51 protein-coding genes and 3 pseudogenes (1 of these 54 running past the window's edge) are annotated in these 56,474 nt (G+C 61.1%); 34 read left to right on the plus strand and 20 right to left on the minus strand.

What is annotated here, in order from left to right; all coding sequences use genetic code 11:
- The first annotated feature begins 479 nt into the window (after positions 1-479).
- Positions 480-1,046: a hypothetical protein gene (locus BT204_RS22095; protein WP_072448273.1), complete on the plus strand. Its 567-nt coding sequence runs from the start codon at positions 480-482 to the stop codon at positions 1,044-1,046.
- Positions 1,036-1,299, plus strand: a pseudogene (locus BT204_RS22100) (acyl carrier protein). Before BT204_RS22095 ends, BT204_RS22100 begins: the two are co-directional and overlap by 11 nt.
- A gap of 85 nt (positions 1,300-1,384) precedes the next feature.
- Here the strand turns inward: BT204_RS22100 and BT204_RS22105 are convergent.
- Entirely contained in the window at positions 1,385-1,846 is a 462-nt protein-coding gene (locus BT204_RS22105) for an Lrp/AsnC family transcriptional regulator (protein ID WP_072448276.1), read from the minus strand.
- A gap of 160 nt (positions 1,847-2,006) precedes the next feature.
- On the opposite strand from BT204_RS22105, the gene yedA reads away from it, so the two are divergent.
- Entirely contained in the window at positions 2,007-2,903 is an 897-nt protein-coding gene (gene yedA, locus BT204_RS22110; RefSeq protein WP_072448278.1) for a drug/metabolite exporter YedA, read from the plus strand.
- A gap of 48 nt (positions 2,904-2,951) precedes the next feature.
- Entirely contained in the window at positions 2,952-4,286 is a 1,335-nt protein-coding gene (locus BT204_RS22115; RefSeq protein ID WP_072448280.1) for an RNA helicase RhlE1, read from the plus strand.
- A gap of 110 nt (positions 4,287-4,396) precedes the next feature.
- On the opposite strand, the pseudogene BT204_RS22120 reads toward BT204_RS22115, so the two are convergent.
- The 3 genes and pseudogenes from BT204_RS22120 to BT204_RS22130 form a co-directional block, all read right to left on the minus strand.
- Positions 4,397-4,541, minus strand: a pseudogene (locus BT204_RS22120) (aminoacetone oxidase family FAD-binding enzyme); the annotation flags it as partial.
- A gap of 116 nt (positions 4,542-4,657) precedes the next feature.
- Positions 4,658-5,884 (minus strand): TIGR03862 family flavoprotein, encoded by a 1,227-nt coding sequence (locus BT204_RS22125; RefSeq protein WP_072448282.1) that lies wholly within the window; start codon positions 5,882-5,884, stop codon positions 4,658-4,660.
- A gap of 171 nt (positions 5,885-6,055) precedes the next feature.
- On the minus strand, positions 6,056-6,976 hold the full coding sequence (locus BT204_RS22130; protein ID WP_072448284.1) for a histone deacetylase family protein: 921 nt from the start codon (positions 6,974-6,976) through the stop codon (positions 6,056-6,058).
- A 77-nt stretch (positions 6,977-7,053) separates the two neighbouring features.
- Between BT204_RS22130 and BT204_RS22135 the strand changes: the two genes are divergently transcribed.
- From BT204_RS22135 to BT204_RS22145, 3 genes are all read left to right on the plus strand, one after another.
- On the plus strand, positions 7,054-7,623 hold the full coding sequence (locus tag BT204_RS22135) for a GNAT family N-acetyltransferase (RefSeq protein WP_054896171.1): 570 nt from the start codon (positions 7,054-7,056) through the stop codon (positions 7,621-7,623).
- Between the two features lie 159 nt (positions 7,624-7,782).
- Positions 7,783-8,652: an acyl-CoA thioesterase II gene (tesB, locus tag BT204_RS22140; protein ID WP_054896170.1), complete on the plus strand. Its 870-nt coding sequence runs from the start codon at positions 7,783-7,785 to the stop codon at positions 8,650-8,652.
- Positions 8,649-9,236, plus strand: coding sequence for an HAD family hydrolase (locus BT204_RS22145; RefSeq protein WP_034126933.1), 588 nt, complete (start codon positions 8,649-8,651; stop codon positions 9,234-9,236). The genes tesB and BT204_RS22145 overlap by 4 nt, the downstream gene beginning before the upstream one ends.
- Before the next feature lie 132 nt (positions 9,237-9,368).
- Here BT204_RS22145 and BT204_RS22150 read toward each other — a convergent pair whose 3' ends face one another.
- From BT204_RS22150 to BT204_RS22160, 3 genes are read right to left on the minus strand one after another with little or no spacing between them, the layout of a single operon-like run.
- The gene (locus BT204_RS22150; protein ID WP_072448287.1) at positions 9,369-10,343 is read right to left on the minus strand and encodes a hypothetical protein; all 975 of its coding nucleotides are present in this window, start codon (positions 10,341-10,343) and stop codon (positions 9,369-9,371) included.
- Positions 10,344-11,231, minus strand: a complete 888-nt coding sequence (locus BT204_RS22155; RefSeq protein WP_014720040.1) for a KPN_02809 family neutral zinc metallopeptidase — start codon at positions 11,229-11,231, stop codon at positions 10,344-10,346.
- Between the two features lie 45 nt (positions 11,232-11,276).
- Positions 11,277-11,690 (minus strand): lipoprotein, encoded by a 414-nt coding sequence (locus tag BT204_RS22160; protein ID WP_034126935.1) that lies wholly within the window; start codon positions 11,688-11,690, stop codon positions 11,277-11,279.
- A gap of 199 nt (positions 11,691-11,889) precedes the next feature.
- Between BT204_RS22160 and BT204_RS22165 the strand changes: the two genes are divergently transcribed.
- Positions 11,890-12,768, plus strand: a complete 879-nt coding sequence (locus BT204_RS22165; protein ID WP_003194370.1) for a DMT family transporter — start codon at positions 11,890-11,892, stop codon at positions 12,766-12,768.
- Here BT204_RS22165 and BT204_RS22170 read toward each other — a convergent pair whose 3' ends face one another.
- Positions 12,769-14,103 carry an MFS transporter gene (locus BT204_RS22170; RefSeq protein ID WP_014720038.1) on the minus strand — a complete coding sequence of 445 codons (1,335 nt, stop codon included), beginning with the start codon at positions 14,101-14,103 and terminating at the stop codon, positions 12,769-12,771.
- A 226-nt stretch (positions 14,104-14,329) separates the two neighbouring features.
- Between BT204_RS22170 and quiC the strand changes: the two genes are divergently transcribed.
- Both quiC and BT204_RS22180 read left to right on the plus strand, forming a co-directional pair.
- A complete protein-coding gene (gene quiC / locus BT204_RS22175) occupies positions 14,330-16,231 on the plus strand; it encodes a 3-dehydroshikimate dehydratase QuiC (RefSeq protein ID WP_034126936.1) in 1,902 nt (633 codons plus the stop codon).
- A gap of 77 nt (positions 16,232-16,308) precedes the next feature.
- A complete protein-coding gene (locus BT204_RS22180) occupies positions 16,309-16,974 on the plus strand; it encodes a TetR/AcrR family transcriptional regulator (RefSeq protein ID WP_072448289.1) in 666 nt (221 codons plus the stop codon).
- 78 nt (positions 16,975-17,052) lie between these two features.
- Here the strand turns inward: BT204_RS22180 and BT204_RS22185 are convergent, their stop codons facing one another.
- Together BT204_RS22185 and aroQ are read right to left on the minus strand one after the other, a co-directional pair.
- Complete coding sequence (locus BT204_RS22185) at positions 17,053-17,904, minus strand: shikimate dehydrogenase (protein ID WP_175550981.1); 852 nt, start codon at positions 17,902-17,904, stop codon at positions 17,053-17,055.
- On the minus strand, positions 17,901-18,347 hold the full coding sequence (aroQ, locus tag BT204_RS22190; protein ID WP_019818037.1) for a type II 3-dehydroquinate dehydratase: 447 nt from the start codon (positions 18,345-18,347) through the stop codon (positions 17,901-17,903). Before aroQ ends, BT204_RS22185 begins: the two co-directional genes overlap by 4 nt.
- Before the next feature lie 39 nt (positions 18,348-18,386).
- On the opposite strand from aroQ, the gene BT204_RS27665 reads away from it, so the two are divergent.
- From BT204_RS27665 to BT204_RS22200, 3 genes are read left to right on the plus strand one after another with little or no spacing between them, the layout of a single operon-like run.
- Positions 18,387-18,680, plus strand: coding sequence for a hypothetical protein (locus tag BT204_RS27665; RefSeq protein WP_139271534.1), 294 nt, complete (start codon positions 18,387-18,389; stop codon positions 18,678-18,680).
- An 18-nt stretch (positions 18,681-18,698) separates the two neighbouring features.
- The gene (locus BT204_RS22195; protein ID WP_054896163.1) at positions 18,699-19,127 is read left to right on the plus strand and encodes a DUF4160 domain-containing protein; all 429 of its coding nucleotides are present in this window, start codon (positions 18,699-18,701) and stop codon (positions 19,125-19,127) included.
- Positions 19,124-19,588 (plus strand): DUF2442 domain-containing protein, encoded by a 465-nt coding sequence (locus BT204_RS22200; RefSeq protein WP_034126939.1) that lies wholly within the window; start codon positions 19,124-19,126, stop codon positions 19,586-19,588. The genes BT204_RS22195 and BT204_RS22200 overlap by 4 nt, the downstream gene beginning before the upstream one ends.
- Before the next feature lie 114 nt (positions 19,589-19,702).
- Here BT204_RS22200 and trmA read toward each other — a convergent pair whose 3' ends face one another.
- Both trmA and BT204_RS22210 read right to left on the minus strand, forming a co-directional pair.
- Entirely contained in the window at positions 19,703-20,782 is a 1,080-nt protein-coding gene (gene trmA, locus BT204_RS22205) for a tRNA (uridine(54)-C5)-methyltransferase TrmA (protein WP_072448292.1), read from the minus strand.
- Positions 20,779-22,074 (minus strand): NCS2 family permease, encoded by a 1,296-nt coding sequence (locus tag BT204_RS22210; protein WP_003194342.1) that lies wholly within the window; start codon positions 22,072-22,074, stop codon positions 20,779-20,781. The genes trmA and BT204_RS22210 overlap by 4 nt, the downstream gene beginning before the upstream one ends.
- Before the next feature lie 188 nt (positions 22,075-22,262).
- Between BT204_RS22210 and BT204_RS22215 the strand changes: the two genes are divergently transcribed.
- From BT204_RS22215 to BT204_RS22230, 4 genes are all read left to right on the plus strand, one after another.
- Entirely contained in the window at positions 22,263-22,709 is a 447-nt protein-coding gene (locus tag BT204_RS22215) for a DUF4879 domain-containing protein (protein ID WP_034127050.1), read from the plus strand.
- Between the two features lie 96 nt (positions 22,710-22,805).
- Entirely contained in the window at positions 22,806-23,330 is a 525-nt protein-coding gene (locus BT204_RS22220) for a (2Fe-2S)-binding protein (RefSeq protein ID WP_034126942.1), read from the plus strand.
- Positions 23,327-24,316 (plus strand): FAD binding domain-containing protein, encoded by a 990-nt coding sequence (locus BT204_RS22225; RefSeq protein WP_020301733.1) that lies wholly within the window; start codon positions 23,327-23,329, stop codon positions 24,314-24,316. The genes BT204_RS22220 and BT204_RS22225 overlap by 4 nt, the downstream gene beginning before the upstream one ends.
- Positions 24,313-26,496, plus strand: a complete 2,184-nt coding sequence (locus BT204_RS22230; RefSeq protein WP_072448293.1) for a xanthine dehydrogenase family protein molybdopterin-binding subunit — start codon at positions 24,313-24,315, stop codon at positions 26,494-26,496. The genes BT204_RS22225 and BT204_RS22230 overlap by 4 nt, the downstream gene beginning before the upstream one ends.
- Positions 26,497-26,632: 136 nt before the next feature.
- Here BT204_RS22230 and BT204_RS22235 read toward each other — a convergent pair whose 3' ends face one another.
- Positions 26,633-27,871 carry an MFS transporter gene (locus BT204_RS22235; RefSeq protein WP_072448294.1) on the minus strand — a complete coding sequence of 413 codons (1,239 nt, stop codon included), beginning with the start codon at positions 27,869-27,871 and terminating at the stop codon, positions 26,633-26,635.
- Between the two features lie 317 nt (positions 27,872-28,188).
- Here BT204_RS22235 and BT204_RS22240 point away from each other — a divergent pair, with 317 nt between their 5' ends.
- The 4 genes and pseudogenes from BT204_RS22240 to BT204_RS28215 form a co-directional block, all read left to right on the plus strand.
- Entirely contained in the window at positions 28,189-29,628 is a 1,440-nt protein-coding gene (locus tag BT204_RS22240; RefSeq protein ID WP_014720025.1) for a cytochrome ubiquinol oxidase subunit I, read from the plus strand.
- Position 29,629: 1 nt separating this feature from the next.
- Complete coding sequence (gene cydB / locus BT204_RS22245) at positions 29,630-30,637, plus strand: cytochrome d ubiquinol oxidase subunit II (protein WP_034126946.1); 1,008 nt, start codon at positions 29,630-29,632, stop codon at positions 30,635-30,637.
- Between the two features lie 12 nt (positions 30,638-30,649).
- Positions 30,650-30,814: a DUF2474 domain-containing protein gene (locus BT204_RS22250; RefSeq protein ID WP_003194328.1), complete on the plus strand. Its 165-nt coding sequence runs from the start codon at positions 30,650-30,652 to the stop codon at positions 30,812-30,814.
- 16 nt (positions 30,815-30,830) lie between these two features.
- A pseudogene (locus BT204_RS28215) lies at positions 30,831-30,920 on the plus strand (outer membrane lipoprotein carrier protein LolA); the annotation flags it as partial.
- Positions 30,921-30,932: 12 nt separating this feature from the next.
- Here the strand turns inward: BT204_RS28215 and BT204_RS22255 are convergent.
- Positions 30,933-32,057 (minus strand): methyltransferase, encoded by a 1,125-nt coding sequence (locus BT204_RS22255; protein WP_057975522.1) that lies wholly within the window; start codon positions 32,055-32,057, stop codon positions 30,933-30,935.
- 140 nt (positions 32,058-32,197) lie between these two features.
- Complete coding sequence (locus tag BT204_RS22260; RefSeq protein WP_054896158.1) at positions 32,198-32,908, minus strand: helix-turn-helix transcriptional regulator; 711 nt, start codon at positions 32,906-32,908, stop codon at positions 32,198-32,200.
- A 447-nt stretch (positions 32,909-33,355) separates the two neighbouring features.
- On the opposite strand from BT204_RS22260, the gene BT204_RS22265 reads away from it, so the two are divergent.
- Positions 33,356-34,132, plus strand: coding sequence for a ferredoxin--NADP reductase (locus BT204_RS22265; protein ID WP_019818025.1), 777 nt, complete (start codon positions 33,356-33,358; stop codon positions 34,130-34,132).
- A 41-nt stretch (positions 34,133-34,173) separates the two neighbouring features.
- Here the strand turns inward: BT204_RS22265 and mscL are convergent, their stop codons facing one another.
- Positions 34,174-34,590: a large-conductance mechanosensitive channel protein MscL gene (mscL, locus tag BT204_RS22270; protein WP_014720019.1), complete on the minus strand. Its 417-nt coding sequence runs from the start codon at positions 34,588-34,590 to the stop codon at positions 34,174-34,176.
- A gap of 287 nt (positions 34,591-34,877) precedes the next feature.
- On the opposite strand from mscL, the gene katB reads away from it, so the two are divergent.
- Genes katB through radA form a run of 3 tightly spaced genes read left to right on the plus strand, consistent with a single transcriptional unit; the run spans position 34,878 to position 38,419 of the window.
- Complete coding sequence (gene katB / locus BT204_RS22275; RefSeq protein ID WP_072448296.1) at positions 34,878-36,419, plus strand: catalase KatB; 1,542 nt, start codon at positions 34,878-34,880, stop codon at positions 36,417-36,419.
- Between the two features lie 57 nt (positions 36,420-36,476).
- On the plus strand, positions 36,477-37,016 hold the full coding sequence (locus BT204_RS22280; RefSeq protein ID WP_072448298.1) for an ankyrin repeat domain-containing protein: 540 nt from the start codon (positions 36,477-36,479) through the stop codon (positions 37,014-37,016).
- 35 nt (positions 37,017-37,051) lie between these two features.
- A complete protein-coding gene (gene radA / locus BT204_RS22285; RefSeq protein ID WP_072448300.1) occupies positions 37,052-38,419 on the plus strand; it encodes a DNA repair protein RadA in 1,368 nt (455 codons plus the stop codon).
- 128 nt (positions 38,420-38,547) lie between these two features.
- On the opposite strand, the gene BT204_RS22290 is transcribed toward radA, so the two are convergent.
- The gene (locus BT204_RS22290; protein WP_072448303.1) at positions 38,548-38,916 is read right to left on the minus strand and encodes a PilZ domain-containing protein; all 369 of its coding nucleotides are present in this window, start codon (positions 38,914-38,916) and stop codon (positions 38,548-38,550) included.
- Positions 38,917-39,090: 174 nt separating this feature from the next.
- On the opposite strand from BT204_RS22290, the gene BT204_RS22295 reads away from it, so the two are divergent.
- From BT204_RS22295 to yjiA, 3 genes are all read left to right on the plus strand, one after another.
- Positions 39,091-41,157 carry a carbon starvation CstA family protein gene (locus tag BT204_RS22295; protein WP_072448305.1) on the plus strand — a complete coding sequence of 689 codons (2,067 nt, stop codon included), beginning with the start codon at positions 39,091-39,093 and terminating at the stop codon, positions 41,155-41,157.
- 14 nt (positions 41,158-41,171) lie between these two features.
- On the plus strand, positions 41,172-41,369 hold the full coding sequence (locus tag BT204_RS22300; protein ID WP_072448306.1) for a YbdD/YjiX family protein: 198 nt from the start codon (positions 41,172-41,174) through the stop codon (positions 41,367-41,369).
- Between the two features lie 156 nt (positions 41,370-41,525).
- Positions 41,526-42,482, plus strand: coding sequence for a GTPase (gene yjiA / locus BT204_RS22305; protein ID WP_014720013.1), 957 nt, complete (start codon positions 41,526-41,528; stop codon positions 42,480-42,482).
- Between the two features lie 189 nt (positions 42,483-42,671).
- On the opposite strand, the gene glyA is transcribed toward yjiA, so the two are convergent.
- Both glyA and BT204_RS22315 read right to left on the minus strand, forming a co-directional pair.
- Positions 42,672-43,925: a serine hydroxymethyltransferase gene (glyA, locus tag BT204_RS22310; RefSeq protein WP_003194304.1), complete on the minus strand. Its 1,254-nt coding sequence runs from the start codon at positions 43,923-43,925 to the stop codon at positions 42,672-42,674.
- Positions 43,926-44,153: 228 nt separating this feature from the next.
- Positions 44,154-48,005, minus strand: coding sequence for a sensor domain-containing protein (locus BT204_RS22315; RefSeq protein WP_072448308.1), 3,852 nt, complete (start codon positions 48,003-48,005; stop codon positions 44,154-44,156).
- Between the two features lie 285 nt (positions 48,006-48,290).
- Here BT204_RS22315 and ettA point away from each other — a divergent pair, with 285 nt between their 5' ends.
- On the plus strand, positions 48,291-49,955 hold the full coding sequence (gene ettA / locus BT204_RS22320) for an energy-dependent translational throttle protein EttA (RefSeq protein ID WP_014720011.1): 1,665 nt from the start codon (positions 48,291-48,293) through the stop codon (positions 49,953-49,955).
- 66 nt (positions 49,956-50,021) lie between these two features.
- Here ettA and BT204_RS22325 read toward each other — a convergent pair whose 3' ends face one another.
- Complete coding sequence (locus BT204_RS22325; RefSeq protein WP_034126955.1) at positions 50,022-50,951, minus strand: LysR family transcriptional regulator; 930 nt, start codon at positions 50,949-50,951, stop codon at positions 50,022-50,024.
- A gap of 95 nt (positions 50,952-51,046) precedes the next feature.
- On the opposite strand from BT204_RS22325, the gene BT204_RS22330 reads away from it, so the two are divergent.
- The 5 genes in view from BT204_RS22330 to BT204_RS22350 are tightly spaced (at most 39 nt apart) and all read left to right on the plus strand, a layout consistent with a single transcriptional unit that may run on beyond the window.
- Positions 51,047-52,240 carry an MFS transporter gene (locus BT204_RS22330; protein ID WP_054896151.1) on the plus strand — a complete coding sequence of 398 codons (1,194 nt, stop codon included), beginning with the start codon at positions 51,047-51,049 and terminating at the stop codon, positions 52,238-52,240.
- A gap of 34 nt (positions 52,241-52,274) precedes the next feature.
- Positions 52,275-53,099 carry a hypothetical protein gene (locus tag BT204_RS22335; protein ID WP_019818016.1) on the plus strand — a complete coding sequence of 275 codons (825 nt, stop codon included), beginning with the start codon at positions 52,275-52,277 and terminating at the stop codon, positions 53,097-53,099.
- Positions 53,100-53,132: 33 nt separating this feature from the next.
- A complete protein-coding gene (locus tag BT204_RS22340) occupies positions 53,133-54,350 on the plus strand; it encodes an MFS transporter (protein ID WP_054896150.1) in 1,218 nt (405 codons plus the stop codon).
- A gap of 39 nt (positions 54,351-54,389) precedes the next feature.
- Entirely contained in the window at positions 54,390-55,619 is a 1,230-nt protein-coding gene (locus tag BT204_RS22345; RefSeq protein ID WP_072448310.1) for a pyridoxal phosphate-dependent aminotransferase, read from the plus strand.
- A 24-nt stretch (positions 55,620-55,643) separates the two neighbouring features.
- Positions 55,644-56,474: the 5' portion of a hypothetical protein gene (locus tag BT204_RS22350; RefSeq protein WP_072448311.1), read on the plus strand. Its footprint extends 15 nt past the window's final position; only the first 831 of its 846 coding nucleotides appear in the window; it begins with the start codon at positions 55,644-55,646; the stop codon falls past the right edge of the window.

The following is a 56,474-nucleotide window of genomic DNA, read 5'->3' on the forward strand; positions in this document are numbered from 1 at the left end:
TGGGAACGATCAGCAAACAGCGCGGGTTCTGATCCGGCTACTGCCTCAAGAACACTGGAGTTCCCATGTGGGCGCTGGCTTGCCTGCGATAGCGGCGTATCAGCCAGCCATTTGTTGCCTGACCCTCCGCTATCGCGGGCAAGCCCGGCTCACACTTGGGTTATGCGTCGTTTATCGAGGCTGTGGGCACTCCAACGCCTGGCCCACCATCCCCTTCGCCATCTCCACCCAACGCATCTCATCACTCCGTCCGATGCGTGGGCCTGGGCGTCGGACTTGCACGTCCGGTCACCAAGCATTCGATGACAGGGCGAGACTGGCTACCGAATCCGACGCAAACAAGGCACCTGAGCGCTGAATGGTCGGTAGGTCAAATCCGGCTATGAGTTAGGACCTTTCTGGTTTTCTTCTTTACTCATCCATCACGTTTTACTGCGACCTACCATTCTGTGTGTCATTCACGCACAGGGACAAAGAACATGCAGGAAAGCGACCTTCATACAGCGATCATGCGAAGCAAGTTGGAACTTGAATCAAATGGCATTGATCTGGGTTCCAGTTCAAGCATGGCGTTTCATGTGGGCAACACGATGACAAGCTGCCCGGCAGTCATGGTGTTGCCGAGTTTGCCAGGTTGGAGTCATGGCCCTCATTACCAGTTACTCAAGCCGATTCACGCTGACCCCGTTGCGCCCGATACGACGTTTGATGAACTCTGGAAATGTACACAGCAACACTACGGCCTCACGGCAGCCACAGTGATCACTGACGCGGCGGGCATACCCATAAGCAAAATTGCGGTGGGTGCTTGGGTTCACGTCGGCTCCAGCAAAACCACGAACCTGGCTAGCCTGATCGGAATGCGCTTTTTCCCTCGTACGTTGATCAGGCAACCCACCATGGACAGAATGGCAAAGGCAACGTTTGGCACGGTGCGGGTATTTGGCATCATCGGGCGAGGCATGCCCTTCGTCGCTGCCGGGCTTGCAGTCTTTGACCTGGTCAGTATTGTTAAGTGTGCCTATGAGGCGAGAAATGGAAGGTAGCCTGGCCAGAGCCGACATCAGCGAAAAAGTGATCCAGCTGTTCGTGGATATCATCGGTTTTATCGACCGAAGCGAAGTGACGGAGCACACCGATTTCATCCATGACTTCGACATCATTGATGACGACGTGACCTGCTTTGTCATGTAGATCAAGTGGCAGTTCAAGCTGCAAGCGACGCAGGAGGATTGGGATCACATCACGACCATCGAGCAGATAGTCGATTTGATCGTCCAGCGTTCGACTCTTCGGTGAGGCCACTGACGCCATCGCAGGCAAGCCAGCTCCCACAGTTGACCGCGTCGCTCGGGCAGTACGCGATCCCTGTGGGAACGATCGCTCAGCCAGCATTTTTCCCATTGGCTTCCAATTGCCCCAACGGCACCCGCCGCTCTATGGCGCTGGACAAAATAATAGAGGTCTTGCTGAAGCCGAACTTCGCTACCCGATTAATCAGGCTCTCCAACTCGGGCATCGAGCCCACCGCCGCTTGCATGATCACGCAGGGGTCGCCGGTGACGCGGTGGCATTCGGTGAGTTCGGGTATCTCCGCCAGGGCGTCGTACACCTTTTGGCTGCCATGGTTGGTCAGCCGCAACTCAATCACGCATTGAACCGGCAAGCCCACTTTGGATAAATCCACCTTGGCCTGGTAGCCGGTGATCACGCCGCTGGCCTCAAGCTTGGCCACGCGTTCGGCCACGGCGGGGGCGGAAAGGTTCACGGTGCGCGCCAGTTGCGCGTAGGAAGCACGGCCATCTTCAAGCAGGGCGCTAAGGAGCATGCGGTCGTATTTGTCCATGATAAGGCTCCGGTTGCGCGTGGCTTTCGAAAGCACGGTTTATAGCCTTGATAACCATGGTTTGAGAAGTGTATTGGCGTTTTAAACAGGTTTTGTAACTTAAGTTTATCCACCTTCGTTTCTAGAATAAGTCTCCCATTTCCTGCCATAGAGCCGCCCAATGCCTGGCCCACGTCGCTTTCCCTTACCGTTGATCGCCGCCTTTTTTGCGTTGTATGTGATCTGGGGTTCCACCTACCTGGTGATCCGTATCGGCGTGGAGTACTGGCCGCCGCTGTTGCTGGCGGGGATTCGGTTTTGCACGGCGGGGGTATTGATGTATGGCTTCCTCAGATGGCGCGGGGTGCCGGCGCCGACCTGGCCGCAGTGGAAGGCTGCCGGGATGATCGGCATTTTGTTGCTCACCGTGGGCAATGGTGGCGTCAGCGTGGCGGAACATATGGGCGTGTCGTCCGGCGTGGCGGCGCTGGCGGTGGCGACGGTGCCGCTGTTTACCTTGCTGTGTGGTTTTTTCTGGGGCGCGCGTAATACGCGGTTGGAATGGGCAGGCGTGCTGCTGGGGATCATCGGCATCGCCATGCTCAACATGGGCAGTACCTTGCAGTCGAGCCCACTGGGCGCGGTGTTGCTGTTGATGGCGGCGGCGTCCTGGGCCTTCGGCTCGGTGTGGAGCCGCCATTTGCCGCTGCCCCAAGGCGCCATGGCCAGCGCCGCGGAAATGCTCGTGGCTGGCGTGGCGCTGCTGATCGTCAGCGCATTGTCTGGCGAGCACCTGAAGGCCATGCCGCCGTTGGAGGGCTGGCTGGCCCTGGCGTACCTCACGGTGTTCGGCTCGATCATCGCCTTCAACGCTTATATGTACCTGCTCAAGCACGTACGCCCGGCGGCGGCGACCAGCTACGCCTATGTGAACCCGGCCGTCGCCGTGTTGCTGGGGATTGTGTTCGTGGGTGAGAGCATCGGCCTGGAAGAAGCCCTGGCAATGCTGGTGATCATCAGCGCGGTGTTGCTGATCAGCCTGCCCCAATGGCGCAAGCCCAAACCCGAAATAAGGTAAACTGCCGCGCATTACGCCCTTGCGCTGAATTTTTCCTACGGTAACTACATGACTTTCGCCACCCTTGGCCTGATCGAACCCTTGCTGCGCGCCCTTGAGACGCTTGGCTACCAGACCCCGACGCCGGTGCAGGCGCAAGCCATTCCGGCAGTGCTGGCCGGTCGCGACCTGATGGCCGCGGCCCAGACCGGCACCGGCAAGACCGCAGGTTTCGCCTTGCCGCTGCTGCAACTGCTGACCATGGAAGGGCCGAAAGTCGCCGCCAACTCGGCGCGTGCGCTGATCCTGTGCCCCACCCGTGAACTGGCCGAGCAGGTTCATGCCAGCGTTGCCGAGTACGCCCAACACCTGCCGCTGACCACTTACGCGGTGTACGGCGGCGTGAGCATCAACCCGCAGATGATGAAGCTGCGCAAAGGCGTCGACATTCTGGTCGCCACCCCTGGCCGCCTGATCGACCTGTTCCGCCAGAACGCGCTGAAGCTCAACCAGCTGCAAACCCTGGTGCTGGATGAAGCCGACCGCATGCTCGACCTGGGCTTCTCCGAAGAGCTTGCCAACATTTATCGCATGCTGCCGAAAAAGCGCCAGACCCTGTTGTTCTCCGCGACCTTCTCCGATGACATTCGCCTGCTGGCCGGGCAGATGCTCAACGACCCGCTGAGCATCGAAGTCAGCCCGCGCAACGTTGCCGCCAACACCGTCAAGCAGTGGGTGGTGCCGGTGGACAAGAAGCGCAAGCCGGAGCTGTTTGTGCACCTGATGCGCAAGGGCCGTTGGAAGCAAGTGCTGGTGTTCGCCAAGACCCGCAACGGCGTGGATGCGCTGGTGGACAAGTTGCAGGGCCTGGGGATCAACGCCGACGGCATCCATGGCGACAAACCACAAGCCACCCGCCAACGCGCACTGGACCGATTCAAGGCCAGCGAAGTGCAGATCCTGGTGGCCACCGATGTGGCGGCCCGTGGCCTGGATATCGAAGACCTGCCGCTGGTGGTCAACTTCGACCTGCCGATCGTGGCCGAGGACTACATCCACCGTATCGGCCGTACCGGGCGTGCGGGCAACACCGGTGAGGCGATTTCCCTGGTGTGTGCCGATGAGGTGAACATGCTCTCGGCCATCGAGATGCTGACCCGTCAGACCCTCACCCGCAAGATGGAACCGGATTTCGAGCCGGAGCACCGCGTGCCGGACACCGATGCCAGCGGGCAGGTGGTGAAGAAACCGAAAAAGCCGAAGAAGCCGAAGGCGTCCGGCGGTGGCGGCAAGCGCAACCTGGGCAAGTGGGTGGACAGTGGGGAAGTAGCCCCGGCTGAGCCGTCGATCAAGCCGGTGCGCAAGGTGCTGGTGTTTAATACTGGGCCGCGTAAGAAGAAGTGATTGATCGTTCCCACGCGCGTGGGAACGCATCCTGTGACGCTCTGCGTCACGAACCTAAAGTGGGACGCAGAGCGTCCCTGGCGGCATCCCCACGCAGAGCGTGGGAACGATCAGCGGTGGAGCCACTCCAACATCCCCAGCCCAGCCGCCCGGCCACTGGCAAAACACCCCAGGCAATGGCTTGAGCATCAACCGCTCATCCAGCGCTTCAAACGGGACACCACCCGCCGTGCTGATCGCCTCATCCATCGGCCGCATTTGATCGTTCCCACGCTCCGCGTGGGAGCGCATCCTGTGACGCTCTGCGTCACGAACCTAAAGCTGGACGCAGAGCGTCCCTGGCGGCATCCCCACGCAGAGCGTGGGAACGATCAGCGTTGGAGCCATTCCAACATCCCCATCCCAGCCGCCCGGCCACTGGCAAAACACCCGGTCAGCAAATACCCACCGGTCGGCGCTTCCCAATCGAGCATTTCCCCCGCACAAAACACCCCAGGCAACGGCTTGAGCATCAACCGCTCATCCAGCGCTTCAAACGGCACACCGCCCGCCGTGCTGATCGCCTCATCCATCGGCCGCGTCCTCACCAGCGTCAGCGGCAACGCCTTGATATCCACCGCCAATTGCGCCGGGTCGGTGAAGTGTTCAGCAGGCGTCAGCTCGCGCAACAACGCCGCTTTCACGCCATCCAACCCCAGCTGACTGTGCAAATGCTTGCTCATCGACCGCGAGCCACGGGGCTTGGCCAATGCGGCCTGCACCTTGTCCAGCGGCTTGCTGGGCAGCAAATCGATATGCACCGTGGCCGCACCGTCGCGGTTGATCGCTTCGCGAATCGGCGCCGATAAGGCGTAAATCAAGCTGCCTTCGATACCGGTGGCGGTGATCACGCATTCGCCCAGCCGAGGCTTGTCATCCCCCAGGCCAATGGCGACGTTTTTCAACGGCGCGCCAGCGAATTTGCTGACCATCAACTCGCTCCATGCCGACACTTCAAACCCGCAGTTGCTCGGTTGCAGCCTCACATAGGGCAGGCCTTTGCCTTCAAACAGGTTGAGCCATGCACCGTCGGAGCCCAATCGCGACCAGCTGCCGCCCCCCAGGGCCAGCAGCACAGCGTCGCTGTGGACAACTTTTTCGCCGTCCGGGCTGTGGATAAGTAAATCGCCCTCGTCATTCCAACCCGTCCAACGATGCCGGGTGTGGATAACCACACCTTGCTCCCGCAGACGCTTGAGCCAGGCGCGCAAAAGTGGCGCGGCTTTCATATCGGTAGGAAATACGCGACCGGAGGTGCCGACAAAGGTCTGGATACCCAGGCCATGGATCCATTCGCACAACGCCTCGGCGCCAAAGCTGCGCAGCAGCGGCGCCATGTGCGGCGCGCGTTCGGCGTAGCGCGACAGGAACGCCGGGTACGCCTCGGAGTGGGTGATGTTCATGCCGCCCACGCCTGCCAGCAGGAACTTGCGCCCCACCGACGGCATACCGTCGTACAGGTCCACGCGCACGCCAGCCTGGCTCAAGACTTCGGCGGCCATCAGCCCGGCGGGGCCGCCGCCGATAATGGAGACGTGGTGGGCAGAAGTCTGAGGCATGGGCAGGGCTACGGTGATGTGAATAGGTCGAGCATTCTACCCGACCACGACGCCGCTGCCTGATCAGAAAACGTACACTTTCCTACAGGCCATGCGGTCAAACGCTTGTAGCCGCTTACGCTCAAGTTATCCACAGGTCGTTCCACAGGCATTGTGGGTAACGCCCACAACTCAATGACAGCCTGATGACGTCCATACCCGCTGCGCGCTGTGGTGCAGGATGCCGTGGCGGCGGGCGAGGGCGGGGCGGTCCTTGCTATAGCCGCCACCGATCACGCCCATCACCGGTATGTCGCGGCCCAGGCAGTGGCGCATCACGCTTTCATCACGGGCGGCGACGCCGGCGTCTGTCAGCTTGAGGTAACCAAGGGCGTCGTCCTTGTGCACATCCACGCCGGCGTCGTACAGCACCAGATCCGGCTGGTAGAGCGGCAGCAGGTAGTTGAGCGCGTCATCCACCACCTTGAGGTAGTCGGCATCGCCCATGCCCATGGGCAGCGGGATGTCCCAGTCGCTCTGGGCCTTGCGTGCCGGGAAGTTCTTTTCGCAGTGCAGCGACACGGTGATGGCGTCTGGCGTGTTGTGCAGGATGCGTGCGGTGCCGTCGCCCTGATGCACGTCGCAATCGAAGATCAGCACGCGATTGACCCGGCCGCTGGCCAGCAGGTAATGGCTGATCACCGCCAGGTCATTAAAAATGCAGAAACCCGCCGGATAATCGTAATGGGCATGGTGGGTGCCACCGGCCAAATGGCAGGCCAGGCCATGTTCGAGGGCCTGTTCGGCGGCCAGGATCGAGCCGCCCACCGCACGCACCGTGCGCCGGGCCAGGGCTTCGCTCCACGGCAGGCCGAGGCGGCGTTGGTCTTCGCGGGGCAGTCCGCCGCTCATGTAGCGTTCGATATACCCCGGTTCATGGGCCAGGGCCAAAATGTCTGCCGGGCACAGCGGCGGGCGCAGCAATTGGCTGTCTTCGGTCAGGCCGCTGTCCACCAGGTGGTCACGCAACAGGCGAAACTTGTCCATGGGGAACCGGTGGTCCGCCGGGAACTCAGGGCTGTAGTCTTCGTGGTAGATCAATGGCAAGGGCATGGGATTTTCTGACGGGAACCTGCGAAGGATCTTAACAGCGCTGTACACTCACGCACATGGCAAGGCAGGGGGGACCCATGGAGCCGATACTGGAATTGGAAAGTGCACGCTTGGTGCTGCGCCAATGGCGCGACAGCGACCTGCCGGACTTTGCGCGCATGTGCGCCGACCCGCAGGTAATGCGTTACTTCCCGGCTCAATTGAGCCACTTGGAGAGCGCAGCGTTGATCGGCCGGATTCGCGGGCATTTTGCTGAATATGGCTTTGGGTTCTGGGCTTTGCAGCGCAAGGACACCGGTGAATTTATCGGCCTGACGGGCCTTGCGAATGTCAGCTTCGAAGCCGGCTTTACCCCGGCGGTGGAGATCGGCTGGCGCCTGGCCCGCGAACATTGGGGCCTGGGTTATGCCAGTGAGGCGGCCTGGACGGCGTTGCGCTGTGGTTTTGACCGCTTGCAACTGGACGAAATCCTGGCCTTCACCACTGAAGCCAATCTGCCCTCACAAAAAGTCATGCAGGCCATCGGTATGCATTACGATCCGCAGGCAGATTTTGAACACCCGAAAGTCGCAGCCGGTGACCCGCTGCGCCCGCATGTTTTGTACCGCATCACCCGCGCCCAATGGTTGGACACGCTGCACGGATAAGCAGGCGGTCATGCTCAACAGAAACCCGTAGGAGCGAGCTTGCTTGCGAAGAACGCAAGAGCGCTGCGGTAAACCAGAAGCGCTGCGTCATCGTTAACGACCTTCGCGAGCAAGCTCGCTCCTACAGGTAGATACCGTTTTGCTTTGAGGAGAGTTTGAATGAGCCAAGTATTGGAAGATCTGGTGGACTTGCTGACCCTGGAGCCGATCGAGGAAAACCTCTTTCGCGGTCGCAGCCAGGACCTGGGCTTTCGCCAACTGTTCGGCGGCCAAGTGCTCGGCCAGTCGCTGTCGGCGGCCAGCCAGACCGTAGAAGAAGCTCGGCATGTGCATTCCCTGCATGGTTATTTCCTGCGCCCTGGCGATGCCGCGTTGCCGGTGGTGTATTCGGTGGACCGCGTGCGCGACGGTGGCAGTTTCAGCACGCGTCGTGTCACCGCGATTCAAAAGGGCAATCCGATCTTCACCTGCACGACCTCGTTCCAGTACGACGAAGCAGGCTTCGAGCACCAGACCACCATGCCGGTGGTAGTGGGCCCGGAAAACCTGCCGTCGGAGCTGGAGCTGACCCAGCAACGTGCGCACCTGATCCCCGAGCACATGCGCGACAAGCTGCTGTGCCCCAAGCCCATCGAAGTGCGCCCGGTCACCGAAAAAGACCCCTTCAACCCGCAGCCGTCCGACCCAGTCAAGTACGTGTGGTTTCGTGCCGACGGTGCCTTGGCGGACACGCCGGCGTTGCATAAATACCTGTTGGCCTACGCCTCGGACTTCGGCCTGTTGACCACCTCGTTGCTGCCCCATGGCAAGACCGTGTGGCAGAAAGACATGCAGGTCGCCAGCCTCGATCACGCGCTGTGGTTCCACGCCGACCTGCGTGCCGATGACTGGTTGCTGTACGCCATGGACAGCCCGTGGGCTGGCAACTCCCGGGGTTTCTCCCGGGGCAGCGTGTACAACCGCGCCGGGCAACTGGTGGCGTCGGTGACCCAGGAAGGTTTGATTCGCCATCGCAAGGATTGGGCATGAGCCTCTGCGACGTGAAGCACTGGGTGTTCGACATGGACGGCACCCTCACGGTGGCGGTGCATGATTTTGCGGCTATCCGCGTGGCGCTGCAGATCCCGCCTGAAGACGACATTCTCACGCACCTCGCGGCATTGCCGGCAGATGTCGCGGAGGCCAAACATGCCTGGTTGCTGGAGCATGAGCGCGAGCTGGCGCTGGGTTCCATTGCGGCCGAAGGTGCCGTTGAGCTGGTACGCGAATTGGCTGGGCGCGGTTATCGCTTGGGGATCCTGACCCGTAATGCGCGGGAGCTGGCCCATATCACCCTGGAGGCGATAGGCCTGGCGGACTGCTTTGCCATTGAGGACGTGCTGGGGCGCGATGATGCGCCGCACAAGCCGGATCCCGGTGGGTTGCTGAAACTGGCGGCGGCTTGGGACGTAGCACCCCGCGAAATGGTGATGGTCGGGGATTATCGCTTTGACCTGGATTGTGGCCGGGCAGCGGGCACCAGGACGGTGTTGGTGAACTTGCCGGAGAACCCTTGGCCGGAATTGGCGGATTGGCATGCCGAGGATTGTGCGGCGCTGCGCCGAATGATCTAAGCCGGGCGACAGAGAGCAAATGTGGGAGCTGGCTTGCCTGCGATAGCGTTGGGTCAGCTGACACTTTATCAACTGACAGTCCGTCATCGCAGGCAAGCCAGCTCCCACATTTTGATGGGGTTCCTTCAGGTGCTACTGGGCGAACAGTACCTTTTCTCCCTCTGGCGAGGTAAACATCTTATCCCCGTCATGCCCCACCCCCAGCACTTCTACCAGCCGGTGGCCCAACTGCGGATGTCGCTGCTTGAGGTAGTCAAAGTAGTTGTGGCCACGAAGCAGTCGATACGCACCCTGGGTTTCGGCTTCGCAGCTTTTATCCAATGCCGGGTGGTTGGGGTCGGTGTCCTGCTGGCCCAACAGGTAAGTGATGTCGCGTGAGACGTAGTCTTGTTCCAGTTGCTGGGCACCTCGGTCACCCACGTAATCCGGCAGGTTTTGCATGCCGTACTTCCAGTCGTTGAAGCCTGGGCAATTGGCAATGTCGAACGTCACCGGGCGTTGCGGGCTGAAGTACGCATAGGACGACGGGTTGGCCACCACATACCGCAGGCGGATGCCCTCGGAATTCAGCAATGGGTGGTCGTGGCCGGTGAGGGCGAAGCGCTGCACCACTTGGCCGCCACCGGAATGCCCGGCGACCACGATTTCTTTCAGTGCCGGGAACAGTTTGCGGTTGCCCAAGTGCTTGATGATCTGGTCCAGAGCGCCATAAGAGCTGATCTGCCCTGGGCCGGTGGACGCTTCGCCGGCCATCCAGTCGTTACCCTTCCAACGCACTACCTCGTGGCCCAGGTGATTGCGCTTCACGTCGGCTTGATTGAGAAACTGCGGCGCGATCACCAGCGTACTGCCGCCCACCCCGGCATGCTCGGCGGCGTCGATGCCGCTTTGCAGGTAGGTTTGTGCATTGCGCAGGCGGCCATGCACGATGATCAATGCGCGTGTGACCTTGGGCAGCGGCTGGCCCCAGTTCTGGCTCACGCCGAGGCTGAGGTCGCCGGCCTCCAGATGAAAACGATCGGGGCTGACCACCTTGACGCCGTGTTCAGCCGCGAAGGTGCAACAGGACACGAGCACACCCAGCAGCAACCCCAATCGTTTGATCATTTAGAGACTCTTGGCCGCGAAGGTATCGCATTGAGTGATCTGGCCCTGGGCGAAGCCGGTCTTGAACCAGCGTACCCGTTGCGCCGAGGTGCCGTGGGTAAACGAGTCCGGCACCACGCGTCCTTGCCCCTGTTGCTGCAAGCGGTCATCGCCGATGGCATTGGCTGCGTTCAGGGCCTCTTCGATATCACCGGGTTCCAGCCAGTTCAGGCGTTTTTGCGCATGGTTGGCCCACACGCCGGCAAAGCAATCGGCTTGCAGTTCCTGGCGAACCAGCAGGCCACCGTCGCCTTCCATCTGCCGACCCTGTTGGCGCGCTGCCTGGATCTTGGACGAGATGCCCAGCAACGTTTGTACGTGGTGCCCGATTTCGTGGGCGATCACGTAGGCCTGGGCGAAATCACCGGCGGCCTGGAAGCGTTGCGACATTTCCCGGAAAAAATCCAGGTCCAGGTACACCTGCTGGTCAGCCGGGCAGTAAAACGGGCCGCTGGCCGAGGTGGCGCCACCACAGGCTGAGTTCACCCGGCCACGGAACAGGATCAGTTTCGGGTTCTTATAGGCCAACCCATTTTCCTGGAACACCTGGCCCCAGGTGTCTTCGGTATCGCCCAGCACGGCGCGCACAAAGTCGGCTTGCTCATCGTTGGCTGGCGGCGCTTGACGCGGCTGGGTGCTGACCGACGGCGCCTGTTCCATCTGGCCGGTCAATTGGCCAAGAATCTGCATCGGGTCCTGGCCGGTCAGCCAGCCAATGCCGACGATCAGCACGATGGCCGTGAGGCTCAGGCCCTTGCCGCCGCCGAAGCGCATACCGCCACCGCCGCCGCCACTGTCGTTACGGGCATCCACCACGTTGTCGCTGCGTCGGCCTTTTTTCCATAGCATGGGAGCAATCCTCTGTGTGCTAACCGTGATTGATTATGGTCGGTATTAACGGCAATAGCCTTCGCCAGTGGCGACGATCAGGCAGTCTTTTTTATCTGCCAGCCACTTCAAGCCGGTGGCAGCGCCATCGCCAGCGCGCAACAACTGCGGGCCGTCGGGGCGGGTGAAGGCGATGCCGTCTTCAGCGGCCTCACCTTTGAAGGTGCCGGCGTCATCGGCGTCCAGGCCATATTGCATGGTGAGAAGGTAGTGGCCGCGGCCAATGCTGTCGTCCTTGGCGATGGTCAGGTGCAAGCCTTCGACGCCGACCCACTTGCCGACCCATTTATCGGTGGGCGGGGTTTCGGGCACCAGGGTCGCTTGCACGGAGGCGGGCGCGGGCTTGGGAGCTTCTTTCGGGGTTTTATCGCAGGCGGCGAGCAGGGCGAGGGCAGACAGGGCAAAGAGGATTTTTTTCATAGCGGCAAGGCCTTGGTTAAAAAGTGTGCAACGCCGGGGCGAGCGTGCAGCGTTGGACTCGGATCCATCGATTTAGTGCGCTGTTCGCCCGGTGTTTGGTTATGCTCTTGGGGCAGACTCCGGCCCGGCTGCTAGATTACCGGGTTGAGCGCGACTTGGTTCAGCGCTCAGCGTCCCGCTCGCCACACAAGAGAATTCAATGACTGTCAGTACCCCGCTCTCCGGCGTCAACCATCCGTTCAAAGGCATCCTGCTGATTGTGCTGGCGACGTTCCTGTTCTCCAGCCACGACGCCTTGTCCAAATACCTGGCCGGGTTTTACCCGATCGTGATGGTGGTGTGGGCGCGGTACATGGTGCACACCTTGCTGATGGCCGGGATCTTCCTGCCGCAATCGGGCTTGCGCGTGTTGCGCAGCAAGCGGCCGGGCATGCAGGTGGTGCGGGCGTTATGCCTGTTGGGCACCAGCCTGTTCTTCACCACAGCGCTGCATTACATCCCGTTGGCCGAAGCTACAGCGGTGAACTTCCTTGCGCCGATCCTGGTGACGGCGCTGTCGGTGCCGTTGCTCGGTGAGCACGTGACCCGTGGCCAGTGGCTGGCGGTGATCTGCGGGTTTATCGGCGTGGTGATCATTATCCACCCCGGCGGCGAGCTGTTTACCCCGGCGGTACTGCTGCCGCTGTGCTCGGCGCTGTTCTTCTGCTTCTACCAGTTGCTCACGCGCATCCTCAGCCAATACGACAGCCCGACTACCAGCAACTTCTTCGCCGGCCTGTGCAACACCTTGGTGATGAGTGCGATGGTGCCGTTCTTCTGGCAAGTGCCGACGTTGTGGCACGCGGTGATGATGCTGGCGCTGGGCACCTGCGGGATGACCGCGCACCTGATGCTCACCCAGGCGTTCCGCTTCGCGGCGCCGGCCTTGCTGGCGCCGTTTGGCTATTGCCAGATCGTGTTTGCGGGGTTGTTGGGCTGGCTGGTGTTCAGCCATACCCCCGATATGACCACGGTGGTGGGTATCGGGGTGATCTGCATGAGCGGGTTGGCCGCTGCCTGGCAGCAGCGGCGGCGTTAGTTAAACGTCTACCGTCGGGATCTTGCGCGGCGCCATGAAGTACATCCACACCAGTGCGATGAAGTACATCGCCGGGATCAGGGTGAACAACACCGTGTAGTTGTTGTTGGTCACCGTGAGGATATGGCCGACGATCTGGGTCATGAACATGCCGCCGATGGCCGCGCACATGCCGCCGAAACCGAACACCGTGCTCATCATGTGCTTGGGCGTGTAGTCCATTACCAGGCTCCAGATGTTGGCGGTCCAGGCCTGGTGTGCGCCGATGGCCAGGGAGATGGCAAACACCGCGACCCACAGCTGGCTGGAGCCGGCCGCCATGATCACGCCGACGATGCAGCAGGCGAACAGCAACATCGACAACAGTCGCGCCTTGATCGAGTTCATCCCACGACCGATCAGGAATGACGACAGGATCCCGCCGCCCACGCTGCCAAAGTCGGCGGTGAGGTAAATGATGATCAGCGGAATGCCCATCTGGGTCACGTTGATGCCCAGGTTGTATTGCTGGTTCAAGAACGGCGGCAGCCAATACAGGTAGAACCAGAACACCGGCGCAGTGAGCGAGTAGGCGAGGGCGAAGGCCCAGGTGCCGCGCATGCGCAGGATGCGGCTGAACGGCACGCGGGGTTGTTCCGGCTCGACTTCCTGTTGCACGTAGTCCAGTTCGGATTGTTTAACGGTGGGGTGGTCTTCCGGGTTGTAGTACTTCAAGCCCCAGAGCACCAGCCAGATACCGCCGAGTGCCGACATGCACAGGAACGCTGCCTGCCAGCCCCACACGTGCAGGATCAACGGCAGCAGCATGGGCGTCATCATCGCGCCGACGTTGGTGCCGGCGTTGAAGATGCCGGTGGCCACTGCCCGTTCACCCGCCGGGAACCACAAGCGTGTGGTCTTGACGCAGGCCGGGTAGTTGGCGGCTTCGGTCAGCCCGAGGACAAACCGGCAGACCATAAAGCCGACCGCCGAGGTGGCCAGGCCATGGGCGCCGGTGGCCAGGCTCCACAGCAGCACGGCGCAGAAGAACACGCGCTTGACGCCGACCCGGTCGATCAAGCGGCCTTGCAGCACAAAGCCGATGGCGTAGCCGACCTGGAACCAGAAGTTGATGTTGGCGTAGTCCATCGCCGTCCAGCTCATTTCCTTGGCGAGGATCGGTTGCATCACGCCCAGGGCGGCGCGGTCGATGTAGTTCAAGGTGGTGGCAAAGAACACCAGGGCCAGCATGCCCCAGCGCGTTTTACCCACGGCCAGGGCACCGCGGATCTTGTCGCCGATGCCGGCGTGCGGGTTGCCCGGGCGCGCGGCCAGGGCTGAATTTTGCAGAGGCATGAGGTTTGTACCCGTTTTTTGAAATTCTTATGGTGTGTTCTGGGTCTTTGTTACGTGAGCGAATTGCCCGGTCGATGGTGCGCAGTGGTTAAAAAGTCGTCAATTCGCCAAAGGGGCTTAGTGTTCGATAATCGCACCAAAAACTAACCGGTTCGTACATTTTAATTGCTGCCGGTAGGCTGGGGGCGAATAATTTGCCACAAACAACAATTGCCGGGAGTCTTCCATGCAACGTTCTATTGCCACTGTGTCCTTGAGCGGCACCCTGCCGGAAAAACTCGAAGCCATCGCCGCCGCCGGGTTTGATGGGGTGGAGATCTTTGAGAACGACTTGTTGTATTACGACGGCAGCCCTCGGGAAGTCCGGCAGATGTGCGCCGACCTCGGCATCGCCATCACCCTGTTCCAGCCGTTTCGCGACTTCGAAGGCTGCCGCCGTGATCGCCTGGCGCGCAACCTGGAACGCGCCGAACGCAAATTCGATCTGATGCAAGAGCTAGGCACCGATCTGGTATTGGTGTGCAGCAACGCCTCGGCCGACAGCGTGGGCGACGAACGTATTTTGCTCGATGACCTGAGCCTGCTGGCCGAACATGCGGGCAAGCGCGGCCTGCGCATCGGCTATGAAGCGCTGGCCTGGGGCAAGCATGTGAACACCTGGCAGCAGGTGTGGAACCTGGTGCGCCAGGTCGATCACCCAAGCCTGGGCGTGTTGCTCGACAGCTTCCACACCTTGTCGCTCAAGGGCGACCCGAGCGGCATCGCGCAGATCCCCGGCGACAAGATTTTCTTTGTGCAAATGGCCGACGCGCCGATCCTGGCCATGGATGTGCTGGAGTGGAGCCGGCATTTCCGCTGCTTCCCAGGCCAGGGCGAATTTGACCTGGCGGGCTTTCTCGCGCCGATCATCCAGAGTGGCTACACCGGGCCGTTGTCCCTGGAAATTTTCAATGACGGTTTTCGTGCTGCGCCGACCCGCGCGAATGCGGCGGATGGCTTGCGGTCACTGTTGTACCTGGAAGAAAAAACCCGTCAGCGCCTGGCTGAAGAAGCCCCCGCTGCGCCCGTGGATATCCTGTTTGAAACTCCGGCGGCCAGCGAATACGACGGTATCGAGTTTCTTGAATTTGCCGTGGACGAAAGCCTCGGCGCCAAACTGACCCACTGGTTGGAGCGCCTGGGTTTCGCCAGGGCCGGCCAGCATCGCTCCAAGAATGTGAGCCTGTTGCGCCAGGGTGACATCAACCTGATCCTCAACTGCGAACCCTATTCCTTCGCCCACAACTTTTTCGAGGCTCACGGCCCGTCGCTGTGCGCCACGGCAATTCGGGTCAAGGACAGTGCCAAGGCCCTGGAGCGGGCGGTGGCCTACAAGGGCCAGCCTTATCGCGGCCTGGTCGGCCCCAACGAGCTGGAATTGGCCGCCGTGCGTGCACCGGATGGCAGCCTGATTTACCTGGTCGACCCCAGCGAAGGCGGGCTGTACGACACCGATTTCAACCTGCAAACGGCTGCACCCGCCAGTGGCGGCTTGCTGCGCATCGACCATATGGCCATGGCGCTGCCGGCCGACAGCCTCGACAGTTGGGTGTTGTTCTACAAAAGCCTGCTGGATTTCGAAGCCGATGACGAAGTGGTCCTGCCCGACCCCTACGGCCTGGTGAAAAGCCGTGCGTTGCGCAGCCGTTGCAGTTCGATTCGCCTGCCGCTGAATATCTCCGAAAACCGCAACACGGCGATTTCCCACGCGCTCTCCAGCTATCGCGGTTCGGGCGTGCACCACATTGCCTTCGATTGCGCGGATATTTTTGCCGAGGTACGCCGGGCCAAAGAGGCCGGTGTGCCGTTGCTGGATATCCCGCTCAACTATTACGACGACCTGGCGGCACGCTTCGATTTCGACGATGAGTTCCTCAGTGAGTTGGCGTATTACAACGTGCTGTACGATCGCGACGCCCAGGGCGGTGAGTTGTTTCATGTGTACACCGAGGCGTTCGAGGGGCGGTTTTTCTTCGAGATCATCCAGCGCAAGAATGGCTATGCCGGCTACGGCGCTGCCAACGTGGCGGTGCGTCTGGCGGCGATGGCCAAGTCGCGCAGTGGGGCGGTACGCCAGGCTCGGCTATAACCGCAAGGCAGGTGCTTCCTTCGGGGAGCGCCGCGGCCCATAATCAGCGCCTGCACAACAATGGCCGTGAGCGCACCATGATCTCGAGTCCCGATCTCCCCGCGGTAGCTGACGCACCGCGCAAGAGTCGCAAGAACAATCCGGAAAAGACCCGGGAGAATATTCTCCAGGAAGCCATTGTCGAGTTTGTTCAACAGGGCCTGGCCGGCGCTCGCGTAGACGCCATCGCTGAGCGCATCCATACCTCCAAGCGCATGATCTATTACTACTTCGGCAGTAAGGAGCAGTTATACGTCGAGGTATTGGAGAAGCTCTACGGCGATATCCGCAACACCGAAACCCGCATGAACCTCACGGCCCTGGAGCCGCGTGAGGCGATTCGCCGGCTGGTGGAATTCACCTTCGATCACCACGACCAGAATGTGGATTTCGTGCGCATCGTCAGCATCGAAAATATCCACAACGCCGAGTACGTCAAGCGCACCGACACCATCAAGGCGATGAACAGCAAAATCCTGGAAGGGTTGGGGGAGACCCTGCGCCGCGGGGCTGAGTTGGGGCTGTTTCGCGAAGGGCTGGAGCCGCTGGATGTGCACTTGCTGATCAACTCGTTCAGTTTCTACCGGGTGTCCAACCGGCACACCTTCAGCGAGATTTTCCAGATCGAGCTGTCGGATGAGGCGATCAAGCAGCGCCATCGGGAGATGATTTGCGAGTCGGTGTTGCGCTACCTGCAAGCCTGAGAACTGATCGTTCCCACGCTCTGCGTGGGAATGCCGACATGGACGCTCTGCGTCTGCTGTCATGATGGGGTTGCATCCCTAGATATTCATGCTCTGGAAGTGCGCCAGCATCCTGTCTGCATCCGCCACTTCGCCGCTGAACAACTCAAACGCCTTCACCGCCTGAAACACCGCCATATTGCCGCCATCCAGGGTACGGCAACCCAAGGCGCGCGCGTCGCGCAGCAGTTGGGTTTCCAGCGGGAAGTACACAATTTCCGCCACCCACAATTCAGCCCGCAACAACGCCGCAGGCACAGGCGTGCCGGGCAGCTTGGCCATGCCCATCGGCGTGGTGTTCACCAGGCCATCGGCCTCGGCCATGGCGCTTTCCAAGTGGCTGCCGACCTGAGCGCGACCGACGCCGAACTGCTGGGCAAGGCTATCCGCAAGGTTCTGGGCGCGAGTGCGGTCGACATCGAAGATGCTCAAGTGCTCCACGCCTTCTGCCAACAGTGCATGGGCCACTGCCGCGCCCGCACCACCGGCGCCCATCTGCACCACGCGTTGGCACGGTACGTTGTGCAAGTTGCGCCGAAAACCTTCGGCGAACCCCAGGCAGTCGGTGTTATGACCGATGCGTTTGCCGCCCTTGAACACCACGGTGTTGACCGCACCAATACCCCTGGCCTCATCGGAGAGCTCATCGAGCAACGGCAGAATCGCCTGCTTGCACGGGTAAGTAATGTTCAAACCGGTGAAGTGCATCAGCTCGGCGGCCCGTAGTAATTCCGGCAGGGCGTTGAGGTCCAGGTGCAGCGGCTCCAGGTCGATCAGGCGATACAGGTAGCGCAAGCCCTGGGCGTCGCCTTCCTGCTCATGCAGTGCCGGTGTGCGTGAGGCCTGGATGCCGGCGCCGATCAGGCCCGCGAGAATGCGTGGTTTCATCAGGTGCGTCCCTTCAGCGTCAGGCTGAAATGTTCCAGTGCCAGGTGGTAGCCATGGCTGCCAAACCCGGCCAGCACGGCCTGGGCGATCGGTGACACAAACGAGTGATGACGAAAGGCTTCACGGGCATGCACGTTGGATAAATGCACTTCGATCACCGGCACTTCACTGGCCACCAGGGCATCGCGGATCGCGACCGAAGTGTGAGTCCAGGCCGCCGGGTTGATCACAATACCCGCGCAGCGGTTGCGGGCGCCGTGGATCCAGTCGAGCAATTCGCCCTCGTGGTTGGTCTGGCGAAACTCGATCTTCAGCCCGAGCTTGTCGGCGCTGCGACCACACAGGGCGGCAATGTCGGCCAAGGTTTCATGGCCATAAGTGGCAGGCTCGCGGGTGCCGAGCAGGTTGAGATTGGGGCCGTTGAGCACCAGCACGATGGGCGGCATAGAGGCTTCTCCACAGTTCTTATTGGTTGTGGAGTCAAAATGTACTGGTTGGTTAATTTGGTCAATGGATGGCTGCGGATCTGTTCGGTGATCGAACGTTTAATCAATGCAATTGCTGGATCACTGGCTGATGTGCATTCGGTTGAAGTATTGCGCGAGGTTGCTGAACGAGGAGGACTTTCGAGCATTGGCCGGGTCGTTCCAGTCGTTGGCATCCCTGGTTACAACCCGGCATTCGCCGGTTTTTTGTGGTTACTAATCTGTGAATCAGCTTCGGGAATAGGAGCCGGTTGTCGGGTGTGCAGAGGGAAATTGTTACCTGACGGAAAATAACCTAACGGATGGGTTACGATGAGAGTAGGTGCTTACAAAGGCTATGTCATTTCGGTGTTTATCAGGGATGAGCATTGCCCGCCCCATGTGCATGTCAGGGGCAAGGGATGGGATGCGCGGTTTCGTTTCAGTTTCCTGGATGGGGAAGTTGAGTTGTGGGATGTAGAGCCTGAACGGAGGCGGCCACCCACAGCACTTCTGAAGGAGATACGCGTGGCGATCATGCAGCGGCACTACTTGGCGCGGGCACGCAGGATCTGGTGGGAAAAACTGCAGACGGTTTGCCTGGAGAATCATTCCTGGAATTGGGACGCTGGTGAGTTGGTTCCAGGATTGGTCATTCGACACGGCGTCTATGTCATCGCCAGCGCCAGGCACGATGTCATAGCGCAACGGACTATTTTGAATCTGGTAAGAGCGCCAGATTGCGTGGGGATTAATTTATGAAAATCATAAAAGCCAAAGTCACACCTTATGTACCTCTCACTGAAGCCGACGTTGACAAGGCAATCGCCCGAGGACGCAGGTTGAAACGCCTGTACGCCAACGCCAGTAACGTACGTTATGAAAACGATTGCCTCTCCATTGGCTTCAGCGATGGCAGCCGCGTTGTGTTGCCGGTGGCTGGCCTGCCGGAGTTCGAAGGGTTTTCAGAGAAGGATTTCCAGCAACTGGAAGTGACGTTCGGTGGCAAGGCGATTAGCTGTGAAGCGCAGGATCTGGATGTTTCGATCACTGGGTTGATCGCTACAAGCCAGCCGCTGATGGACCTGGCAACCAGCCTGGTGGCATCGCGCAATGGTCGCAAAAGCAGCGCGGCCAAGACCGCAGCGGCCCGGGCCAATGGCAAGAAGGGTGGCCGGCCACGCAAGGAAGTACCGCAGCCCCCAGAGACAACAGACACTTGAATAAACAGTAGGAGCGAGCTTGCTCGCGAAAAACTCACAGGCACCGCGTTTATCCAGGAAGCACGCGTTATCGTTGACGTTTTTCGCGAGCAAGCTCGCTCCTACCTCGCAGGTTTATCGGCGGGTCAGCAACACACCCGACTCCATATGGTGCGTCCACGGGAACTGGTCAAACATTGCACACTGGGAGATCCGGTGCGTGTCGTGCAGTTGCGCGATGTTCGCCGCCAGCGTCTCCGGGTTGCAGGAGATGTACAGGATGTTGTCGAAGCGCCGGGTCAGCTCGCAGGTGTCCGGGTCCATGCCAGCGCGGGGCGGGTCGACGAAGACGCTACCGAACTCGTAACTTTTCAGGTCGATGCCGTGCAGGCGGCGGAACGGGCGCACTTCGTTCAGGGCTTGGGTGAGTTCTTCGGCGGAGAGGCGCACCAGGGTGACGTTCTCCACGCCATTTTCATCCAGGTTGCTCAGGGCCGCATTCACTGAGGTCTTGCTGATCTCGGTGGCCAGCACCTTGCGCACGCGGGTCGCCAGCGGCAGGGTGAAGTTGCCGTTGCCGCAGTACAGCTCCAACAAATCGTCCGGGCGATCGCCCAGCGCTTCGTAGGCCCAGTTGAGCATCTTCTGGTTCACCGTGCCGTTGGGCTGGGTGAACGCGCCTTCGGGTTGGCGATAGCTGAAGGTGCGCCCACCGATGTCGAGTTTCTCCACCACGTAGTCGTGACCGATCACATCGCGCTTGCCCTTGGAACGGCCGATGATGCTCACATTCAGCTCAGCGGCCAATTTGTTCGCGGCGGTGTGCCAATGTTCGTCCAGCGGGCGGTGATAGCACAGGGTGATCATCGCGTCGCCGGCCAGGGTGGTGAGGAACTCCACCTGGAACAGCTTGTGGCTCAGGGCGGCGCTGGCTTGCCAGGCGGCCTTGAGTTGCGGCATCAACTGGTTGATGCGCTGGCTGGCGATGGGGAATTCTTCGATGAGGATCGGCGTGCGCTTGTCCTCCTGGGAGAACATCGCGTAGTGGCGCTCGCCGCCTTCGCGCCACAGGCGGAACTCCGCGCGCAGGCGGAAGTGCTGCAGCGGCGAGTCGAAGACCTGCGGCTCGGGCGCGTCGAACGGTGCCAGCAGGTCACGCAGGCGCGTGACCTTGTCTTGCAGTTGAGCGGTGTAGCTTGCGGCGTCAAAAGTCATGCGTTGAACCAGCCCAGCTTGATCACGAACAGGATCGACAGGATCACCAGTGCCGGGTTCAGCTCACGGTAGCGGCCCGAAAGCAGCTTGATGGCGGTCCAGGCGATGAAACCGAAGGCGATGCCGTTGGCGATGGAGTAAGTGAAGGGCATCGCCAGGGCGGTGATCACCACCGGCGCTGCCACCGTAATGTCGTCCCAGTCGATTTCGGCCAGGCCTTGGCTCATCAGCACCGCCACAAACAGCAAGGCTGGCGCGGTGGCATAGGCCGGCACGCTGGCGGCCAATGGCGAGAAGAACAGTGCCAGCAAAAACAGGATCGCTACCACGATGGCGGTCAAGCCGGTACGGCCACCGGCGCTCACGCCTGCAGCCGATTCGATGTAGCTGGTGGTGGTCGAGGTGCCCAGCAGGGAACCGGCCATGGCAGCGGTACTGTCGGCGATCAGTGCACGGCCCATTTTCGGCATATGGCCGTCCTTGCCCATCAGGCCGGCGCGCTTGGCGACGCCGATCAGGGTGCCGGAGTTGTCGAACAGGTCAACGAACAGGAAGGCGAAGATCACGCTGACCAGGCCGATGTCCAGCGCGCCCTTGATATCCAGCTGCAGGAAGGTCGGCGCCAGGGACGGCGGTACCGAGGTCACACCGATGAAAGGCGTGAAACCCAGGACGATGGAGGCAACTGTCACCGCCAGGATGCCGATCAGCACCGCGCCGCGTACGGCCAGGGCTTCCAGCGCGACGATCAGCACGAAACCCAGGGTGGCCAGGATCGGCGCCGGTTGTTTCAGGTCGCCCAGGCCCACCATGGTGGCCGGGTTGCTCACCACGATACCGGCGTTATGCAGGGCGATCAGCGCCAGGAACAGGCCGATGCCGGCGGCAATCGCCGAGCGCAGAGGCAGGGGGATGGCGTTGATGATCCACTCACGAATGCGGAAGATCGACAGCAGGAAAAACAGCACCGCCGAAATGAATACCGCGCCCAGCGCCACCTGCCAGGTGTGGCCCATGTGCAGGACCACGGTGTAGGTGAAGAAGGCGTTGAGGCCCATGCCCGGTGCCAGGGCAATCGGGTAGTTGGCGATCAGGCCCATCACGGTCGAACCGATGGCCGCCGCCAGGCAGGTGGCGACAAACACCGCGCCCTTGTCCATGCCGGTCTCGCCGAGGATGCTCGGGTTCACGAACAGGATGTAGGCCATGGCCAGGAAGGTGGTGATCCCCGCGAGAATCTCGGTGCGCACATTGGTGTTGTGGGCTTTGAGTTGAAACAGCTTTTCCAGCATGCCGGCTCCCTGTGACGCTAGTGTGCGTCGTGATTTGTTGACCTCTAAGTCAAAGCACAAACTGCGCCAAACGCTTGTGGTTTCAGAGAGGATCGGAAAAAGCGGCGCATCATACCAGCAGCCGAGGCTGTGTGGCGCATGGGCTTGAGGCATACTGCGCCGACGTTCAACAGCCGGTCACCGACAGCATGAAAAAAGCCAACCCGTGGAGTCTAGCTCTGATCGCCAGTATCAGCCTGTGGCTGGGCGCGGCACCGGCATGGGGCGCGGCTGCACCGGCCTTGAGCGAGGTGCGGGTGTTCAAGGTGGAGTCGGCCAACTGCAGCGAAGCGATCCCGGAGCGGGTCAACACCACCCAGATGTGCGAGCACCGCGGGCCCACCCAGGTCTCGGTGATGGAAGTCGGCCTGGGCAACAGCCCCATGGGCCGCTTCAACGGCGCGGAGTTGAATGGGCAACGCACAGCGGTGTGCCAGGTCGGCAACATCAGTGAGGCGTGCAACGGCGTGGGCACCTTGATGGGCTACATCTATGTGTTCGACCTGAACGTCCAGGCCCAGGGCTGGTTCGAATTCACCAATACCTCGATCAACCCGCCGCAAAACACCCTGAAAGCCCAGCTCAATATCCGCTGATCAATCATCTTGAACGCTCAAAACCCCGGGAAGTCGTACCCCTAAGACGGCGATTTTTCTGAACGCCGCGGACGTACACCAACCCGTGAGGTGTTTATGAGCGCGACCCCCAATGGCGCGGCGGCCCAGCCGTTCGTCGCCCACCCGATACGCCTGACACTCAACGGCCAGGATCGCCAACTGAACGTGTTGCCCTGGACCACCTTGCTGGACTTGCTGCGTGAACAGTTGGACCTGGTGGGCAGCAAAAAAGGCTGCGACCACGGCCAGTGCGGCGCCTGCACCGTGTTGCGTGACGGCAAACGCGTGAATGCCTGCCTGACCCTGGCCGTGATGTGCGACGGCGCCGAATTGACCACCATCGAAGGCCTGGCCGACGGCGACCAACTGCATCCCATGCAACAGGCCTTTATCCAGCACGACGCTTTCCAGTGCGGCTATTGCACCCCCGGCCAGATCTGTTCTGCCGTGGGCCTGGCCAATGAAGGCCGCGCCCACGACCGTGCGCAGATCCAGGAATTGATGAGCGGCAACCTGTGCCGCTGCGGCGCCTACAACAACATCCGCGATGCCATCGAAGACGCGCTGCCGGCCTGCCGGCGCCAGGGAGGTGAGTCATGAATCCCTTCCACTACAGCAGGCCGACCGATGTGCAGCAGGCCGTTCAGATGAGCAGCGCCGCCTCGCGCTTTATCGCCGGTGGCACCAACCTGCTGGACCTGATGAAGGAAAACATCAGCCATCCCGAGCACCTGATCGACATCACCGGCTTGCCGCTGCACGACATTCAAGAGACCGCCGAGGGTGGCCTGCGTATCGGTGCGCTGGTGAGCAACGCCGACCTGGCCTGGCACCCACTCATTGAGCAGCGTTACCCGTTGCTGTCCCAGGCCATCCTCGCCGGGGCGTCCCCGCAGTTACGCAACATGGCCAGTACCGGCGGCAACCTGTTGCAGCGCACCCGTTGCTATTACTTCTACGACGCCGCGGTGCCGTGCAACAAGCGCCAGCCCGGCAGCGGCTGCCCGGCGCGCAACGGTTTGAACCGTATCCATGCGATCCTCGGCGCCAGTGAACAGTGCGTGGCCACCCATCCATCGGACATGTGCGTGGCCCTGGCGGCGCTTGCGGCGCGGGTGCATGTAGAGGGACGTGGCGGTGCGCGGGTGATCGAGTTCGCCGACTTCCATCGCTTGCCAGGCGATGCGCCGCAACGTGACAACCAATTGGCCGACGATGAGCTGATCACGGCCATTGAGCTGCCCGCCGATCACCTGGCCCGCCACAGCCATTACCTGAAGATCCGTGACCGTGCCTCCTATGCCTTTGCCTTGGTTTCGGTGGCCGCCGCCTTGGAACTGGACGGCGATGAAATCATCGACGCCCGCCTGGCCTTGGGCGGTGTGGCGCATAAACCTTGGCGTGACCGCGCAGTGGAAGCCTTGCTGATTGGCCGCACGGTCAGCCGCGAAACCTTCAGCGCCGCCGCCGACGCCCTGCTGCAAGACGCCGAACCGTTGGAACACAACGGCTTCAAGGTCAAGCTGGCGCGGCGAGCAATCATTCGTGCCCTGAGCGACGCCGCCGTCGCAGGAGAACAGCCATGAGCGCCATCGGCAAACCCCTGGACCGCGTCGACGGTCTGCTCAAGGTCACCGGCCAAGCGCGCTATGCCGGTGAGTTTCCCGAGGACGGCCTGCTGCATGGCAGCGTGGTGTCGAGCACTATCGCCAAAGGCCGGGTGCTGAGCATCGATGCGTCCAAGGCGTTGGCCTTGCCCGGTGTAGTGGACGTGATCCATCACCTCAACCGGCCGAAAATCGCCAGCTATGACGAGGCGTTCGCCGATGCCGATGCGGCCGATGGCTCGCCTTTTCGTCCGCTGTATAACGACCGCGTGCTCTACAGCGGCCAGCCCCTGGCCCTGGTGATTGCCGATAACCTCGAACTGGCGCGGCACGCCGGCTCGCTGGTGCAGATCGACTACGCGCCCGAAACCTTCGAAACCGACCTGCTCACCCAGCAAGCGGCGGCGCACCCGTCGCCCCAGACCCCGCCCGAACCGCGAGGCAACTTCGAAGCTGAATGGGCCGGTGCCGCAATCAGTCTGGACCTGCACTACAGCACGCCCATCGAGCATCACAACCCGATGGAACCCCACGCCAGCACCGTGCTGTATCAGTCCGATGGCACTCTGCATATCCACGACAAGACCCAGGGCCCGCAGAACTGCCAGGCCTATGTGCAAAAAGTCTTCGGCCTGGACAAGCGCCAGGTGCGCATCTTCGCCGCTTTCGTCGGTGGCGCCTTCGGTTCGGGCCTGCGCCCGCAATACCAATTGCCGCTCGCGGTGATGGCGGCCATGGCGCTCAAACGCTCGGTGCGCGTCACCCTGACGCGCCAACAGATGTTCACCTTCGGCTATCGTCCGCGCACCTTGCAGCGTTTGCAGATGGGCGCCGCCGCCAATGGTCGCTTGCTGGCGTTGGGGCATACCGCGATTGGCCAGACGTCGCGCTTTGAGGATTTCAGCGAGCACGTGGTGGAGTGGAGCGGCATGCTCTATCACTGCGACAACGTGCAACTGACGTACAAGTTGGCGCCGTTGGATGTGTTTACCCCGCTGGACATGCGTGCCCCCGGCGCCGCACTAGGCGTGCTCGGCCTGGAGTGCGCCATGGACGAACTGGCGTGTGCCCTGGCCATCGACCCGGTGCAATTGCGCCTGATCAACTACGCCGAACGTAACCAGAACGAAGACAAACCCTGGTCGAGCAAGGCCCTGCGCGAGTGCTACAGCGAAGGCGCCGAACGCTTCGGCTGGCACCAACGCAACCCGGAACCGCGTAGCATGCGTGACGGCCGCCAACTGATCGGCTGGGGCATGGCCGGCGGCGTGTGGGAGGCCATGCAGATGAAAGCCAGCGCCAAGGCGCGCCTCGACGCGCAGGGCAAGCTCACCGTCAGCAGCGCCACCACCGACATTGGCACTGGCACCTACACGGTGATGACCCAGATCGCCTCCCAGGCCAGCGGCGTGGCCATGGCCGACGTGCGTTTTGTGCTGGGCGATTCGTCGTTGCCCACGGCGCCGTTGCAGGGCGGCTCGTTTACCGTGTCCTCGGTGGGTACGGCGGTGCAGCAAGCCTGTGAAGCGCTGAATGCCAAGTTGCTCCAGGTCGCCCGGCAGACCTACCCGGTGTTCAAGGACGCCGAAGCCGTGCGGTTTGAAGAGGGCCAACTGCATGCCGGTGATGTGAGTGTTTCGTTGGCGCAACTGGTCAAGGACAGCGGTGAGGAGGTGCTGCAAGCACAGGTTGACAGCGAGCCGGACAAGAAGCGCCAGGGCTATGCCTGCGCGACCCATTCGGCGGTGTTTGTCGAGGTGCGGGTTGATGAAGACCTGGGCACCATCAGGGTCAGCCGTGTGGTCAGCGCCATTGCCGCGGGGCGCGTGGTCAACCCCAAGATGGCCCGCAGCCAGATCCTTGGCGGCGTGGTGTGGGGCATTGGCATGGCCCTGCATGAAGAGACCCAGGTCGACCATGAGCTGGGGCGTTACATGAACCACAGCCTGGCCGAGTACCACATCCCGGTGAACGCCGATATTGGCGAGATTGACGTGCTGTTTGTCGAAGAGCACGACGAGATCGTCAATGCGCTCGGGTCCAAGGGCGTGGGGGAAATCGGCATTGTCGGGGTAGCGGCGGCGGTGGCGAATGCGGTTTACCATGCCACCGGCAAGCGGGTTCGGGAGTTTCCGATTACCTTGGATAAGGTGCTATAGCCCAAACCGTCAGACCAATGAAGTTCCAGTGTGGGAGCTGGCTTGCCTGCGATAGCGGTGTATCAGCCACCAGAAAGTTGCCTGATACACCGCTATCGCGGGCAAGCCCGGCTCCCACAGGGTATGGCGGTGAAGCCTATGGCTTGGTTTCTTCCACCGGCACATGCATGCGATCCCGGTTGGCCAGGGTCGGGAACAGCTTGATCCACACCCCGGTCACCACCAGGGTGCCAACCCCGCCCATCACCACCGCAGGCACGGTGCCAAACCAGTGGGCGGTAATCCCGGATTCGAATTCGCCCAATTGATTGGACGCACCGATAAACAGGCCATTGACCGCACTCACTCGCCCGCGCATTTCATCTGGCGTTTCCAACTGCACGAACGATGCACGGATCACCATGCTGATCATGTCTGCCGCGCCCAGTACCACCAGCACCGCCAGTGAAAACCAGAACGAAGTCGACAGGCCGAAGGCGATGGTTGCCACCCCGAACACGCCGACGGCGGTGAACATCACGCGGCCCACCTTGCGGTCTACTGAGAACCGCGCCAGCCACAGTGACATCAGCAATGCGCCCACGGCCGGGGCCGACCGCAGCAGGCCCAGGCCCCAGGCACCGGTCAGCAGGATGTCCTTGGCGAACACCGGTAACAGCGCGGTGGCGCCGCCCAGCAGCACGGCAAACAGGTCCAGGGAGATGGCGCCAAGAATGTCCGGGCGGCTGCGGATAAAGCGTATGCCGGCCAGCAGCGAGTCCAGGGTGGCCTTGGCTTTGTTCGGCGGAGTCTGGCGTGCGGGCAGGTTAAGTGTCAGCACGCAGGCGATCAGGTACAGCGCCACGGTGGGGCCGTACACCCACACGCTGCCAAACGCGTAAAGCAAACCGCCCACGGCCGGTGCGACGATGGTCGCCAGTTGCTGGGCCGATTGCGAGGCGGCCACAGCGCGGGGGAACAGCGCGCTGGGCACGATGCTGGGCAAGAGCGCCTGGGTGGTGGGCATTTCAAACGATCGCGCGGCGCCCAGCAGGAAGGCGAGGATAAAGATCATCTCGCGGGTCACGTTGCCGGTCAGGCCGCCGATGGCCAGGGACAAGGCGATCAGCGCCTGCAAGGTCTGGCAGATGGCAGCGACCCGGCGGCGTTCATAGCGGTCAGCCACATGCCCGGTGTGCAGCATGAACAGCACGCGCGGCACGAATTCCACTAGGCCGACCAGGCCCAGGTCCAGCACGTTGCCGGTCAGTTGGTAGAGGTTCCAGCCGATTGCCACGGTGAGCATCTGGAAGCCGCTGGCGGTAAAGATCCGCGCCAGCCAGAACGCGATGAAAGGACGGTGGTGACGTAGCAGCAACGCAGGTTCACTGGGCATCGGAAATTCAGGTCAGGAGCGGGGGAATGGCGAGATTAGCATCAAGCTGTAACAAATAGTTGCAAGAACAGGGCTGAGGCAAGCTGTCACGCGGCAAAAGACCACACAGTCCTACAGCAAAAATGGGACTACTCTTTCAACGATGCTTGATCCAGATCAAAACCTGCCCCGGGATTGTTCTGGCGGCCGCAAGGCCAGATTCCCCACGCGATGGGTAATAAAAGAAACGAATTGAAATTCGCCACACTCCATATCCGTGGGGGCAGTGGGTGCAGGCTCCCAGCCAGCAGCCGGTATTACCTGACAGAGGAAGACTTATGTTCGGTTTGGAGGCGCTAGATCTCGCCCGAATTCAATTCGCGTTCACCATCTCATTCCACATCCTGTTCCCGGCGATCACCATCGGCCTGGCCAGTTACCTTGCGGTGCTGGAGGGCTTGTGGCTCAAGACCCACAACGACACCTACCGCGACCTCTACCATTTCTGGTCGAAGATCTTTGCCGTCAACTTCGGCATGGGGGTGGTATCGGGCCTGGTCATGGCGTACCAGTTCGGTACCAACTGGAGCCGCTTCTCGGACTTCGCCGGTGCCGTCACCGGGCCGTTGCTGACGTACGAAGTGCTCACGGCCTTCTTCCTCGAGGCCGGTTTCCTGGGCGTGATGTTGTTCGGCTGGAACAAGGTGGGGCGCAAGCTGCACTTCTTCGCCACGGTGATGGTGGCCGTGGGTACGTTGATCTCCACGTTCTGGATTCTTGCCTCTAACAGCTGGATGCAGACGCCCCAGGGCTTTGAAATCATCGATGGCCGCGTAATACCGACCGACTGGCTGGCGGTGATCTTCAACCCGTCGTTCCCCTACCGCCTGATGCACATGGCCACGGCTGCTTTCGTTGCCACGGCGTTCTTCGTCGGCTCGTCGGCGGCCTGGCATTTACTGCGCGGCAAGGACAACCCGGCGATCCGCAAAATGCTCTCGATGGCGATGTGGATGGCCCTGATCGTTGCGCCCATCCAGGCGGTGATCGGCGACTTCCACGGCCTCAATACCCTCAAGCATCAACCGGCCAAGATCGCCGCGATTGAAGGCCACTGGGAAAATATCGGCAACGAGCCCACGCCGCTGATTTTGTTCGGTTGGCCGGACATGAAAGCCGAGAAAACCAAATACGCGGTCGAGATTCCGTACCTGGGCAGCCTGATCCTGACTCACTCCCTGGACAAGCAGGTGCCGGCGCTCAAGGAGTTCCCACCTGAAGACCGCCCCAACTCCACCGTTGTGTTCTGGTCGTTCCGGGTCATGGTCGGCCTGGGGTTCCTGATGATCTTCACCGGTCTGTTCAGCCTGTGGCTGCGCCGGGGCGACAAGATGTACACGTCCAAACCGTTCCTGTACCTGGCGCTGTGGATGGGCCCGTCTGGGCTGATTGCGATTCTTGCCGGTTGGTTCACCACCGAAATTGGTCGCCAGCCCTGGGTGGTCTACGGGTTGATGCGCACGGCGGATGCCTCCTCCGGGCATAGCCTGACGCAGATGACCATTACCCTGGTGTTGTTCGTGGTGGTGTACTTCGCGCTGTTCGGCGCGGGCCTGGGCTATATGATGCGCCTGGTGCGCAAAGGCCCCGTGACCCACGACAGTACCGAGCCCGCCCATGGTGGCCCCGGCCAGAAACGCACCCCCGCGCGTCCGTTGTCTGCTGCCGACGATGGCAGTGATAACGACCACGACCACATCCAGCACAAGGGGAATTGAGATGGGTATTGATCTTCCGCTGATCTGGGCCGTGATCATCATCTTCGGCATCATGATGTACGTGGTCATGGACGGCTTCGACCTGGGGATCGGCATTCTTTTCCCGTTTGTTCCGGGCAAAGTCGACCGTGACGTAATGATGAACACCGTGGCGCCCGTATGGGACGGCAACGAAACCTGGCTGGTACTCGGGGGCGCGGCGTTGTTCGGCGCGTTCCCGCTGGCCTATTCGGTGGTGTTGTCGGCGCTGTACCTGCCGCTGATCCTGATGCTGATCGGCCTGATCTTCCGCGGCGTGGCCTTTGAGTTCCGCTTCAAGGCCAAGGACCACAAGCGTCACCTGTGGGACAAGGCGTTTATTGGCGGCTCGCTGGCGGCGACCTTCTTCCAGGGGGTGGCGTTGGGCGCCTTTATCGACGGTATTCCGGTGGTGGATCGCCAGTTCGCCGGCGGCTCACTGGACTGGCTCACACCCTTCACGATGTTCTGCGGCGTGGCGCTGATCGTGGCGTATGCCTTGCTCGGCTGCACCTGGCTGATCATGAAGACCGAAGGCAAGTTGCAGGAGCAGATGCACAATCTGGCGCGGCCTTTGGCGTTTGTAGTGTTGGCGGTGATCGGCATCGTCAGCATCTGGACGCCGCTGACCCATCCGGAAATCGCCTCGCGCTGGTTCACCTTGCCGAACCTGTTCTGGTTCCTGCCGGTGCCGATCCTGGTGCTGGTCACCATGTACGGGCTGATCCGCGCCGTGGCACGTAATGCGCACTACACGCCGTTCCTGTTGACGCTGGTGCTGATTTTCCTCGGCTACAGCGGGCTGGGGATCAGCCTGTGGCCGAACATCATCCCGCCGTCCGTGTCGATCTGGGATGCCGCCGCGCCGCCGCAAAGCCAGGGCTTCATGCTGGTGGGTACGCTGTTCATCATCCCGTTTATCCTGGGCTACACCTTCTGGAGCTACTACGTGTTCCGCGGCAAGGTCACCCACGAAGACGGCTATCACTAGGAGGGTTGAACCATGTCAAAACCTTCGTTGCATGAGATTGAACAGGCCGAGAAGCAGCCGTTGTGGCGGCGCCTGGGGTGGCTGGCGATGATCTGGACCGGCAGCGTGCTGGCCCTGTTCGTGGTGGCCAGCCTGATGCGCATGTTCATGAATGCGGCAGGCCTGAGCACGCATTGACACTGTAGGAGCGAGCTTGCTCGCGAAAAACGTCAACGATAACGCGGGGTGCCTGACGCCCCGCGGTGTTCTCAGGTTTTTCGCGAGCAAGCTCGCTCCTACAATAAGCAGGGCTTTTTTATTTACGCGCCTTGAGGATGACGAACTTGGGCGTGGCCGCTACTTGCTCGACACCACGGAACAACCGCGCCAGCTTGCTGTGGTAGCCCAGGTGACGATTCCCGACGATGTACAAGGCGCCACCGACCACCAGCGCTTCGCGTGCCTGCTGGAACATGCGCCAGGCGAGGAAGTCGCCCACCACTTGTTGTTGGTGGAACGGTGGGTTGCACAGCACCACTTCCAGCGATTGCGCCTCCTGGCCGGCCAGGCCATCGTCGGCACGTACGCTGACGTCCCGCTCTCCCAAGGCGGCTTGCCAGTTTTCGGCGGCCGATTGCACTGCCATATACGACTCATCCACCAAGGTGTAGTGCGCGTCGGGGTTCTGCAGGGCGCTGGCAATCGCCAGTACGCCGTTGCCGCAGCCCAGGTCCGCCACGCGTGCACTGCCCAGGTTTTTTGGCAGGTGCGGCAGGAAGGCACGGGTGCCGATGTCCAGGCCTTCGCGGCAAAAGACGTTGGCGTGGTTACACAACTCGATGACCGGCGCATCCAGGGTATAGCGGGTCGGGTAGGGCGAGACCGCGGCAGGGCGCGGCTCGACGCTGGCAATCAGCAACCGCGCCTTTTTGACCGCCAATGAGGCGTGCATGGGCCCGATGTAACGCTCCAGCAATTCGCCCGCAGCCCGTGGCAAATGCTTGATCATTGCACCTGCGATCACCTCGGCGCCGGGCGCCAGTTGCCCTTGCAGGCGGATCAGTTGTTCTTCCAGCAACGCCAGGGTTTTCGGCACGCGGATCAACACGCGATCGAACGGCCCGGTCGCGAGCTGGCTGGCCGGTATGAAGGGCACGGCATCAAAGGGCTTGCCGTTGCGCACCAGGTTTTTCTCCAGGCCCTGAGCGGCGAGGAACGAGTCACCGCTGGAGGTCACTTGCACCTGGCCTTGAAGGCTGGCTGCCAGGGCGCCGAAGCTGTCATTGAGCACCAGCACGCGGGTGGCGGCAGTGGGCTGTTGCGCGGCGAGGTGGCTGAGCAGGTATTCGTCGGCGGCATCGAAGGCTTGCAGCGGATCATTGTGTTGCTCTGGCTGACGAATCAGGTCGAGCTGGGCGAAAGGGCTGTCAAGCAGGGGCATGGCGGGGCGAGGCTCTGGGTAATCGACGGACCGTCTGAGTGAACGGCGGGGCCACCGTGGAAAGCGCACCCTCAACACTCAGAATTGGCCGTAAATGTTACGTTTTTTTCAACGCGATGACATGCGGTGTTTTACGTGGGCTAAAACAGCCCGGCTTTAGCGGCGCGCAGCACCGCCTGGATCTTGTTATGCACGCCCAGTTTCTTGAAGGTACTGCTGATATGAAACCCCACGGTGCGCTCGGACAGGCAAAGAATCGCGGCAATCTCCGAGGCGGTCTTGCCCATCGCCGACCACTTGAGGATTTCTGTTTCCCGGGCAGTCAATTTGCTGGGCGCTTTGATGTCGGGGGCGTCGGCGTACTTCTGCGCGACGACCGCATGCATCGCATGGCAAAGCCACAACACCTGGCCGGCTTTTTCGTAAAGCTCTTCAGGGCTGACCTCGCCCTTGCTGCGAACCAGGGTCAGCATGCTGAATACACCCTGGAAGTCATGCACGGCTTGGGTCCAGCCTAAATGCACCCCGCATGACTGGGCCAATTCCCACAGCTTGGGGGTGTTGGCAAAGGTTTTTTGTTCCCAGAGAATAGGCAGTACCGAGGTTTTACAGTGGGTTACAACGGGGTCTACATCGAAGAAGTGCGCTTGTTTATAAATGCTAAGCCATTCATTTGGATAGTTATTAAACAGAATGGGTTTTGTTTGGGGGCTTTGTGATTGGGAACTCATGGTAAAGGAGCAATATTCGAAACCTAGTTCATAAGTGTGGTTTATCACCATCTCAAACACACTGGTGATTTCACTCTCGCCGTCCAGCTTGGGCAGCCGGGTATTATGCCAATTGACCATCGGTGACTCTCCATGCGCGTATATGTGACCTGGGTACGTCCTGATCCCCCATTGCAGCTCGAAAACAAGTGTAGGGTAAGTCCTACAACTGAGCTTGAAAAATATTTTACTTCCAGGGTTTGTTTAGTTGGCGGGTTTTGTACAAGGCTTGAAGTTTTGTATAAGGGCGCTTGGCAAGTTACTTTTTTTCAATATTATTAATATCTTGAAAGTAGTATCAAAATGATGTCGCTGTACGTGCCGTTTCATCTCGGGAGGTATTCGGGGCGCGTTAATAGCCAAATAGTTAGTGCTAGTGGTGAACCCATGGTTTACCCCTGGACTTGGTTGAAAAACGCGCAGGCCAGCCGCGTGAACCTTGAGTGACGGCAAAGCCAGTACCAATCATCAGTGTTTGCGCGGTCTGTTTTGAGGGACACTAACGGCCTGTGCAAAACGGAGCCCCCCATGACGGCCAGTGCTGAGAAATTTACCCGCCAGACCCTGCTCGATGTGCAGTCGCTGACCCCCAGCCTGTTCACCCTGCGCACCACCCGCGATGCCGGTTTTCGTTTTACCGCCGGCCAGTTCGTGCGCCTGGGCGTTACCAAGGCGGATGGCAGCACCGTCTGGCGTGCCTATTCCATCGTGTCTTCGCCGTTTGACGAGCATCTGGATTTCTTTTCCATCGTGGTCCCCGGTGGTGAGTTCACCAGTGAACTGAGCCGCCTGAAGGTGGGCGATACCTTGCTGGTCGAGCGCCAGGCCACCGGGTTTCTGACCCTCAACCGCTTTGTCGACGGGCGTGACTTGTGGTTGCTGGGAACCGGAACGGGCGTCGCGCCGTTCCTGTCGATCCTGCAGGACTTCGAAGTGTGGGAAAAATTCGAGCGCATCATCCTGGTGTACAGCGCCCGGGAAGCCAAGGAACTGGCCTACCAGTCGCTGATCGACACGCTGGGTGAGCGCGAGTACCTGGCCGAGTACGCCCACAAGCTCACCTACATTCCCATCGTCACCCGCGAGCAGCATCCGGGCGCGTTGAATGGGCGTATTACGGCCTTGATCGAAAATGGCGAATTGGAGCGGGCCGCCGGCGTGGAGCTGACGGCGCAGGATTCGCGCGTACTGATTTGCGGCAACCCGCAGATGGTCGATGACACGCGCCAGTTGCTCAAGCAGCGGGACATGCAACTGAGCCTGAGCCGACGACCTGGGCAGGTGGCGGTAGAAAATTATTGGTAGAAAAAAGGCGCCTTGCGAGGCGCCTTTTTTGCATCCGCAGGTTAAAGCGGCTTGTTGTTCTGTGCCTTGAGCAGATCGCGGATCTCGCCCAGCAGCACTTCTTCCTTGCTTGGCGTGGGCGGCAAGCTTGGGGCCACGGCTTCTTCGCGCTTCAGACGGTTGATCGCCTTCACACCCATGAAGATTGCAAACGCGACGATTATAAAGTCGATGATGCTCTGGATGAACTTGCCGTAGGCCAGCACAACAGCGGGTACATCACCCTGTGCTGCCTTGAGCGTGACGGCCAGATCGGCAAAGTCCACGCCACCGATCAGCAGGCCGATGGGAGGCATTATCACGTCGCCTACAAATGAGGAAACAATCTTGCCGAAGGCAGCACCGATGATGATACCGACGGCCATGTCGACCACATTACCTTTGACCGCGAAGGCCTTGAACTCACTGATCACGCCCATAGGTTATTCCTTGTTACAGTTGAGGAGGGTGGAGGTCAGTGTAATTCAGTCGAACAGCGCTTGCTCGACACAACTGTTAACACTGTCGGTTTTTATCGACACATCAAATCGCAAATAGTTTGCAAAGTGCCATCAATCGCGCGCGAATTAGCCGCTATTTCAGCGGGTTACCAGATTTTTTTCTTAATCGGGTCTGTGGTGTTTTTCTATTTATCTTCTGACTCGCAGGTCACTAGCCTCTGGCAAGCACAACTGAATGTGCATTAAAAAAACCAGAGGAAACCTCGATGAATACTCCAATCAGCCGCAGGCCCGTGTCGGCGCGCCACGCGCTGGCACTGGTGACCGCCAGCCTGCTTTCCCTCTCTGTGCAAGCCGCCAACCTGACCCGCGATAACGGGGCCAACGTCGGTGATAACCAGAACTCCCAGACCGCCGGCGCAAATGGCCCGGTGTTGCTGCAGGATGTGCAACTGATCCAGAAGCTGCAGCGCTTCGACCGCGAACGCATCCCGGAGCGCGTGGTGCACGCGCGCGGCACGGGCGCCCATGGCACCTTCACCGTGACCGACAACCTCAGCGACCTGACCAAGGCCAAGGTGTTCGCCGCCGGTGAAACCACGCCGGTGTTCGTGCGCTTCTCGGCGGTGGTGCATGGCAACCACTCCCCGGAAACCCTGCGGGACCCACGGGGCTTCGCCACCAAGTTCTATACCGCCGAAGGTAACTGGGACCTGGTCGGTAATAACTTCCCCACGTTCTTTATTCGCGATGCCATCAAGTTCCCGGACATGGTCCATGCCTTTAAACCGGACCCGCGCACTAACCTGGACGATGACTCGCGCCGTTTCGACTTCTTCTCCCATGTTCCAGAGTCCACTCGTACACTGACCGAGTTGTACTCGGACTCCGGCACCCCAGCCAGTTACCGCGAAATGGACGGTAATGGCGTACATGCCTACAAGTTGATTAACACTAAAGGTGAAGTGCACTACGTCAAGTTCCATTGGAAGAGCCTGCAGGGCATCAAGAATCTTGATCCCAAGCAAGTTACCGAGGTGCAAGGGCGTGATTACAGCCATATGACCAATGATCTGGTCACGCACATCAACAAAGGCGACTTCCCTAAGTGGGACCTGTATGTGCAGGTGCTCAAGCCTGAAGACCTGGCCAAGTTTGATTTCGACCCACTGGATGCCACCAAGATCTGGCCGAATGTGCCCGAGCGCAAAGTCGGGCAAATGGTGCTGAACCGCAACCCGGCCAATGTGTTCCAGGAAACCGAGCAAGTCGCGATGGCCCCGGCCAACCTGGTACCGGGTATCGAGCCGTCGGAAGACCGCCTGCTGCAGGGGCGCGTGTTCTCCTACGCCGATACGCAAATGTACCGCCTGGGCGCGAACGCCCTGCAGTTGCCGATCAACGCTCCACGGGTCACCGTCAACAACGGCAACCAGGACGGCGCGATGAACGTCGGCAAGACCACCACCGGCGTCAACTACCAGCCAAGTCGCCTGTTGCCGCGGGAAGAGCCGCAAACCGCACGCTACAGCCAGTCGCCGCTGTCGGGCAGCACCCAGCAGGCCAAGATTCAACGTGAGCAGAACTTCAAGCAGGCCGGTGACCTGTACCGCTCCTACACCAAGAAAGAGCGCGAAGACCTCATCAACAACTTTGGCGGCTCATTGGCCACCACCGATGACGAGAGCAAGCACATCATCCTGTCGTTCCTCTACAAGGCGGATCCGGAATACGGCACCGGCGTGGCCAAGGTCGCCAAGGGCGATCTGACTCGCGTAAAGGCGCTGGCGGAAAAACTGACTGACTGATTCGTTGGTTGCGGTCGGCGCCTTCACGGGCGTCGACCTTTGGCAGGAGAACACCCTATGCGCATCTCTATCGGTTTACTGATGGCCATGCTGGCCTTCGCTTCCCATGCCGAGTCCCCTGACCCGGTGGCGCTCAAGGCGCAGTTGCAGGATTACTATTTCGACGCCGCCCGTCGTGGCGACCTCGACATGCTCAACACCTTCATAGAGTCCGGCTACGGCCTCAATGCCCAGGATGACAAGGGCTACACCGCGTTGATCCTGGCTGCTTATCACGGCCAGGGCCCGTATGTGGAGCGTCTGCTCGATGCCGGCGCCGACGCCTGCGTCCAGGATAAACGCGGTAACACGGCGTTGATGGGCGCCATCTTCAAAGGCGAGCTGAAAATCGCCCAGCGCCTGTTGGCCACCGACTGCAACCCTGACCAGCGCAACGGCGCAGGGCAGACCGCCGCCATGTACGCCGGGTTGTTCAAGCGCGTCGAATTGTTGGGGGCGCTGCAAGCCAAAGGCGCAGACCTGAACGCCGAGGACCCCGTGGGTAACAGTGCTTCACGTTTAGCCAAGGGCGAAATCCGGACCCCAGCGTCGCGCTGAGCTATCATCGCGGTTTTTCGGTTGGAGGTTCTCACATGGCAAAGGCCAAGCGCATGTACGGCTGCACAGAGTGCGGCGCGACCTTTCCCAAATGGGCGGGCCAGTGCTCTGAATGCGGCGCGTGGAACACGCTGACTGAAACCATGATCGAGAGTGGCGGTGCCGCGGCCCCCACCGGCCGTACCGGCTGGACCGGGCAACAGGCGCAGATCAAGACCCTGGCCGAAGTCAGCGTCGAAGAGATCCCGCGCTTTTCCACCGCCTCCGGCGAGCTGGACCGGGTCTTGGGCGGTGGTCTGGTGGACGGCTCGGTGGTGCTGATCGGCGGTGACCCGGGCATCGGCAAGTCCACGATCCTGCTGCAAACCCTGTGCAGCATCGCCAGCCGCATGCCAGCGCTGTATGTCACCGGCGAAGAGTCCCAGCAGCAAGTGGCCATGCGCGCCCGGCGCCTGGGCTTGCCCCAGGACCAACTGCGGGTCATGACCGAAACCTGCATCGAAAGCATCATCGCCACGGCGCGCATCGAAAAGCCCAAAGTCATGGTCATTGACTCGATCCAGACGATTTTCACCGAACAACTGCAATCGGCACCCGGCGGCGTGTCCCAGGTGCGCGAAAGCGCGGCGCTGTTGGTGCGTTACGCCAAGCAGAGCGGCACGGCGATCTTCCTGGTCGGCCACGTGACCAAAGAAGGCGCACTGGCCGGGCCACGGGTGTTGGAACACATGGTCGACACCGTGCTGTATTTCGAAGGGGAATCCGACGGTCGCCTGCGCCTGCTGCGGGCGGTGAAGAACCGTTTTGGCGCCGTCAACGAACTGGGCGTGTTCGCCATGACCGATCGGGGGCTGAAAGAAGTCTCGAACCCCTCGGCGATTTTTCTCACCCGCGCTCAGGAAGAAGTCCCGGGCAGTGTGGTAATGGCGACGTGGGAAGGCACCCGGCCGATGCTGGTGGAAGTCCAGGCGCTGGTGGATGACAGCCATTTGGCCAACCCACGACGGGTCACATTGGGCCTGGACCAGAACCGCCTGGCGATGTTGCTGGCGGTGCTGCACCGGCATGGCGGCATTCCGACCCACGATCAGGATGTGTTCCTTAACGTGGTGGGCGGGGTCAAGGTGCTGGAGACTGCGTCCGACCTGGCGCTGATGGCGGCGGTGATGTCCAGCCTGCGTAATCGGCCGTTGCCCCATGACTTGCTGGTGTTTGGCGAGGTGGGTTTGTCGGGCGAAGTGCGCCCGGTGCCGAGTGGGCAGGAGCGGTTGAAAGAGGCGGCCAAGCATGGCTTCAAACGGGCGATTGTGCCCAAGGGCAATGCGCCGAAGGAGGCGCCGCCAGGGTTGCAGATCATTGCTGTGACGCGGCTGGAGCAGGCGCTGGATGCCCTGTTCGAATAATCCGCAACACTGCTGAACCCCTGTGGGAGCTGGCTTGCCTGCGATAGCGGCGGGTCAGCTCACCCATCCTTGTCTGATACACCGCCATCGCAGGCAAGCCAGCTCCCACCCTTGATTCATGTTGGCGGCTAGAACTCCAGCAGTGCGCCCAGCTCGCGCTCCAGTTCTTGCTCATCACCCAGGTTCAACTCAACGAACCTACGCAAATGGCTGATCGAATCCAGATCAATGTGTTTGCACACAAAGCCCAATTGACCCTGCTCTTCATGGGTCAGCCGCGCTTGCATCTTTATATGCGTCTTCTGGTCCAGGCGTATGTCGACGTCAAAGGGCAGCGCTTTATTTCCCTTCCAGTTGTCAGGCCGTTCCACCAGCAATCCCTTGAGTGATAAATCCACCAGTTTGACCGGCCATTCGCTGCCGTTTTGCCGAAGTTCGGCCGTGGCATCAAAGGCGATCCGGCGAAAACGGCGACGTTCGGACGCATGCTCGGTCATGGTAAAGCCCTCTGTGAATGGGAGGAGTGTAGCCCGGGGCCATCAAGGGGCGTTTATTTCGGCTTTTTTTAGCGGTTGAAGGCTCTAGACCAACGTAGGGGGCTGGTCTTTGAGGCCAGTAGCGCTAAACTCGGGCTGGCTGTCCTTTCTGTCCACCCTGGCTGGAATATAAAAATGAAAAATAATAATAGCCTGCTACGCCACTTACCCTGGCTGGTGCTGGCAATTGTAGGAGCGTGCGCCCTGGGCGTAGTGGCCTTGCGCCGCGGCGAGGCGATCAACGCCTTGTGGATTGTGGTCGCTGCTGTGGCCATCTACCTGGTTGCGTACCGTTACTACAGTCTGTTCATCGCCAACAACGTGATGCAACTCGATCCACGGCGGGCAACCCCTGCGGTGGTCAACAACGATGGTCTGGACTACGTACCAACCAACAAACACATTCTTTTCGGTCACCACTTTGCGGCGATTGCCGGTGCAGGCCCGTTGGTCGGCCCGGTGCTGGCGGCGCAAATGGGCTATCTGCCCGGTACCCTCTGGCTGATTGCCGGGGTGGTGCTGGCCGGTGCGGTGCAAGACTTCATGGTCCTGTTCCTGTCCACTCGTCGCAACGGCCGTTCCCTGGGGGACATGGTTCGCGAAGAGATGGGCCGCATTCCGGGGACCATCGCGCTGTTCGGCTGCTTCCTGATCATGATCATCATCCTCGCGGTGCTGGCGCTGATCGTGGTCAAGGCCCTGGCCGAGAGCCCATGGGGCATCTTCACGGTGATGGCGACCATCCCGATCGCGATGTTCATGGGCATCTACATGCGCTACATCCGCCCGGGCCGCATCGGGGAAATCTCGATCATCGGCGTGCTGTTGCTGCTGGGTTCGATCTGGCTGGGCGGGCAGATTGCCGCTGATCCAGAGTGGGCCAAGGCGTTCACCTTCACCGGTATCCAGATCACCTGGATGCTGATCGGCTACGGCTTCGTGGCTGCTGTGCTGCCGGTGTGGCTGATCCTGGCGCCCCGCGACTACCTGTCGACGTTCCTGAAAATCGGCACCATCATCGCCCTGGCGATTGGCATCCTGGTCACCATGCCTGACCTGAAAATGCCGGCACTCACCCAGTTCATCGACGGCACCGGCCCGGTGTGGAAGGGCGGCCTGTTCCCGTTCCTGTTCATCACCATTGCCTGTGGCGCGGTCTCGGGCTTCCATGCGCTGATCTCCTCGGGCACCACGCCCAAGCTGCTGGCCAGTGAAAGCCACGCCCGTTACATCGGTTACGGCGGTATGCTGATGGAGTCGTTCGTGGCCATCATGGCGATGGTTGCTGCTTCGGTGATCGAGCCTGGCGTGTACTTCGCCATGAACAGCCCGGCTGCCATTGTCGGCACCGACGTGGTCACCGTGGCGCAAACCGTCAGCAGCTGGGGCTTTGCCATTACGCCTGAGGCGCTCTCTGCAGTGGCCCACGATATCGGCGAATCCACCATCCTGGCCCGTGCCGGCGGTGCACCGACTTTGGCGGTAGGTATCGCGCAGATCCTGCACAGCGTGCTGCCGGGTGAAAACACCATGGCGTTCTGGTACCACTTTGCGATCCTGTTCGAAGCGCTGTTCATCCTTACGGCAGTGGATGCCGGTACCCGCGCCGGTCGTTTCATGCTGCAAGACCTGCTCGGTTCCTTCGTGCCTGCGCTCAAACGCACCGAGTCGTGGACTGCCAACCTGATTGCTACCGCAGGCTGCGTGGCGATGTGGGGTTACTTGCTGTACCAGGGCGTGATCGACCCGCTGGGTGGCATCAATACCTTGTGGCCGCTGTTCGGTATCTCCAACCAGATGCTGGCCGGTATCGCGCTGATGCTGGCGACCGTTGTGCTGATCAAAATGAAGCGTCAGCGCTACATTTGGGTGACCATGTTGCCGGCTGTCTGGCTGCTGATCTGCACCACCACCGCAGGCTTCATCAAGCTGTTCGACGCCAACCCGGCGATCGGCTTCCTGTCGCTGGCCAAGAAATACAGCGATGCCCTGGCTAACGGCCAGATCCTCGCCCCGGCCAAGAGCATCGACCAGATGCAACACGTGATCTGGAACGCCTACACCAACGCAACGCTGACGGCGCTGTTCCTGTTCGTGGTGTTCAGCATCCTGTTCTATGCGCTCAAAGTCGGCGTCGCCGCCTGGGGCAACAAAGAGCGTACGGATAAAGAAGCCCCGTTCCAGGCTGTACCGGACGCATAACGAGGATTGCAGACATGTTCAATGACATCAGTCGCGTCGGTAAATACCTCGGTCAGGCCGCCCGCCTGATGGTCGGCATGCCCGACTACGACACCTACGTCGAGCATATGCAAACCAAACACCCGGACAAGCCGGTGATGGACTACAAGGCGTTCTTCCGGGAGCGCCAGGAAGCCCGTTACGGCGGCAAGGGTGGGCCCAAATGCTGCTAAGTTGGTAAAACGGCTGTACCTGTAGGAGCGAGCTTGCTCGCGAAAAACGCAAGGACACCACGTGCAGCCAGACAGCACGCGTTATCGTTGACGTTCTTCGCGAGCAAGCTCGCTCCTACAGTTGTTTTTGCGCCCTCATATTTCAGGAGAATCTCTTTGTCCTCTCCCATCCCCGTCACCATCCTCAGCGGCTTCCTCGGTGCCGGCAAGACCACCTTGCTGCGCCACCTGCTCAAAGCCGAGCACGGCTTGAAAATCGCTGTGATCGAAAACGAATTCAGTGACGCCGGTATCGACACCCAATTGCTGGGCGACGAGCCAGTGCAAGTGATGACCCTGTCCAACGGCTGCGTGTGCTGCACCATCCACACCGACCTGACCAAAGCCCTGTACCTGTTGCTGGAACGCCTGGACAGCGGCGAGATCGCCTTCGACCGGCTGGTGATCGAATGCACCGGCCTGGCCGACCCTGCGCCGGTGGCCCAGACCTTCTTCATCGACGAAGAGCTGCGCGAACGCTATATCCTCGACGGCATCATCACCCTGGTGGATGCGGCCCACGCCGAGCATCATCTGACCCAGACCATCGCCCAGGCCCAGATCGGCTTTGCCGACCGCCTGTTGGTGAGCAAACGCGACCTGGTAGACGACGCCAGCTTCGACGCCCTCAGCCAGCGCCTCACCCGCATCAACCGCCGTGCGCCAATTCGTGTGGTGGATCACGGCAAGATTGACCTGGCCGAATTGCTGGATGTGCGCGGCTTCAACCTCAACGCCGGCATGAGCCTGCGCCCGGTGAGTGCAGCGCCTTCGGTCGACCGTATTTCCAGCCTGGTGCTGCGCACCGACCAGCCGCTGGATATCGACCGTCTCAGCGAGTTCATGAACGAACTGCTGGAAGACCATGGCAAGCAACTGCTGCGTTACAAGGGCGTATTGAACATTGCCGGAGAAGACCGACGCATGGTGTTCCAGGGCGTGCTGAAGCTGTATGGCTTCGACTGGGATACCGAATGGGCCGAGGGCGAGGCGCGGGAGAGTGTGATCGTGTTTATTGCCGATGAGCTGCCCGAAGACAAGATCCGCCAAGGCTTTGAGCGGGTCTACCAATAAACCCGACTTGAAATGCACTCCAATGTGGGAGCTGGCTTGCCTGCGATAGCGGCGGGTCAATCACTGATGGGCTGACTGCAAAACCGCCATCGCAGGCAAGCCAGCTCCCACAGTTGACCCTGTTTCAAATTGAAATCGGCATAAAAAAGCCCGGCTCATGAGCCGGGCTTCTTATTCACGCAACTGCCATCAAGCGCCGTATACCGGCAGCTTCTTGCAGATAGCCTTGACCTTCTCACGTACCGCGTCGATCACGGCTTCGTTGTTCAGGTCGGCCAGGATGTCGCAGATCCAGCCCGCCAGTTCCTTGCACTCGGCTTCCTTGAAGCCACGGGTGGTCACTGCCGGGGTGCCGAAGCGCAGGCCGGAGGTGACGAACGGCGAACGTGGATCGTTCGGCACGGAGTTCTTGTTCACGGTGATGAAAGCTTTGCCCAGGGCAGCGTCAGCATCTTTACCGGAAATGTCCTGCTTGATCAGCGACAGCAGGAACAGGTGGTTTTCGGTACCGCCGGACACCACGTCAAAACCGCGCTCGATGAACACGCTGGCCATGGTCTTGGCGTTCTTGACCACTTGTTGCTGGTAGGTCTTGAACTCAGGCTGCAGTGCTTCCTTGAAGCAGATCGCCTTGGCCGCGATCACGTGCTCCAGCGGGCCGCCTTGGGCGCCCGGGAAAACGGCGGAGTTGAGCTTCTTCTCGATCTCGGCGTTGGCGCGTGCCAGGATCAGGCCGCCACGTGGACCGCGCAGGGTCTTGTGGGTCGTGGTGGTGACCACGTCGGCGTAAGGCACTGGGTTGGGGTAAACGCCCGCAGCCACCAGACCGGCCACGTGGGCCATGTCGACGAACAGGTAGGCACCGACCTTGTCGGCGATTTCACGGAAGCGTGGGAAGTCCAGGATCTGCGAGTAGGCAGAGAAACCGGCCACGATCATTTTTGGCTTGTGCTCGACCGCCAGGCGCTCGACTTCGTCGTAGTCGATCAGGCCGTTGGCATCGATACCGTACTGAACGGCGTTGTACAGCTTGCCGGAGGACGAAACCGTGGCGCCGTGGGTCAGGTGACCGCCGTGGGCCAGGCTCATGCCCAGGATGGTGTCGCCGCCTTGCAGCAGGGCCAGGTACACGGCGCTGTTGGCTTGGGAACCGGCGTGTGGCTGGACGTTGGCGTAATCGGCGCCGAACAGCTCTTTTGCACGGTCGATGGCCAACTGCTCAACCACGTCGACGTACTCGCAACCACCGTAGTAGCGCTTGCCTGGGTAGCCTTCGGCGTACTTGTTGGTCAGAACCGAACCTTGAGCCTCCATCACCGCAGGGCTGGTGTAGTTTTCCGAAGCGATCAGCTCAATGTGCTCTTCCTGGCGCACGGCTTCTTGCTCCATGGCGGCGAAGAGATCGGCGTCGTACTTGGCAATAGTCAAATCACGGCTGAACATGGCGGTCCTCAAGGATCGGGGGCAGAAAAGGAGGGCATTCTAACCCAATGGGTTTTAGATGGCATATGAAAGGACATCATGTCGCGGACAAGTGGGCTTCATCTGGGGATGATCGTTCCCACGCTCTGCGTGGGAATGCATCCCGTGACGCTCTGCGTCACATTTAAAAGCGGACGCAGAGCGTCCAGAATAGCTTTCCCACGCGGAGCGTGGGAACGATCAGGGACTTCAGTCAAACATGAACAGCGCATCATTACTGAACTGCACCTCAAACCGATTCGCCGGCATCGGCCGCCCGAACAGGTAACCCTGCACCTCATCACAGCCATGCTCACGCAGGAAGTCCAACTGCTCATGGGTTTCCACGCCTTCGGCGATCACTGCCAGGTTCAGGCTGTGGGCCATGGCAATAATCGCCCGGGCGATCTGCGCGTCCTGCTCACCGGAGGGCAGGCCATCGACGAAGGTGCGGTCGATCTTCAGCACATCGATGGGGAATTGCTTGAGGTAGTTGAGCGACGAATAGCCGGTGCCAAAGTCATCCACCGCGATGCTCAGGCCCAGGTTTTTCAGGCTGGCGAGGATCTGCAGGGCTTCGTTGACTTCACGCATCAGGATACTTTCGGTCAGTTCCAGCTCCAGGCACGCCGGCGGCAGGCCGGTGTCCTTGAGGATGGTGGCGATGCGCGTGCCCAACTGGCCGTCGGAGAACTGCCGCGCCGAGATGTTCACTGATACTTTCGGCACGCGCACTTTGTTCTGGTGCCAGGTCTTGAGCTGGCGGCAGGCTTCGCCGATCACCCAGTCGCCCACATCCACCACCAGCCCGAGCTCTTCCAGTACCGGGATAAAGTCCCCGGGCGGTACCAGGCCACGGCGCGGGTGGCGCCAGCGCAGCAGGGCTTCGGCGCCGGTCAGGCGTTTGCCGTCGCCGCTGAATTGCGGCTGGTAATAGAGCACGAATTCGTTCTGGTCCAGGGCGTGGCGCAGGTCGCTTTCCAGTTCCAGGCGCTCCAGGGCGCTGGCGTTCATGTCGGCCTGGTAGAACTGGAAGTTGTTCTTGCCGCGCTCTTTAGCGTGATACATCGCCGTGTCGGCGTTTTTCATCAATTGGCTCAGCTCGTTGCCGTCTTGCGGGCTCAGGGCGATGCCGATACTGGCGGTCACGAAGAATTCGCGGCCCTCCAGCACAAAGGGTTTGACCAGGCTGGCGAGGATCTGCTCGGCCACATGAATCGCGCGGTTCAGCGCCATGTCGCGGCTAACCCGTGGTTGCAGGAGCAAGGTGAATTCGTCGCCGCCCATGCGCGCCACGGTGTCGTCCTCGGCCACACAACCGAGCAGGCGCGTGGCCATTTCCTTGAGCATCCGGTCGCCGGCCGCGTGGCCGAGGGAGTCGTTGATCGGCTTGAAGCGGTCAAGGTCGAGGAACATCAGCACCACCCACGACTTCTGCCGTTCGGCGGACTGCAACGCGGTGTGCAGGCGGTCCTGGAACAGGGTGCGGTTGGGCAGGTGGGTCAGGGCGTCGTAGTAGGCCAGGCGGTGGATGCGCTGCTCACTGGCCTTGCGCTCGCTGATATCGCTGAAGAAACACACGTAGCTGGCCAGGTCGCCTTCGTCGTCGAACACCGCGGTAATGCCGACCCAGGCCGGGTAATGCTCGCCATTGAGACGCTTGAGCCACACCTCGCCTTCCCAGGTGCTGTGCTGGTGCAATTGCTTGAGCACATAACGCAGATGGGCTTCCTGCTGCTCATCGACGGTGAGCATATTGGGCAACTGGTCGAGCACATCGCTCACCGCATAGCCGCTGACCCGGCTGAACGCCTCGTTGGCCTGCACGATATAACCGGCTGGGTCGGTGATCAGGATCGCCGAAGTGGAATGTTCGAACACCGTGGCTGCCATGCGCAGATCTTTTTCGGCGCGGCGTTGCTGGCTGATATCGCGGCCCACGCCGAGGATGCCTTCAAACGCGCCATGTTCATCCCACACCAGCACCAGGCGCAGTTCGATCGGCACTTTGCGCCCGTCGGCGCGCAGGCAGTCGAACAAAAACAGTTGGGTCTGGACTTCATCGCGCAACGTGTTCAAGGCGTCGGGGTTGCCGAGGGCGCGGCTGACCTGTTCCATCAGGCTGTAAATGCCGGTCAACTGCTGAGGGTTGGCAACGATCGACTGCCAGCCGTTCTTGAACACCCAGTCCACGTCATAGCCCAGGACGGTGTTGACCGAGGGGCTGATGTAGTTGAGGGCCAGTTGGCTGTCGGTGGAGCAGATCACGTCGCTGATGCTTTCGGCCAGCATCCGGTAGCGCTGTTCACTGTCGCGTAGTGATTCACTGGCCTCGATCTGGTCGGTAATGTCCTTGGCCACGCCGATGATCCGGGTGACCACCGTAGAGGTATCGCGGGCCAGCGCCTGTTCGCGGATATCGAAGCGGCGCCACTGGTTATTGCGGTGGCGAAAGCGCAGTTGGCAGTGCAATTGGGTCGTATAGCCGACCTGGCGTTGCTGTTCGCGCGCGTCATGGTAGTGCTCGGCGTCTTCTGGGTGTAGCAGGATTTCCCAGAAGTACTCACCCATTTGCTGCAGTTCGGCTTTGTTGTAGCCCAGGGTGTGACCCAGGTGATGGTTGCTGAAAATCATGCGCTGGCTGATCACGTCCTGCACATACAGGTGATCGGGCACGGTGCGCACCACATCCGACCAGAAGCTCTCGCGCTCCACCAGCGACAACTCGATCAGCTTGCGGCTGGTGATGTCGCTGATGCTGAGAATCACGGCCTTGACGTCATCCTGCTGCTCCGGCAAACGCATCACCAGCCACAGGTACTGTTCGTTGCCGGCCACGTCGTTGAGCTGGATTTCCAGCTCCAGCTGTTTTTGCCGGGTCAGTACCGCTTCCAGCACTTGGTAGCCGATGGACGTGGCATTGCTCGGGCAATCATCGATCAGGCGCTCCCACGCCTGCTCGCAAGACGCGACGTTGAGCAGGCGCACGGCCATCTGGTTGACCTCGGTGACGCGCAACTCCTTGAGCAGTTGCTTGCGCTCGGCGGGGTTGGCCTGCAACCAGGCGTGCAACTGCTCACGGCTTTGCACCTGGGTCTTGTTGCAAAACGCCTTCAGCCCCGACAGGTCCAGCACGCACAACGCGACGCCGGTGCCTTCGAAGATGTCCTGGTAGCGTCGCCGGCCTTCGTTCACCTGGCGTTGGCGACGGCGCATGTTGAGCAGCACGATCACCGGGATCAGCGAAAACGCCAGGCCGAGCAGGCACTTGCCGATAAAGGCCGGCAGCAGTTGTTCCAGCACCGCACTGCGGTCAAACATGCCGCGCAGTTGCCAATCGCTTTTGCTCAACGGCGTGACCAGCACGCTGCGGTTCAATTCTTCCGGCGTCAGGGCGCCGGACCACTGCGCCGGCATGCCGCTGTCACGGCTGACCACACGATGGTTCAGGCTGTTCTCGATTGCCCACATCGGGCGCTGGCCCTGGACATCCTGGCGTGTGAGGTTGGCCAGATAATTGGGCGCCAGGCGCAAGGCCCAGTACATCTTGGAGCCACCGCTGGGTTGGTGCAGCAACAGATAGATGACCGTGCCGTCATTGTCGTTGCTCAGGTAGTAGGACTGGGCGTGACTGCGCTTGACCAGGTCTTCGAGCAGGGCACTGTCTTGGCTGCCTTCGGCAGTGTCGCTGATCAGTGCGCCGCTGGGGGCGAGCAGGGCGAAGCTGCGCAGGTCCGGCAGCGAGCGCTGCAAGGTGCGCATCAGGGCCTGCTGCTGTTCGGCATTGCGCGGCGGCTCGACAATCGGCAACAGGTTCAGGGCGATCTGCGCGCTCAGGGCCATGCTCTGGCTGATCTGCTCGGCCAGGTCGGCGCTGTAGTCGATGGTGTATTGCTGTTGGTTTTTCTGGTTCTGCTGCAATTGGTCCAACAGTTGCCAGAACAACAAGGCGAGCAACAGCAGGACAAGCGTCGCCAACGCGCCTTTCAAGGTGCCGTGCAGGGGCGCTCCCGGCGCAATATGAGCGGCGCGCAAGGGCGTGGGCGGCGTGACGTTGGACAAACTGTGATCCTGCGGTTTGGCTGGACTGGCGCGCGACGTGCACTATAAGCCGGACGCCCGAAGGGCGGCTAGCATGCCTTGAGTTGTGGCAAAGTGCCAGTCCTGCCTGGCTGGACTGCCCCAGCGCATTCAGGTAGCTTTGCCGGTTACGCGGGGGCGTTCCAGCCCCAGACATTCAGGCTTTTTTTGCTCGCTGGCATTGATGATAGTCAAAGGCCCGCGCGGCGCATGGCCTGGCACGGGCTTCGTCCGCTTAATTCATCAGTCACTGACGCTAGGTTCACCATGGCTCAATACGTCTTCACCATGCATCGGCTGGGAAAAGTTGTTCCGCCGAAGCGGGAAATCCTGAAAAACATTTCGCTGTCCTTCTTCCCAGGCGCCAAGATCGGCGTGCTCGGCCTCAACGGTTCGGGTAAGTCCACCCTGCTGAAAATCATGGCGGGCGTTGACACCGAGTTCGAAGGCGAAGCCCGTCCGATGCCGGACCTGAACATCGGCTACCTGCCGCAAGAGCCGATCCTGGACCCGACCAAGACCGTGCGTGAAGTGGTCGAAGAAGCCGTCAGCGTGATCAAGGACGCCCAGGCCCGCCTGGACGAGGTCTACGCCGCCTACGCCGAACCGGATGCCGACTTCGACAAGCTGGCCGCCGAACAGGCCAAGCTCGAAGCGATCCTGCAGGCGGGTGATGGCCACAACCTGGAGCGCCAACTGGAAGTCGCCGCCGATGCGCTGCGCCTGCCAGCCTGGGACGCCAAGGTCGAACACCTGTCCGGTGGTGAGAAGCGTCGTGTGGCCCTGTGCCGCCTGCTGCTGTCGGCCCCTGACATGCTGCTGCTCGACGAACCGACCAACCACCTGGACGCCGATTCCGTCGCCTGGTTGGAGCACTTCCTCCACGATTTCCCGGGCACCGTGGTTGCGATCACGCACGACCGTTACTTCCTGGACAACGTCGCCGGCTGGATCCTGGAGCTCGACCGCGGCGCCGGTATCCCTTACGAGGGCAACTACTCCGGTTGGCTGGAAGCCAAGTCCGACCGTCTGGCCGCCGAATCCAAGCAGCAATCGGCCCACGAAAAAGCCATGAAGGAAGAACTGGAATGGGTGCGCAAAGGCGCCAAGGCCCGCCAGTCCAAATCCAAGGCCCGTCTGCAACGCTTTGAAGAAATGCAGTCGCAGGAATTCCAGAAGCGCAGCGAAACCAACGAGATCTACATCCCGGCTGGTCCGCGCCTGGGTGACAAGGTCATTGAGTTCAAGAACGTGACCAAAGGCTATGGCGACCGCGTGCTGATCGACAACCTGTCGTTCGCCATGCCAAAAGGCGCGATCGTCGGCGTTATCGGCGGTAACGGTGCGGGTAAATCCACACTGTTCCGCATGCTGATGGGCAAGGAAACCCCGGACTCCGGCAGCATCGAGATCGGTGACACCGTGCAGTTGGCCTGTGTGGACCAGAGCCGCGACGACCTCGACGGCAGCAAGACTGTGTTCCAGCAGATCTCCGACGGTTCCGACCAGATCCGCATCGGCAACTATGAAATCCCGTCGCGCACCTACGTCGGCCGTTTCAACTTCAAGGGCGGCGACCAGCAGAAGTTCGTCAAGGACCTGTCCGGTGGTGAGCGCGGTCGCTTGCACCTGGCCCTGACCCTGAAAGAGGGCGGCAACGTCCTGCTGCTCGACGAACCGTCCAACGACCTCGACGTTGAAACCCTGCGTTCCCTGGAAGAAGCCCTGCTGGACTTCCCGGGCGCCGCCATTGTGATCTCTCACGATCGGTGGTTCCTTGACCGCGTCGCGACCCACATCCTGGCGTACGAAGATGACTCCCAAGCGGTGTTCTTCGAAGGTAACTACACCGAGTACGAAGCCGACCGTAAAAAGCGCTTGGGTGAGGCCGCTGCCCAGCCGCACCGCGTACGCCACAAAAAACTGGCCTGATGCTGCAATAGCCGCAACAGCCTGTTGAAAAAATACCCCTCACGCAGGGGTATTTTTTTGCCCGCGTTATGCCGGGAGCGTCGTGGGCGCCAGCGCTGGGCGGCTGCGCAGCAATTCTTCGACCACCCCCATGAACGCCTCGACCAACAATGAGCGTGACGGTGAGCGCGTGAGTATCAGCAGGTGTACCCAGGCTTCGGGGTCTGCCAAGGGGCGGTAGACCACGCCTTTCCTGGCCAGGGTTCGGGTGCACTGTGGCACGAGCGAGACACCTTGGCCTGCCGCCACCAGGGCGATGATCGAGGTGATCTGGCGCCCCGCAGGGCCCGGGCGCAGCGCCAGGCCACGGCGTTGATACAGGTGCTCGATGGAGCCGTTGAGGCCCGAACCGTAGTCGCTGGGGAACAGAATCAACGGGTACTCACTGAGCTGGGCGAGGGTGACTTCGCTTTGCTCCGCCAGCGGGTTGTCGCTGCAAAGCGCCGCCACCAGCGGTTCTTGCCCCAAGGACAAAGCCTCGACGCCGGTTTGCCCGGCCTCCGGCAGCAGGCGGCTCATGCCGACGTCGATGCGCCCGTCTAGCACGTGCGTGTGCAGGCTACCGGAAGCGCTTTCCACCAGGGTCAGTTGCACATCGGGAAAACGCTGGGCGAAGGCTTGCAGGGTTTGGCTGAAGAGTTCCGACAACGCGATCGAGCTGGCATAGCCTACGACCAGTTGGCCGGTCGAGCCGGCAGCCAGCTTGGCGGCGATGTCTTGCGCAAGCCTGGCGTGCTCCAGCGCTGCGCGGGCATACGGCAAAAAGTGCTGGCCTTGGGCGGTCAGTGTGACCGTGCGACTGGTGCGGTCGAACAGGCGAAAGCCAAGCTCGGTTTCCAGGGCCGAAATCTGCCGCGTCAGGGGCGGCTGGGCAAGGTGCAGGCGCTGGGCTGCGCGGCCGAAGTGCAGCTCTTCGGCGACCGTCAGGAAGTACCGTAACTTGCGTAGATCAAGCATTCTGTTTCCTGGGTATTGATCGGTCCGAATTCGGTATTGGTGTTCGCTGCGCTGGGTATTCTATAAACATCCTCGACTATAAGACGAGAGGCCACATGAACCCGCGCATGCATCACGCCCGCTTCGCCGTGTTCCTGTGTGGCTGTGCGGCGTTTCTGAATCTCTATGCGACACAGAGCATCCTGCCTGCGTTTGCCGAAAGCTTCCAGGTGAGTGCCCGGCAGGCAGGGTGGAGCATTACGGTGACCACGCTGGCGGTGGCGGTGACCGCGCCGTTTGTCGGGCGCCTGACCGGCCGTTTCGAGCAGCGCACGGTGATTGCCGTGGCCGCGTTGCTGCTGGCGCTGCCGACGCTGCTGACGGCCTATGTGGACAGTTTTGCCGAGCTGCTGGTGTGGCGTTTTGTCGAAGGGATGTTGATTCCCGTGGTGTTCGCCACCAGCGTGGCTTATATCGGTGATCGCTGGCGTGCGGCCACGGTCACCGAGATCACCAGTTTGTACGTCGCGGGGACGGTGCTCGGTGGGTTTGCCGGGCGCTTTGTTTCGGGTGTCATGACCCAATATGTGGGCTGGCGCGAAGCCTTCGAACTGTTGGCGGTGATCAGCCTGCTGGTCGGCCTGCTGATTGTGTGGCTGTTGCCGGCCAATCCGGTGGCGCGGCCCGGCGTTGCGGCCGTGGGCATGCACGGGGTGCGCCGCCTTCTGCGCAAACCCTTGCTGGCGGCCTATGGCGTCGGTTTCTGCGTGCTGTTCTCCCAAGTCGCAACCTTTACCTATGCCGGGCTGTATCTCAGCCAGGCCCCGTTCAACCTGGGCGCCGCCGCCTTGGGCACTTTGTATGCGGTGTTTCTGCTGGCGCTGGTGGTCATTCCTGTTGCGGGGCGCTTGAGCAAATCGCGACCACAATCGCAGTTACTGACCGGCGCTGTGGCGCTCGGCATCTGTGGCTCGGCGCTGACATTGTTGCCGTCCCTGTGGCTGATCGTGTTGGGGCTGGCCCTGAGTTCGACCGGCGTATTCCTGGCACAGGCATCCGCCAATGCGTATATCGCCACCACGGCAGGCCCGGACAAGTCCGGCGCCGTGGGGCTGTACCTGACCGGCTATTACCTGGGCGGCAGCGCCGGCGCCGTGGTCCCGGCCATGCTTTGGAATCAATGGGGCTGGCCGGGCTGCGTCGCGTTGGTCGCAGGTTTTCAGCTGTTGTCGCTGGCGATTGCCCTGCTGGGCTGGAAACCGGTAAAGCCCCAGGCCCTGATCGCCGGACAGCGCGGCAAACCAGCCTGATTTTTCATCCAATAAAGGACTATGAGAGGTGAACATGACTAACACCGTGATCAAGCGCAGCCAGTTGTTGAAGCTCATCGAACCGGTATTGAACGACATGCCGGCCGGTGCCTTGCGCCACGCGCTGTTCGAAGCCTTCTGGGCTCAGGAAGACGCACTGGTGGATATCGAAGACGCTTTTGCGCGACTCACCTCGCGTCGGCATTCGCCGGCGGTACTGCGCAAGTTCTTCGCCAGTTGGTCCAAGACCAATAATTCGGCGGCCAGTGTGTCCGGCCTGGCCAACCGCATTACCTTGCTGGCGCGCTCCGATGAAGGCTCCGCCGCCGCCGCGCAGTTGTACCGCGCCTGCGGCAGCCTGCAACGCATCACCGATGAAGATCTGGGCGCGTTGGGTAATACCTTGCACGCGGACCTGTTCTACACCATGGCCACCGCGCTGTGCGGTGATGACCAGTGGATATTGAAGGACAATTGCCTGCCCTCGGCACAGGCGTTCAAGGACTGGACCGACACCCGCCGCCTGCGTGATCGCGACCTGTTGCAGGGGTTGCTGACCACGTTGATCCACGAGGTGTACACCCACGGCGAAGTGGAATTCATCCACCCGCTGTACTCGCAGTGGTTCGTGCGGGACATGGGCGTGCCGCCGGAGAAATCCCGGGCGACGGTGGCCTGGGTCACGGTGCACACCGGCGGTACCGAGAGCAACCATTTCGCCCATGCGGTGGCGGCGGTGAATGAGTTCACCACTGCCATGCAGATTGAAGTGGACCCCGCCACGGCGCGCGACATTTTTGCTCAATACCTGCAGCGTAAAGCCAGTGTGATGAGCGACTGTGCGCAGTTGCTGGGTTAACCCGGCCTTTTTGCCTGAGAGCCTCTGACCCAGATGAACACCCTGAAGCAGACCGCAACGCCATCGTTGTCGCCGCCGGACCCGGTCAGCGTGCGTCGCCGCGCTCTGGTGGCAGGCTGCGGCGCGCATGCCGTGCACGATGGGCTGACCGATGTGATTTATGTGCTGTTGCCGATCTGGCAAGCGCAGTTCGGCCTCAGCTACGCCCAGATCGGCCTGTTGCGTGGTGCTTACGCGGGCATGATGGCCGGTTTTCAGTTACTGGCCAGCCGTGCTGCCGCACGCTGGGGGCGTGAACGCTTGCTGGTAGGTGGCACTGCGTTGGCGGGACTGGCCTACCTGCTGGCCGGCCAGGCTGGCGGGCTGGGCGTGTTGCTGTTGGCGCTGCTGCTGGGCGGGCTCGGCGCGAGTACGCAGCACCCGCTGGCCTCGTCGTTGATCACCGATACGCACGAGGCCGGCGGAGGCGTCAAACAAGCGCTGTCGCAGTACAACTTCAGCGGCGATATCGGCAAGACCTTGATCCCGGGGTTGATCGGCCTGTTGCTGGCGGTCATCAGTTGGCGCGCCAGTGTCACCCTGCTGGGTGTACTCGGGCTCCTGGCGGCAGGCCTGTTGTGGTGGCTGATCCCGGCACGCGCCGAGGCTTCGGCGGCGCCGGTGAAAGCCACCCGTACGGGCGCCGGCGCCGGCTCCGCGAGCGGCCTGCGTGCGCTGATCGTGACCGGCACGCTGGACAGCGCCGTGCGCATGGGTTTCCTCACGTTCCTGCCGTTTTTGCTCAAGGCCAAGGGCGCCGGGCCTGCGGGCATCGGCCTGGCGCTGACGATGCTGTTCGTCGGCGGCGCCTTCGGCAAATTGCTGTGCGGTTACCTCGGTGCGCGCATCGGCATGATGAAAACGGTATGGGCCACGGAGTTCACCACGGCTGTGCTGATTGTCATGGCGGTGTACTTGCCCTACGCCGGCTTGATGGTGATGTTGCCGCTGCTGGGGCTGGCGCTGAACGGCACGTCGTCGGTGCTGTACGGCGCAGTCCCGGACTTGGCAGGGCCGGGCAGGCGCGACCAGGCGTTCGCCGTGTTCTACACCGGCACCATCGGTGGCGGCGCCTTGGCGCCGGTGCTGTTCGGCAGCCTTGGGGATGCCACCGGTGTGCCCATGGCCGTCCTGTTGCTGGCCGCCACCCTGTTGCTGACCTTGCCGCTGTCCTGGCGGGTTCAGCAAGGGTTGGAGGCCCAAGCCCGGTAGGGCGAACGAATTTTTCAGCGTGTTCTGGCAGGTATAACAATGAATAATAGTGAACCCTCTGCCGTGTCATTGCCGTTGTCCCAGCGTGCGCAACGTCTCAGCGCACCCGGCACGTCCAACATGCGCAGTAAAGCCAATGCCTTGAAAGAAGCCGGCGTCAACGTGGTCAACTTTGCCGCGGGCGAATTGTCCTTCGATGCCTGCCCGGTCATGAAAGCCGCCGCGGCCGATGCGCTCGCCACTGCCCGCAACCGCTATACGCCGCCCATCGGCCTGCCCCAGCTACGCCACGCGCTGGCGCAGCAGGTCACTCAGCGCTGCGGGGTGAATTACGCCGCCGATGAAATAGCGGTGACCGCGGGTGCCAAGCAGGCGCTGTATAACGCTGCAATGGTGCTGCTCAATCCGGGGGATGAAGTCATCGTCGCGGTGCCGTACTGGGAAACCTTCCCCACCCAGATCCAACTGGCCGGTGGCGTTCCCGTCTATGTCGACACGGCTGCGGATGACTATCGCCTCACCTGCGCAGCGGTCCAGAAGGCCCTGACCCCGCGTACCCGGATGATTGTGATCAACACCCCGAACAATCCGACGGGCACGGTTTATCAGCGCGAAGAACTGCTGGGTATTGCCCGGCTCGCCTTCGCACACAGGCTTTGGGTAGTGTTCGACGAGTGTTACCGCAAACTGGTGCGCGCGCCCCATGAACATCACAACATCGTGTCGCTGTTTGCGCCGCTCAAACATCAGACGGTACTGGTCGATTCGTTTTCCAAGAGCCACGCGGTCACCGGCTGGCGGGTAGGGTATGCGTGTGCGCCCGCCCCAGTCATCGCCGCCATGCACAACCTGCAAGGGCATACGACGTCCAACCCCAGCAGCCTGTCCCAATATGCCGCGCTCGGCAGCCTGATGGCGGACGTGCCGCACTTTACCCGCCAGGTCAATGCCTTCCTCGACCAGCAATTGCTCGCGGCCTGCACTTGCCTGGGGCATGTCGACGGCATTCGGTGCGCCCCGCCGGAAGGGGCGTTCTATCTGTTTATCGATGTGTCCCGCAAGTTGGGGGGGCGCTACCTGGGCACCGTTATTCGTGACGTCGACCACTTGGCCGATCTGTTATTGACCGAGGCCCATATTGCGGTAGTGCCAGGCTCTGGCTGTGGTGACGGCAACAGCATCCGTATCTCCTACGCCGTTGAGCGTGAAGCGCTGATTGAGGGCCTCACACGCTTCGCTCGTTTCATGTCAGAAATCGTTGCGCATTAACCCCACCTTAAAAGGATATGAGCCGTGGAAAATCTGAGCCGCCAATTTATCGGGTACGTGAACCAGGCGCTGGTGGATGTCGAGGACGGACATCTGGCCCAGGCCCTGCTCAGCGGTTTCAACAGTCAAACCGACGCGCTGGACACGTACTGCGAGACCTATGTCGACATGACCTCCAGTAATTGGAGCGAGTCGTCACTGTGTACGTTCTTCTGTGGCTGGCGTAGCCCGGACGGCGCCGCCCATGCCGTATCGAGCATCATCGTGCGCATCCTCCAGGAGTCGGCATCGTTGACGGATGACGCCCGGTTGAAAATGCTCGAGGCGGCGGCCCATTGTGGGGAGATCATTGTCGAGGACATCGGGCTGGGTGAAATGCATGGGCATCCGCACCATTCCAAGCTGTATTACCGCATGGCTTCGGCCATCTGCGGCTCCGATGAATGGCGCCTGCAAGACAAATTCCTCAACCCGATTACCAAGGAGTTCTCCGGTTGGGTGGGGGAAAAGCGCCCGCTGGCGCCGCTGCTCATCGAAGCGCTGGAAATGATGGCCATGACGGAGTTGTTCAATACTGGCGAATACAACCTGATGACCCCGCTATGGAAACAGTGGTTGCGCGATGTACGGGGCTATAGCGCCGGTGAGGCCAGCCGCGTCGCGAGTTTTCTCAGTGTGCATTGCGGCAGCGTGGAAGCACGCCACTTCAAGCATGCCGCTGAGGCGTTGCGGCTGTATGCCAGCGCCACCGGGCAGGCCGTGGATTACGCGCGTATCGCACGGCTCTCCAGGGAGTACGTGGCCAGGGCCTGCGAACATCTGCAAAAGATGGCGTCGGTGCTCAAGTGCGAACAG

This window comes from Pseudomonas sp. NFPP02 (assembly GCF_900119355.1).
Taxonomy (GTDB): domain Bacteria; phylum Pseudomonadota; class Gammaproteobacteria; order Pseudomonadales; family Pseudomonadaceae; genus Aquipseudomonas; species Aquipseudomonas paracarnis.

What these genes read in the sequence shown, in the direction of transcription:
- BT204_RS22095 (WP_072448273.1), top strand. Translation starts at nt 480, where the DNA reads ATGCAGGAAAGCGACCTTCATACAGCGATCATGCGAAGCAAGTTGGAA.
- BT204_RS22105 (WP_072448276.1), bottom strand. Translation starts at nt 1,846, where the DNA reads ATGGACAAATACGACCGCATGCTCCTTAGCGCCCTGCTTGAAGATGGC.
- yedA (WP_072448278.1), top strand. Translation starts at nt 2,007, where the DNA reads ATGCCTGGCCCACGTCGCTTTCCCTTACCGTTGATCGCCGCCTTTTTT.
- BT204_RS22115 (WP_072448280.1), top strand. Translation starts at nt 2,952, where the DNA reads ATGACTTTCGCCACCCTTGGCCTGATCGAACCCTTGCTGCGCGCCCTT.
- BT204_RS22125 (WP_072448282.1), bottom strand. Translation starts at nt 5,884, where the DNA reads ATGCCTCAGACTTCTGCCCACCACGTCTCCATTATCGGCGGCGGCCCC.
- BT204_RS22130 (WP_072448284.1), bottom strand. Translation starts at nt 6,976, where the DNA reads ATGCCCTTGCCATTGATCTACCACGAAGACTACAGCCCTGAGTTCCCG.
- BT204_RS22135 (WP_054896171.1), top strand. Translation starts at nt 7,054, where the DNA reads ATGGAGCCGATACTGGAATTGGAAAGTGCACGCTTGGTGCTGCGCCAA.
- tesB (WP_054896170.1), top strand. Translation starts at nt 7,783, where the DNA reads ATGAGCCAAGTATTGGAAGATCTGGTGGACTTGCTGACCCTGGAGCCG.
- BT204_RS22145 (WP_034126933.1), top strand. Translation starts at nt 8,649, where the DNA reads ATGAGCCTCTGCGACGTGAAGCACTGGGTGTTCGACATGGACGGCACC.
- BT204_RS22150 (WP_072448287.1), bottom strand. Translation starts at nt 10,343, where the DNA reads ATGATCAAACGATTGGGGTTGCTGCTGGGTGTGCTCGTGTCCTGTTGC.
- BT204_RS22155 (WP_014720040.1), bottom strand. Translation starts at nt 11,231, where the DNA reads ATGCTATGGAAAAAAGGCCGACGCAGCGACAACGTGGTGGATGCCCGT.
- BT204_RS22160 (WP_034126935.1), bottom strand. Translation starts at nt 11,690, where the DNA reads ATGAAAAAAATCCTCTTTGCCCTGTCTGCCCTCGCCCTGCTCGCCGCC.
- BT204_RS22165 (WP_003194370.1), top strand. Translation starts at nt 11,890, where the DNA reads ATGACTGTCAGTACCCCGCTCTCCGGCGTCAACCATCCGTTCAAAGGC.
- BT204_RS22170 (WP_014720038.1), bottom strand. Translation starts at nt 14,103, where the DNA reads ATGCCTCTGCAAAATTCAGCCCTGGCCGCGCGCCCGGGCAACCCGCAC.
- quiC (WP_034126936.1), top strand. Translation starts at nt 14,330, where the DNA reads ATGCAACGTTCTATTGCCACTGTGTCCTTGAGCGGCACCCTGCCGGAA.
- BT204_RS22180 (WP_072448289.1), top strand. Translation starts at nt 16,309, where the DNA reads ATGATCTCGAGTCCCGATCTCCCCGCGGTAGCTGACGCACCGCGCAAG.
- aroQ (WP_019818037.1), bottom strand. Translation starts at nt 18,347, where the DNA reads ATGCCGCCCATCGTGCTGGTGCTCAACGGCCCCAATCTCAACCTGCTC.
- BT204_RS27665 (WP_139271534.1), top strand. Translation starts at nt 18,387, where the DNA reads ATGTACTGGTTGGTTAATTTGGTCAATGGATGGCTGCGGATCTGTTCG.
- BT204_RS22195 (WP_054896163.1), top strand. Translation starts at nt 18,699, where the DNA reads ATGAGAGTAGGTGCTTACAAAGGCTATGTCATTTCGGTGTTTATCAGG.
- BT204_RS22200 (WP_034126939.1), top strand. Translation starts at nt 19,124, where the DNA reads ATGAAAATCATAAAAGCCAAAGTCACACCTTATGTACCTCTCACTGAA.
- trmA (WP_072448292.1), bottom strand. Translation starts at nt 20,782, where the DNA reads ATGACTTTTGACGCCGCAAGCTACACCGCTCAACTGCAAGACAAGGTC.
- BT204_RS22210 (WP_003194342.1), bottom strand. Translation starts at nt 22,074, where the DNA reads ATGCTGGAAAAGCTGTTTCAACTCAAAGCCCACAACACCAATGTGCGC.
- BT204_RS22215 (WP_034127050.1), top strand. Translation starts at nt 22,263, where the DNA reads ATGAAAAAAGCCAACCCGTGGAGTCTAGCTCTGATCGCCAGTATCAGC.
- BT204_RS22220 (WP_034126942.1), top strand. Translation starts at nt 22,806, where the DNA reads ATGAGCGCGACCCCCAATGGCGCGGCGGCCCAGCCGTTCGTCGCCCAC.
- BT204_RS22225 (WP_020301733.1), top strand. Translation starts at nt 23,327, where the DNA reads ATGAATCCCTTCCACTACAGCAGGCCGACCGATGTGCAGCAGGCCGTT.
- BT204_RS22230 (WP_072448293.1), top strand. Translation starts at nt 24,313, where the DNA reads ATGAGCGCCATCGGCAAACCCCTGGACCGCGTCGACGGTCTGCTCAAG.
- BT204_RS22235 (WP_072448294.1), bottom strand. Translation starts at nt 27,871, where the DNA reads ATGCCCAGTGAACCTGCGTTGCTGCTACGTCACCACCGTCCTTTCATC.
- BT204_RS22240 (WP_014720025.1), top strand. Translation starts at nt 28,189, where the DNA reads ATGTTCGGTTTGGAGGCGCTAGATCTCGCCCGAATTCAATTCGCGTTC.
- cydB (WP_034126946.1), top strand. Translation starts at nt 29,630, where the DNA reads ATGGGTATTGATCTTCCGCTGATCTGGGCCGTGATCATCATCTTCGGC.
- BT204_RS22250 (WP_003194328.1), top strand. Translation starts at nt 30,650, where the DNA reads ATGTCAAAACCTTCGTTGCATGAGATTGAACAGGCCGAGAAGCAGCCG.
- BT204_RS22255 (WP_057975522.1), bottom strand. Translation starts at nt 32,057, where the DNA reads ATGCCCCTGCTTGACAGCCCTTTCGCCCAGCTCGACCTGATTCGTCAG.
- BT204_RS22260 (WP_054896158.1), bottom strand. Translation starts at nt 32,908, where the DNA reads ATGGTCAATTGGCATAATACCCGGCTGCCCAAGCTGGACGGCGAGAGT.
- BT204_RS22265 (WP_019818025.1), top strand. Translation starts at nt 33,356, where the DNA reads ATGACGGCCAGTGCTGAGAAATTTACCCGCCAGACCCTGCTCGATGTG.
- mscL (WP_014720019.1), bottom strand. Translation starts at nt 34,590, where the DNA reads ATGGGCGTGATCAGTGAGTTCAAGGCCTTCGCGGTCAAAGGTAATGTG.
- katB (WP_072448296.1), top strand. Translation starts at nt 34,878, where the DNA reads ATGAATACTCCAATCAGCCGCAGGCCCGTGTCGGCGCGCCACGCGCTG.
- BT204_RS22280 (WP_072448298.1), top strand. Translation starts at nt 36,477, where the DNA reads ATGCGCATCTCTATCGGTTTACTGATGGCCATGCTGGCCTTCGCTTCC.
- radA (WP_072448300.1), top strand. Translation starts at nt 37,052, where the DNA reads ATGGCAAAGGCCAAGCGCATGTACGGCTGCACAGAGTGCGGCGCGACC.
- BT204_RS22290 (WP_072448303.1), bottom strand. Translation starts at nt 38,916, where the DNA reads ATGACCGAGCATGCGTCCGAACGTCGCCGTTTTCGCCGGATCGCCTTT.
- BT204_RS22295 (WP_072448305.1), top strand. Translation starts at nt 39,091, where the DNA reads ATGAAAAATAATAATAGCCTGCTACGCCACTTACCCTGGCTGGTGCTG.
- BT204_RS22300 (WP_072448306.1), top strand. Translation starts at nt 41,172, where the DNA reads ATGTTCAATGACATCAGTCGCGTCGGTAAATACCTCGGTCAGGCCGCC.
- glyA (WP_003194304.1), bottom strand. Translation starts at nt 43,925, where the DNA reads ATGTTCAGCCGTGATTTGACTATTGCCAAGTACGACGCCGATCTCTTC.
- ettA (WP_014720011.1), top strand. Translation starts at nt 48,291, where the DNA reads ATGGCTCAATACGTCTTCACCATGCATCGGCTGGGAAAAGTTGTTCCG.
- BT204_RS22325 (WP_034126955.1), bottom strand. Translation starts at nt 50,951, where the DNA reads ATGCTTGATCTACGCAAGTTACGGTACTTCCTGACGGTCGCCGAAGAG.
- BT204_RS22330 (WP_054896151.1), top strand. Translation starts at nt 51,047, where the DNA reads ATGAACCCGCGCATGCATCACGCCCGCTTCGCCGTGTTCCTGTGTGGC.
- BT204_RS22335 (WP_019818016.1), top strand. Translation starts at nt 52,275, where the DNA reads ATGACTAACACCGTGATCAAGCGCAGCCAGTTGTTGAAGCTCATCGAA.
- BT204_RS22340 (WP_054896150.1), top strand. Translation starts at nt 53,133, where the DNA reads ATGAACACCCTGAAGCAGACCGCAACGCCATCGTTGTCGCCGCCGGAC.
- BT204_RS22345 (WP_072448310.1), top strand. Translation starts at nt 54,390, where the DNA reads ATGAATAATAGTGAACCCTCTGCCGTGTCATTGCCGTTGTCCCAGCGT.